This is a genomic window from Acinetobacter sp. NBRC 100985 (assembly GCF_000241225.1).
Lineage (GTDB): Bacteria > Pseudomonadota > Gammaproteobacteria > Pseudomonadales > Moraxellaceae > Acinetobacter > Acinetobacter venetianus.
Window position 1 is genome coordinate 1 of record NZ_BAEB01000001.1, and the last position, 57,671, is coordinate 57,671.

Sequence of the window (57,671 nt, forward strand, 5' to 3'; positions counted from 1 at the left end):
GCATGATGGAAAGTAGCATGAATGTCAAATGCTTTTCTTGACGTGAATCTTGTTGTTTAATATGATTGAAAAATTATTTAAAGAAGAAATTTAATTAATTTTATTTAATATGTATTTTGAGGGTGGAGAATGAGTAAAATATTAATAAATAACTTTCCTTAGTCATTAATACATTATACGGCATGTTCGGTATCTGATGAGTTTGATAAAGTAGAGTTTACTCTTGGCTTTGATTTAGAAAGACAAATTCATGATATAAAAAATTCAACTTTAACATCATTTTTTCAAAGCATTTTAATCCATGATGAAATTCTAGTTTCATATTCTGATTATTTAAAATTAATAGAATTTATTGGTATTGAAGATACGCTGAAACTTCTAGATGCAAAAATCATAAAAATTATTATGTTGAAAAGTAATATTTGTCTCATGCGTAAAGATAATATTAGAAGCTCATTAGATATTATATCTCTTCAAGGAGATCTAATGGAAAAATTTGAAAAAGAAGTATCAAAAAGAATTGATATTTCATCTCATCAAAAATCTCAATTTATTCAGTTTACAGATAATTCAAAAATTATTATTGAGGATAGAGATAGTATTGATTTAGTGTATAAGGAAATAATTTCTGATATTAAAGCAAATCAAACTTTAAACTATATCAATATTACTAGTCCCTCAATAGATGATATGAGTTTTATTGATTCTTTGAAAGTTCTAAGAATATCAAATATTTTACAAGGGTTGATCCTTCAAAATCATTTAAAAGTTGATTGTATAACGCAGGATGCTCATTCTAAGGACTATCTTAATTCAAAATTAGGGTTTTTAGCAGATCAGTATTCTCTAAATTCTTTAGAGTGCTTTACTACGATAACAGAAAAAAGAAAATTCCTGATATATATCAAATATATAAAAGTAAAATAATGACTATGGATGAAATTATAAAATGTAGAGAAACATATAATGGAAGTATATTTAGAAAATGGCTTGAATCAAAGGATTATGATCAAGATGAATTATTAGTTGCATTATTAAATAGTTCTACACGGGATAAAGGTTTTATTAAGTTTTTGAGATGGGTTTATCCAAATTTAGCTGGTTTGGTGAACGTTTTTTCAGGAGCGGCAGCGGCGGCTTTTGATAGTTATATTGTAAATAAAATAATAGATGGATGGAAACCCTCCTTTTTCTTAGATGATATTTTAAAGGATAGAATAGATCGTAGAATAGAACTGCATGCTGCTTCAGAAAAAAGAGATGAAATTATGAAACGTTTTGGTAAAGTTGGTAGAAATGATGCATGTCCTTGCCAGAGCGGTAAAAAGTTTAAAAAATGCCATGGAATAGTTTGATTTTTAATATTTAATTAATAGTTAAAGTATTTAAACGCTTAATAAAAAGAAGCCCCATCATCCTGACGGGGCTTCTTTGTATTCAGTTATGTCGTTGATATCCTATTAACGACCACGTCCTGTGTCTGTTCTTATTCTCAATGAGACTTCCTGTCTCTCTATGCTTTATATATTAGAGATCAAATCGAGAGTGGAATAGACGTAAATCGACCTAATCAACGTACGCTTAGGCGTACAACTAAGCGATATGATATTTCTGTAATTTGACAACGAGAGCCGCTAATCCTTTCACTTCAAACTCATTGGCTTCAAAGTTGTCGTCTTTATTACGTTTAAAGATGTCGCGAATTTCAATCACAGCATTTGGATCAACTAGACCTAAGCTTGAGGCTACTTGGCGAATTTGACTGATTGAACGTGAGCCATTGGTAGAACCATAGCCGATAAATGCTGCAGGTTTGCCTTGCCATTCTTTACCCACATAATCCAAGGCATTCTTCAGTGCTGGACTATAGCCATGGTTATATTCAGGGCTAATGAAAATAAACGCCTGTGCCTGCGCAATTTTATCCGCCCACTGCTGCTGTTTTGGCTGATCATAGATGCCAGTTGCAGGTGGGTGAGAACCTGCAAATAGCGGTAAGTCCCATTTCTTAAGATCGACGATTTCTGTTTGAATATCATTTAATGCGAGTTCAGTGGTTGCTTGTTGTACCCAATTGGCAACTTTGATCGCTGTACGACCTTCCCGAACACTACCAACAATAATATAAATCAGCATACTTAAATTCCTATGTGTTATTACTTTGATTATAAAAATGAATACTTTTAATGATGTTATACTTTTTTTAAGCGATAAAAAAAGCTCTCATTTGAGAGCTTTTTTGTTACATCAATTTGATGCCTTGCTGGCCTGCAGGGGTAACTTTGAAGATTTCCACTTCAAAGGTAATATTTTTGCCTGCCAATGGGTGGTTAAAATCGATTTCTGTAATGTCATCATTGACCGATTTTACGATTCCAAACAAGGTTGCTTTGGCTTTATCTTCAAATTCAATCATGTGACCAACAATTGGACGTTGTTCAAATTTGACGGTATCGAAGATTTGAATATTTTCAGGATTCCAAGGACCGAATGCATCTTCTGGTGGTAAATGTACAGTACGACGATCGCCTGCACGTAAACCAAATAATGCCTTTTCAAATCCTGGCAGTAAGTTACCATCACCAATCACAAGATTTACAGGTTCTTCGCGTCCACGAGTGTTGTCGATTTCAACACCATTTTCAATGGATACAGAAAAATGTAAGTCAACTTTTGAGCCGTCTTGAATACGGATTTCTTCGTTAGGTTGGATAATTTCGTTCATCTTATGCATCCGCATTTTGGTTGCGTTTCTTCTCTAAGAAGAAAGTATCAATCAACAGTAAAATAGTCCCTAAAGTAATAGCGCTATCTGCAAGATTGAAAGCAGGGAAGTGGCTGTTTTGGTAGTACACATGGATAAAGTCGACGACATAGCCTAGGCTGACGCGGTCAATCAAATTACCAATCGCACCGCCCAGAATCAGGGCAATAGCCATCGGTAAAATCACCATTTTCTTCGGCATACGCATTAACCAAAACACAAAAATGATCGATACGATACCCGCTAAAGAGGTAAAGAAATAACGCTGCCAACCACCCGCATCTGATAAAAAGCTAAAAGCAGCCCCGTAGTTATGCAGTAAAGTCCAGTTTAAAAATGGTAAAACTGGGATTGGATCGGCGTAATTTAAATGTGTACTGGCAATCCATTTTGTCCATTGATCCAACACAATGGCAAGGACTGAAAGTCCAAGCCAAAGTAAATTGTGCGGATAAAACTGAAACAAGCCTTTTTTTGCTTGTGAATTAGGCATACTTTCTCACTTCGCCACCACCAGTGACGTTGATGATACAACGAGCGCATAAACCTGCATGACCAACATGCGTATTTACATCAGGCAATACATGCCAGCAACGTACACATTTCTCACCATCTGCTGCTGAAACTTGAACGCGCAGACCTGCAAGATCTGTGCTTTCACCTTGTTCAGCATAAAGGTGAACGATGACTTGAGATGTGATCAAGACAAAACGCAATTCATCGGCCAATTGATTTAACAATGTTTGTAATGCTTCATCTGCCCAAAGTTCGACTTTGGCAGATAAGTTACTGCCGATGAGTTTAGCGTTGCGTGCAGCTTCAATCTGTTTATTTACTGCTGATTTTACGCTAATCAATGTTTGCCAATCTGCTTCTGAAAGCAGGTTTGCAGTTGATGCAGTTGGGATGTCATACCATTCAGCGGTAAATACATATTTTCCTGTTTGTTCAGGAATCAACGGCCAAGCCTCTTGTGCAGTAAAGCTTAGGATTGGTGACATCCAGCGAACAAAGGCCTGAACAATATGATACAGCGCTGTTTGAGCAGAATGACGTGCTTGAGAATCTGCTTTGGTGGTGTATTGACGATCTTTGATGATGTCGAGGTAGAAACCACCCAAGTCATTGATACAGAAGTTAGTCAGTGCATTGGTCACAATATGGAAATTCATCTCTTCATAAGCTTGCTGAATAGTTTTTTGAACCTCAGCAGCGCGTTGTAAGATGTATTGATCCAATGCAATTAACTGATCTACTGGCAGCGCATCTGTAGATGGTTTGAAACCATTTAAGTTCGCCAATAAGAAACGTAAAGTATTACGAATACGACGATAACCATCAGAGGCACGGCTAAAGATTTCCTTACCTGCCGTCATTTCATAACGGTAGTCAGCTGAAGCAATCCAGAAGCGTAAACCATCCGCACCCATATCTTTAATAATGTCTTGTGGGGTAATGATGTTACCCAATGATTTAGACATCTTACGGCCTTTCTCATCAACCACGAAACCATGGGTGAGTAGGCCTTTATATGGTGCACGTTCATTGATTGCAATTGAGGTCAGCAATGAAGATTGGAACCAGCCACGGTGTTGGTCTGAACCTTCAAGATAGAGGTCTGCTGGATCTTGTAGGTCATCACGTTCACGCAGCACAGCGTAGTGTGTAGTTCCAGAGTCAAACCAAACGTCTAAGGTATCGCGTACTGCATTATATTGTTCTGCATCAGCACCGATGAACTCTCTCGCTTCACGGTTATACCAACCATCGATACCTTCTTGTTCGATTAGTTTAGCCACTTCTTCGATCAACTCAGGCGTGCGTGGGTGCAATGCATTGGTATCTTTGTGTACAAAGAATGGGATTGGCACGCCCCAAGTACGTTGACGTGAGATACACCAGTCAGGACGACCTTCGATCATCGACTGAATACGGCTTTGTCCCCAATCAGGCACAAATTCGATATCATTTTCAATCGTCTTCAAGGCATTTTGGCGTAGACCATTTGCATCCATGCTGATAAACCATTGCGGTGTTGCACGGAAGATAATTGGTGTTTTATGACGCCAGCAGTGTGGGTAGCTGTGTTTAATGGGTTGGTGTGCCCATAAACGACCCACTGCGCCCAATGCTTCAATGATTTGAGGATTTGCTTTATAGATGTGCTCGCCAGCAAAGATCGGAGCTGTTGGCAAATAGACACCATTTCCGCCCACTGGATTATCTACTTTTAGATTGTACTGTAAACCGACTTTATAATCGTCTACACCATGGCCGGGTGCGGTATGAACAGCACCTGTACCACTTGTTGCGATGACATGCTCACCTAAAATCACAGGTACTTGACGATCTGTTAACAGTGGGTGTTGCAATAACAGATTTTCGATTGCCGCGCCTTTAAAATCGGCCAGTACCACTGGATTTTCTAGTTTGTAGCGTTCGATCGCAGATTCAATTAAATCTTTAGCTAGAATAAAGTTTTGCGTGCCACGTTCAGTCGTCACTTGAACCAATTGATAGTCGATTTCAGCGTGTAGTGCTACAGCTTGGTTAGCAGGCAAAGTCCACGGTGTGGTGGTCCAAATCACAATATCAGTTGCATCTTGCACATCAACATTCAAACGTGTGCTTAAATCTTTGAGATCAACAACGCTGAAGCCAACATCAATCGCATCTGATTTCTTATCTTCGTATTCAACTTCCGCCTCTGCGAGTGCAGAGCCACAGTCCATACACCAGTTGACTGGTTTTAGACCCGGTTCAATATGACCAGCTTTGGCAATTGCACCCAGTGATCGTACGATGTCTGCTTCTTGTTTGAAGTTCATGGTAAGGTAAGGATTGTCCCAGTCACCAAATACCCCCATACGCACGAAGTCTTTCTTTTGTAGCTCAACTTGTGAATAGGCATATTCACGGCATGCTTTACGGAAAGTTGAAGCATCAACTTTAACACCGACTTTTCCGACTTTTTCTTCAACTTTCAGTTCGATTGGTAAACCATGACAGTCCCAGCCCGGTACATACGGTGTATCGAAACCATCTAAAACGCGGCTTTTAATGATGATGTCTTTTAAAACTTTATTGACTGCATGACCTAAATGGATTTGACCATTGGCATATGGAGGGCCGTCATGCAGTACATATTTTTTCTTGCCAATACGCGATTCACGAATCTGCTGATAAATGTTGTCGGCATACCACTCTTCTAACCATTTAGCTTCACGCACAGCTAAGTTTGCTTTCATCGCAAATTCAGTATGAGGTAAATTGAGTGTGGCTTTATAATCCACTGCATTTTCAGGAGTTTGCTTATCGCTCATGCAAGTTTTCTTCCAGTTTGATCAGTTTGTAAACTGACATGTATTACAAATGAAAATTAAATTTAAAAAGGAAATTCTGAAGTACGACTACGATAATCACGTAATTTTTGTACATCATCATCAATTCCGACTTTGAGTGCTTCAAGCGAAGGGTAATTCAATTCACCATGTAAATAGTGAAGAAAAGTCACCCGCATCAATAAGCCATACAGATTAGCAGAAACATCAGGGAAATGTACTTCTAATCGCCATTCTGGCTGTGCTTGTTGGATGGCAGGACGTGTCCCCACATGACCTGCACCAAATAAACTATCATTTTGATATCCTGCAATACCGTTGAGCGCAGGATCTGAATGTTTAATTTTTTCACTCAATGACGCGTTTTCACAGACCACATCCACTGCATAGATGCCATTTAAACAGGGTTTATGGCGATTTAAACGCACGTTAATGGTTGGAAAATCAAGAGTACGACCAATCTGATCCCCGTATTGCACTCGACCTGTAATGCTATAAGGACGACCCAGTAGTTTTGCAGCTAAAGCAAGATCGCCTTCTTGTAGGACTTGGCGAATACGGGTAGAACTGACGCGTTCACCTTTTAAGGCAACGGTATTTAAATTTGTGACATCAAAACCATAATCACGTAAAAATTCGCTATTGCCCTGACGATCTTTACCAAAATGAAAATCATCGCCCAGCACTAGACTTTGTGCATTAAGTTTTAATTTGAGCAAGTCAGCAAATTGTGTTGCGCTGAGGCTTCTAAAATATTGATCAAATTTTGCGACTGCGATGTAATCGACACCCAGTTCAGTTAAATATTCGACTTTTTCACGTAATGAGCTAATGCGCGGAGGTGCGTCATAACCTTTAAAAAATTCAAGTGGTTGCGGCTCGAAAATCATGACTAATGTGTTTAAGCCTTGTGCTTTGGCTAACATTTGCAATTGAGCAATCATCGCCTGATGACCGAGATGGACACCATCAAAATTGCCAATCGTTACCGCAGTCGGAGGTAACTGAAAATCTGGCGATAATGCGTTGAGACGAAGCAACTTCATGGGCGTTAAATACAGTGAATTTTGCAAAGGCTATATATTGCCATAATCTCGGCGTTTCGTCTTGTTGTTGTGTTTTTACACAGAAAAATTTCAATATTTAAAACTTTTATATCAATTTAATTTATTCATTAAATAAAAATAAATCAATTTTTCTTATTTAAAATCTCTTTTAATATAACGTTATTGTCGCTTTATATCGAGATAGAGATGAAAAAGCCATTTTATCAGCTAGAACAGAGCAGGGATGTAATTCGCCATTTTACCCCAAACTGGTTTACTGCAACCATGGGAACAGGCGTTGTCGCAATGATTTTAGCACAGCTGCCTTTTGCTTCATCTGTTTTGTTTATGCTTGCGACTAAATTATGGCAGTTTAATATTTTGTTATTTAGCATTTTTAGCGTGCTTTATGCTTTACGTTGGATTTTATTTCCGAATGAAGCAAAACAAATTTTTAACCATCCCAATATGAGCTTGTTTTTAGGCGCTATTCCAATGGGTTTAGCCACTATTGCCAATGGTTTCCTCAGTTTTGGTATTCATCTCTACGGGGATATTGCAATACATATTGCTGAATACCTTTGGTATCTCGATGTTTTGCTCGCAGTGATGATCGCATGGATTGTACCGTTTTGTATGTTTAGCTGCCAAGATCATCAGCTACATCGTATGACGGCAGTATGGTTACTCCCGATCGTGGCGTGTGAAGTTGCAGCCAGTTCGGCTGGTCTTTTATTGCAACATTTAGCTGCTGACCAACATGCTTTAGCGATCTTGATCACTGGTTATGTGTTGTGGGGGATTTCAGTACTACCTGCTTTTGCGATCTTAACCATTTTAATGTTGCGTTTGGCATTGCACCAATTGCCAGAGAAAGAAGTCGCGATTTCTAGTTGGCTATGTTTAGGACCGATTGGAACGGGAGCATTAGCGTTATTATTGCTTGGTGAGCAAGCGCCACGAATTATGCAAGTGATGGGTTTTGATGGATTAGCAGTATTACTTCCAGCCTTAGGCATCGTTGCAAGTTTGGTGTTATTAGGTTTTGGTTTGTGGTGGTTTGGAATTGCAATTCTTACAACTTTACGTCATACCCGCACAGGTATTCCATTTAATCTCGGTTGGTGGGGTTTAACGTTCCCATTCGGCGTGTTTGTTTTAGCGATCTTTAACTTAGCACATCAGTTACATATCGACTTCTTACAGTATGTGGCGGTGATATTAAGTGTATTGTTAGTTGGCTTGTGGGCGTTGGTGGTGAAGAAAACCGTAGCGGGAGCGTATAGTGGTCAATTATTTTTCTCTCCCTGTTTGGTCGCCTTACAGCAGAAGATGCAATAATATTGAGGTGTGCCGAAGCACACCTTTTTTGTGTCTCTATTTTGATTTGAACGAGTTTTTTATGAATGCTGATATTGCCCTGATTATGGCGTTGCCAAATGAGTCGAAAGGTCTATTTGAGCAAGCAGGCATTGACGTTCATTACAGTGGAATCGGCAAAATTAATGCAGCATTCAAAGCCTTTGACGTGATTCAAAAAACAGGCTGTAAAACGCTGATCAATTTAGGTAGTGCAGGCAGTTCGCACTTTGATGCGCATAGCTTGGTCGAGGTTACGACTTTTGTGCAACGTGATATGGATGTTTCACCTTTAGGTTTTGCTGTTGGGGTGACACCGATGGATGAGCATTTTCCAGCAGAGATTCATGCACAACCCCACTTTGAATCCTTACCAAAGGGAATTTGTGGTACGGGTGATTCGTTTGAAACAGGAGTACCAAAGGTCAGTTGTAATCTTGTGGACATGGAAGCCTATGCCTTGGCTAAAGTGTGTAAAAAGCTCGGTGTACGATTGATCTCAGTCAAATACATTACTGATGGTGCAAATGATACTGCTCATTTGGATTGGGAAGAGAACTTGTTGCTTGGCGCACAAAAATTATTGGCGTTGTATCAGGCACATTTTTAAAAGGTGTTAATCTTGGGCTTTTTTGGGAACGATTAAAGGCAGAGATCATTCAGGAAGCGATTGCAAAAAAGTGGTGAAGCCATCTTGAAAGCTCCGCTGTATCCTCTTGTAAGCCTGTATTTAGCGATTTTCATACGGTGCTATGGTTTCTCCCTTTGGTCAAACCAATTGGCTTTGTGATAGGTTTGTGCAACAAAGCCGTTTAAGGTCCAATAGTGCCTTCAAGATAAATGTCTGGATAACCATCATTAGACATTTTAAATTGGTTAAAATTTACTGTTAAATTGATTGGATTAAATGAAATATTTCCAATATTAGTATTACTTTTACGCTCCCATATAGATAAAGGAAGACCTAGACCTATTGGGGTAGCGTACCAAACTTCATTCACAATGCTATTGATAGTTTTAATATATAGAAAATTTTCAAAAATAGACTTTGATGTTATAAAACGATTAATATTATGATTAGTAAAAGAATAGAACCTAAAGTTAGGTTGTGTCATCGGTATATCTTGATTATTATCGGAAATTCTATATATCATATTATATGAACCTGATGTTGGTATATTAACAACTGTCGGATTCTGCTGGAGGTGACCTGAAATTGAACCTGATAATGTTAAATATTTTTTATCGTAATCATAAATTTTAGATTGGTTAAAAATAATTTTACTACTGCCTGTTTTATGATCTATTTTCATAGAAATATTATCACAAATAGGCACTTGTTGATCACCACAAGAAAATACTGAAGTCAAGTCGGGATTATTATTATCTATCCATAATTGCATTTTTGAAGGTTGATTTTTTGAGTCTTCAAAAGAAATACTAAGAGAGTAATTACTTTCAACTTTAAACTGATAAATCAGCTCATAACTTTTCTTGTAACTTTCCTGTTCAAAATCAAAATTTTGAGAATAAAGATATACTGGTTGAGTATCATCTATACTCGTTATTTTTCTTTTGAGTGATTTCAATTGTGAATTTTCATCACTTATTTGTAAAAGCGAGTTAACAGAGTTTTCTCTTTTAATTTGATTTTCATTGCCATTAGTAGAATTATTTTCCCCACAGGCTGTTATTAAAACGGGTATAAATATTGCAAGGATGTTTTTTTTCATTGTTATACTTCATTTGTAAAATGATTAGCTATTACATAGCTTACTATAGATCATGAATTTCTTTTTTATTCTAAGCATAAAAAATCACAATTATTTTTAAACAGAGAAACAGAATTCAATATGACAGTAATAAACTATACGGTAATTAATGCTATTAAATACTCTGCAATATCTAAAAAAACAATAACTTGGTTATCTATAGAACCCCCAATAGTCTGAGAAAATGAATAAAATATTCGAACACAACACATAAAATATCTAAAAAAATGTACTCAACTTCTCAATTCGTGTCCCAAAGCGTCGCACTTCGTGCTTTGACTTTGCTAAGCGGTTGAGAGAGTTTCAGCAATACTCCTTATTGACTGTGCTAATGGAACAAGTATTTCCTAATCCATCACAGCTTTTTCCTTTATATAATTTTTGCCTCATAGATAGGTAAACAGGTTGCTATTGAAAGCTGACCAAAGAATGCTGTTGTTCCCGCAGGGAAATCATTGTTTTAAACTGAAGATGATTGATATTTATTCAACATAATCCATCCTATTTTGTATAGATATTAGTTGGCTAATTTGTAAGTTTTTTTAAAATTAACATAACACAGCTTATACGAAACTTTTAATATTTTATATTTAGTATCAATATCTTAGTAAATATCATTTCTGTGTTCTGCTCACGGAAACTGATTTTACATGATATAGGTCTATTTATCATTGTTCCATTATTTTGTTTAGATCAACTTAATAACATCCTCATGTATTGAATAAAAAAGCGACTATCGAAGTCGCTTTTTTATTGCATCTCAACCATTAGAATTAAAGTGGTTTCACAGCAAAAAATTAACGTGGCAATACACCGTACAACATCATATGCACAGTGTGCTCAACCGTGCGTTGAAACATGCTACGGTTACGCAAAGTTTTACCCGTGACCATTTCCATTTGTGTCGAAAAATCTGCATAATTTTGAGTGATCGCCCATATATTAATAATGAGCAATTCAGGATCGATTTCTGCTGCAATTTTGCCTTGCTCTTGCCAAGTTTGGATTACTTTGGTTTTACGCTTAAACAGCTTTTTCAAAGGACCTTTTAAAATAGGTAGAATATGCGGAGCACCCTGAATAATTTCTAATGCAAATAAACGAGAAGCTTTCGGCTGATCCCTTGAACTTTCTAATTTTTGAATTAGATAGTGTGTTAATGCTTCAGTGGGCTCAAGTTCTGACTCAAGGGTTTGCAAAGGAGCAAGCCACTTCTGTAAAACTGTCGTAAGAACTTCAACGTAAAGAGATTCTTTATTTTCATAATAATAGAAAATATTCGATTTATGCATATTTGCAAGCTGTGCAATCTCATCCAAACTTGCTCCGCTGAACCCATAGACGGAAAAAACATCCAGGGCAGCATTCAGCAATTGATTGCGCTTTTGTGTACTTTTTTTCTGTTCCATCTGAGAGCTTGATTCAAAAAATGTCATTGACATTGTAAGATAATTTGTCGGATTTGTGCACAATAACGCATTTTTTTTGTCGAAAAAAACTTTACGATGAAATGAAAATTCCCTACGTAATTGATAATTCTTGAAATCTCAATATATGAATACATATTTTGTAAAAAATTAATCTGTGTTGGTCTTGCAAGAACACTGAAATTCTATTATTTGGCATGCCTTTAAATATAAAAAGCAGTCTTAGGTTGCTAAAACTGCATCAAGTACTTGTTGTTCAAGCTGAGCGAAAGCAATGTTTTTTTTGCGGGGACGGGGGAGGTCTACTTGGAAATTCCGTGCGATATGACCTTGATCCAGCAAAATGATTCGATCTGCCAATTGCACTGCTTCACTGACATCATGTGTGACTAAAATTGCAGTAAAACCTTGTTCTTTCCAAAGGTGTTCGATCAAATTTTGCATTTCTAAACGCGTCAAAGCATCTAATGCACCTAATGGCTCATCCAGCAATAAAATACGTGGTGTATGTGAAAGTGCGCGTGCAAGAGCAGCACGTTGGCGCTGTCCACCAGAAAGCTGTGCTGGCCATTGATTGGCTTTGTCTTTTAAGCCTACTTTTTCTAATAGTGTTGCTGCAAGCGGATATTGCTCTTTAGCTAAACCAAGTTGAGCATTGTGCAGAACATTTTTCCACGGTAATAATCGAGGATCTTGGAACATCACGCGAATATCAGCGCTCGTAATGCCCTCACGGAAATTGCGAGCTGATTGAAATTTAATTTCACCATAACTGACATTTTCTAACTGAGCAATCAAACGCAGTAGCGTACTTTTGCCGCAACCACTGCGTCCAACAATGGCAACAAACTCACCCGCTTGAATGTTGAGGTCTAAATCCTCAAGAACTTTGACATCACCATAAAATTTATACAGTTGCTCAATCAAAATATCAGCGCCATTGGCAGGTACTGTGATAGTTTCTGGTTCAGTTATCGGTTGGATCAGACCGTTATCGTAAAAGTTTAAATTTAAGTTACTCATGTTTCTGTGCCTTTTATTTTTGATAGCCTGCATGCCAACGCAATAGATAGCGTTCTAGCGCTTGTGCCAATACATCTGCTAATTTACCCAGTAGGGCGTAGAGTAAAATACCGACTAAGACAATATCGGTCTGTAAAAACTCGCGTGCATTCATGGTCATATAACCAATTCCCGACTGTGCTGAAATCGTTTCTGCAACGATTAAGAGTACCCAAACCAAACCTAGAGAAAAGCGCAGTCCAACTAAAATCGAGGGCATCGCACCCAGTAAGATAATGTCTCGATAAAGCTGCCAACGATTCAGACCGTAGCTTTTACCCATTTCGATGAGCTGTGGATCGACGGAGCGGATACCATGATAAGTATTGATGTAGATCGGGAAAAAAACGCCGATCGCAACTAAAAATAGCTTGGCAGTTTCATCAATACCAAACCATAAAATTACCAGTGGAATCAGTGCCAGTGCAGGGATGTTACGGATCATTTGCAGGGTAGTATCCAGCAAGGTTGAAGCTACACGCGATGAGCCATTGAGTAGTCCTAGTATCAGACCGAGTCCACCACCAATTAATAAACCGAGTAGCGCCCGACCAGCACTAACTTTGACATGTTGCCAAAGTTCACCGCTGATCAGTAAGTGCCAGAAGGCACTCACAACAGCAGTTGGGGCAGGTAATATTCGATTTTGTAGCAACCCAGAGCTAGATGCTGTTTGCCAAATCAGAATCAACAGTATTGGGAATAACCATGGCAGTAGACCTTTACCTATTCTTTGTGTTCCACGTGAAACATCCTTCAAAAAAGGTTTTGTACTCATGCATCCTCCTTGACCAAGGTTTTTGGCACTTTCACTTCGGGCACATAGTTATTGGCAATGATTTCTCCGAATGGACCTGTGAGATGAGGTTGTGCCAATTTTTCACGAGTTTTAAGTGGGAGTAGTGGGAACACCAATTCGGCAAAGCGGATTGATTCTTCCAAATGTGGATAGCCAGAGAAAATAAAGGTATCAATGCCTAAATCAGCATATTCTTGAATGCGTGCGGCAACTGTTTCAGGGTCTCCGACTAAAGCAGTACCCGCGCCGCCACGAACTAAGCCAATGCCTGCCCATAAATTCGGAGATACCTCTAATTGATCTTTACGTCCGCCGTGTAGTGCAGCCATACGTTGCTGACCGACTGAGTCCATCTGCGCAAATTTTTTCTGTGCCGCCGCAATTGTGGCATCATCCAGATATTGAATCAGTTCATCGGCGGCGGCCCATGCTTGTTCATTGGTTTCGCGCACAATCACATGCAAACGGATGCCATAAGTAAGTGTGCGACCTTTGCCAGCTGCTTTAGCACGGAGATATTCAATTTTCTTCTTTACTGCAGCAGGAGGTTCACCCCAAGTCAGATAGGTATCGACCTGTTCTGCCGCCAGTTCGGTTGCTGCTTCTGATGAGCCACCAAACCACAGGGGGGGATAAGGCTGCTGTACAGGCGGGTAGAGCAGTTTGGCGTCATCGACACTGAGGCGTTCGCCGTGGAATGTAAATGATTCACCCGTATGTGAGCGAGTCAGGATTTCACGCCAGATTTTGACATATTCGGATGCGGTCTGATAACGGGTACTATGATCTTCATATAGACCATCACCTTTCAATTCTTGTTCGTCACCGCCAGTCACCAGATTCAACAAAATACGCCCATTGGAGAGGCGGTCAAAAGTGGCTGCCATACGTGCCGCAAGTGCAGGTGTGGTAATGCCCGGGCGGAGTGCTACTAAAAACTTAAGTTGCTTAGTCACATCAATCAGACTTGCTGCAGTGATCCATGGATCTTCACAAGAACGGCCAGTCGGAATCAATACCCCTGCATAACCGAGATTATCCACGGCAACGGCAATCTGTTTCATATAAGCATGATCGACCTGACGAGCACCCTTGCTGGTGCCTAAATAACGACTGTCACCATGAGTGGGAATAAACCAGAAAATATCCATGTCGATGTTCCTTATAAAATGAAAAGTATGACTATTGGGCAGACCAGACGCTGTGCTGAATATTGATGTGCACAGGAATGAGTTGCTCTTGTTTAAATAAATCGGCAATTTGCTGCTGACTTGTGATCACTTCACTGTTGAGTGCATATACAGGTGAAGGTTTTGGACGTTTATTGAGAACTTGTTGGGCGACAGGGGTACTGAGACCTGTGCTTTGTGCATAAATCTGTAAGGCTTGATCTTGATGCTTTACAATCCATAGATCTGCGCTATTTACACTGTTAATGAGTTTCTGCACTGAATCTGGATGCTTTTGAATGAAGTCAGATTGCCGATATAAAAAGAATAAGTGGTTGGAAAAGCAGAGCCATCGACCAAAGTTTTTGTATGGCCTTGTAACTCTGCAGTTCCTAAGTAGGGTTCCCAAATTGCCCACGCATCTACGGCCTGCTTATCAAAGGCCGCGCGTGCATCGGCAGGAGGTAACCAAATCGGTTGAATGTCTTGCCAAGACAGCCCCGCTTTTTGCAGGGTTTTAGCCAAGAGTTCGTGTGCACTGGAACCTTTCTGTACCGCAACTCGCTTGCCTTTTAAATCTTGCAGGGTATTTATTTTATCGTTGGCATGGACCAATACAGCTTGGCCTGTGGGTGCAACCACCTCATAAGCCACGTAGCTCAACGGTTTTGCTGCAGCTTGAGCAAAGATTGGTGGGGTATTGCCCACATAGCCAAAATCGATAGCACCGACGGCAAGTGCTTCTAACATTTGCGGCCCAGCTGGGAATTCACGCCATTCAATTTTGGCGTTCGGAAATGCTTGCTCAAACAGTTGTTGCTGTCTAGCTACCAATAAATTCAGTGATGATTTCTGAAAGCCAATAGACAGGGTTTTGACCGCCGTATTTTCTTCGGCTGAAGTTACTTTCTCCGTACTTTGCGGCTCAGTTTTTTGGCAGCCGCTGAGTAAAAATGCAGAGATCAGTAAACTAAGAACAGAAATCTTCGCTAACAACGTCATGATGCTCTCCTATTATTGAACGTTGTTCTTTAATACGGCATCTTGAATCACAAGCTGCTTGGGAATCAGTTTTTGTGAAAAGAAAGCATCGGCAACATATTGCTGTTCTATTGCGACTTTATTAGAGATGGGTTGAACTCCGAAACCCATACGTGAAATTGAGCTTTTCAAAACATCAAACTCAAGCCCTGTTGGTTTTTCCAGTAATTTTGCTGCATCGTCAGGATGGGTTTTGACCCAATCTGTCGTTTGATTGAGTGTTGTCACCACGGTATTTAAAACCTGTGGATGACGCTCAGCAAATTGACGCTCAGCCAAATAAAATTGGTGATTGCTGACTAAATGTTCCCCCGTTGCAATGACACGCGCATGAATTTGATGTTCAGCTGCGGCGAAGAATGGATCCCAAATCACCCATGCATCTACCGCACCTTTTTCAAATGCCGCACGAGCATCCGCTGGTGGAAGATAAACGGCTTGAACATCTTTTAAACTGAGATTGTTTGCTTCTAAGAGTTTGAGTAGAAGATAGTGAACATTGGAACCTTTATTCAGCGCCACACGTTTACCTTTCAGATCTTGGATGGATTGAATAGGAGAATTTTTTTGTACGATCAAGGCTTCGGCTTGTGGTGCTGCAGGTTGGTTCGCGACATAGACCAGATTGGGATTGGCGGCTTGAGCAAAGATTGGCGGTGCTTCACCTGCTTCGCCAAATACCACGCTACCTACATTTAATCCTTCCAAAAGTTGTGGGCCAGCTGGAAATTCAACCCATTTAACATTTACACCTTGAGCAGCAAGATTTTTTTCTAATTCACCTTTTGCTTTAACAATCGGCAAGATGCCATACTTTTGAAAGCCGATATTTAATGTTGTGGTTTCTTGTTTTGTTGTCTCTTGCTGCTCTGGTTTTTTTGCACAACCTGCAACACCCATTACACTGGCAAGACTTGCTGCAATGATTGTAGATGTTGCCCATGAACGATGAATAGAAATAGCCATGTGAGTTGCGCTCCCCGACAAATCAAAAGATTTAAATAAGATGAGCAACTAAGCTAAAACTTTTTTTATTGCATAAAAAATAACTAATCAGGCTTTGCTTATGATGAAAAAAGCAAAATAGAAGATTGCATAACTTTATCGATAGTTAGAATAAGAAAAACAATACTTTATTTAAATAAAGTATTGTTTTTATATTAAATTTTAATCTTTTAGTTTAGATGGTATTGATTTCTGATCTACTAGTTAAGCAGAGATTATGATGATGAAGAGAGCTATTTATCAGAAATAAACATATCTCTTCACCTTGTTTAGTCTTCATATTAGCGTTTTTTTAAACACCAAAGAATTCCGCTGATAATTATAGAGTGCTTGGCGTGCATTCGGTAAATCATCTACGCTGGCAGGAATAAAGCCTTGTTCCAAGAACCAATGCGCCGTCCGAGTGGTGAGAACAAAAAGTTGCTGAATACCTTGTTGCTTGGCTTTGGTTTCTAAAAATTGCAAAATCTGGCTACCACGATTCGATTTTCGATAGCTTGAATCGACAGCAACACAGGCAATTTCCGCTGAACGAATTTCATCTGATCCAGCAGGAATTGGATATAGTGCAGCGCAGGCTAAGATCATGCCGTCTCGTTCAATCACTGCAAACTGTTCAATTTCACTTTCAAGGCGTTCGCGTGAGCGATAAACCAGAATACCTTCTTGTTCCAAAGGGCGAAGTAAGTTAATTAGACCACCAACATCTTGAATATTGGCAATTCGCACTTCTTCATAGTGTGCATCTGTAATCAGCGTACCAATACCATCACGGGTAAATAGCTCTTCAATCAAAGCACCATCATATGCATAAGAAATTAAATGTACGCGATGAACACCAGATAAAGAGGCTTGTTGTGCTTGCTTTAGGTGTAAAGCAAATTCTGGATATTGTTGCTGATTTTGTTGAATATAGGGTTCAAGCTGACGAGAACTTAGTTCACGAAGTAACTGTTGTTGCTCATTCATTAGCCCTTGTTTTTCCCCAAGGAATATCAACTTATCTGCTTTCAAGGCAATCGCAGTTTTGGTCGCAACTTCTTCGGCGAGTAAGTTGAAGACTTCACCTGTGGTTGAATAGCCTGTTGGACCAAGCAGAACAATATTATGATTGTCTAAATGACGTTGAATGGCATCGGTATCTACGGAGCGAACTTCTCCCGTCAGCTGGAAATCAATACCTTCACGAATGCCATACGGTTTGGCTGTGACAAAATTGCCTGATACGACATCAATGCGAGCACCATACATCGGTGAGTTGGCGAGTCCCATCGACAGCAGCGCTTCAATTTCGAGGCGAATTGAGCCGACAGCATTCATGACACCACGTAGAGATTCGCGAGTCGTGACACGACGGTTTTGATGAAAAGGTGTTTCGATATGACGTTCGAGTAGATTTTGATTGATCTGTGGACGTGCTCCATGCACGAGAATCAAACGAATACCTAAAGAATGTAGCAGCGCAATATCGTGAATAATATGTTGAAAGTTATAGTGTTGAACGGCTTCACCACCAAACATTAACACAAAAGTTTTATCACGATGCGCGTTAATATATGGTGCAGAGTGGCGAAACCAATGTACATAATCTTGCGTTGTACTATTTGAAGTTTCAGTCATTTGGTTCGCCATGTTCATCTCAGAGATACATCAATTTATCTGATTCTAACCAAAAAAATGAAAAGATAAATCTATTCTCAAACTCACGAGGCAACTTTAATTGAATTGGATGATCAAAAAAGCTTAAAAGCCCATGATGCGGATAATACTATTATCGTCTGCATTGACTAAAATAAAGTCATTATTGATTTTATACCATTGTTGGTTACGGCCTGGTTTTGGTAGATTATTATCTTTATAATCAACCTTATAACCATTTCCACGGTAGTGCTGAGGCATCACATAGCCTGCTTGCCAACGATGTTGTTTTAAACGCTCGACACCACGTTCTTCGCGCATACGACGTTCACGTTGACGATTTTCACCATCTGGACGATCAAAGCCACGACCATTTTGCCAGCCACCACCACGCTGATCTTCATCACGATCAAAATGCGGACCTGCAAAACTAGCCATACTGCTAAAGATGGTCGTTGAACCTAAAATCAAGATAATGAAAAATTTTTTCATGATGCACCTTATGTATTTCGGATGTCTCTCATGTGAACTACTGTACGTTAAAAATGCAGAGAAACTGTGAAGATCAATTCATTATTCGATTAAAATAATGAAGAGACTTTAGTCATTTCGCTGAAAACAGCATCTTTAACAACAGTGTTCAATGTTATTTAGAATTATTCTATAAAATTAATTAACCTTGTGCATCAATACTTTGCCCGTTCATCTCTAAACTATCATCACCCATAAGGTAGAGATACGCTGGCATGATGCTATCAGGTGTTGGAAGCACTTTCGGATCTTCTTCAGGATAGGCTTTTGCACGCATTGCAGTACGTGTGCCACCTGGGTTGATACAGTTAAAACGAATGTTTGGATACGTATTTTCTGCAGCAAAGATCTTGCTCATCGCTTCAGTTGCAACTTTAGAAACAGAATATGCTCCCCAAAGTGCACGTGCTTCACGGCCCACGCTTGAGCTGGTAAATACCACAGAAGCTTGTTCAGATTTCTCAAGTAATGGCAGCAACGCTTGAGTCAATGCAAAAGGCGCACGTAAGTTGACCGCCATTACATCATCCCAAACATCAACAGGATAATGCGCAAGTTCAACTCGATCGCCGAGCATACCTGCATTATGCAAAATGCCATCAAGGCGACCAAATTGTTGCTCAAGCGTATCGACTAAAAGTTCATAGTCGTGGCTTGAAGCCGTTGAAAGTTGTAAGGGTAAAATCGCAGGTTGGGGTGCTCCTAAGCCTTCGATTTCATCATAAATCACTTCGAGCTTATTAAGGGTACGGCCATGCAAAACAACTGTTGCGCCGTGAAGGGCATAACTCATAGCAGCAGCACGTCCGATCCCATCACCTGCACCAGTAATCAGGATAATACGATCTTTTAATAGATCAGGACGAGGTTGATATTCTGAATATTTCATTGTTATGCCTCCTGTTATGATCTTCAATATAATAATGTTTAACCCATCATACCCTGATTTTCTGACAAAACAGTGATTTTCTGTTTAAGCAGTTGATGGAGTTCAGGGATGGTTTGAATAATGGCATCAGCTTGCCATGCTGCGAGATCGTCACGTGATTCAACAGGTAAATAACCATAAGCTGCTAAGATAGTGTACATGTCCGCATTACGACCTGCATCGATGTCACGCGGATGATCGCCTACATAAATAATCTCTTGCACATCAATATCGAGCTGTTTTGCTGCAAGATACATGGGTTCAGGATCAGGTTTGGTCTTGCTGACATCCTCAGGGCAAACCAGCACTGCACAGCGTTCAGTGAGATTCAATTTTGCCAATAGTGACTCACTTAAACTGCGTGGTTTATTGGTGACAATTCCCCAAGGAATTTGATGTGCTTCAAGCTCCTCAAGCAAAGGATACATCCCTAAAAAGAGATCGGTATCGACCACAATATTGTCACCATACACATCTAAAAAGCGTTGGCGATGTGCTAAAAATACAGGATCAGTGACATCTAATTCTGGATAAACCAGTTTGACCATGGCACGCGCACCTTCAGACACTTGGGTGCGAATGGTCTCAGCATCAACAACAGGGCGTTGTTCATCACGACACATCTGCTGGATGATGCGGATAAAATCCGCAGCAGTATCGATTAAGGTACCATCAAGATCAAATAAAACAGCTTTCATTAAGCACCTGTATTCGTAGTATGAACCATATAATTCACATCAACATTTGGTGCTAACCAATAGTGTTTGGTGATTGGATTATAATGAAGCCCAGTCATTTCCTTTAAGGTCAATCCTGCATTACGAATATCATGTGCCATTTCAGAAGGGCGAATAAATTTATGATAATCATGCGTACCTTTTGGTAGTAAACGCAGCACGTATTCGGCACCAATAATGGCAAATAAATAAGATTTAGGGTTGCGGTTAATGGTTGAAAAGAACACATGACCACCGGGTTTGACTAAGCTTTGGCAGGCTTTTACGATAGATGCAGGATCAGGAACGTGTTCCATCATTTCCATGCAAGTCACTACATCGTATTGACCTGCTTGCTCTTGAGCCAGTTGCTCAACTGGAATCTGGCGATATTCAATATTTTGCACATTGTCTTGTTGTGCATGTAAGCGACCAACAGCAAGTGGTGCTTCGCCCATGTCGATACCAAGGACATTTGCACCGCGGCGAGCCATACTTTCTGCCAAAATTCCGCCACCGCAGCCGACATCGATCACTTTTTTGCCCGCTAACCCGCCAACACGTTCATCAATCCAATTTAAGCGTAATGGATTAATCTGGTGTAGAGGGCGGAACTCAGAATGTTGATCCCACCATTTGGCAGCCAGTGCTTCAAATTTTGCGATTTCTTGTGGGTCAACATTCAATTGCGACATGGTGTCACCTCTATATTTTAGGATGATTATTTCGGTTTAATCTGTTGGTAGTGTAGCGATTCTAGAAAAAAAAGCGATAAATCCAATAAAAAACTTCACAGAAGCAAAACGAATTGGTCGTGTTTGTTTTATATTTAGCATATAAACTTACGAAAAATGCTTAGAGGAAAAGCAAACTCAATGAAAAAGTTAGTATTAGGTGGTTTAAGTGCGGCTGTAATGGCATTTTCAATGAATGCAATGGCTGCGGATTTTGTTGCTGGTAAAGATTATATCGTGGTTGCAAATCCAGGTAAGACAGCCGCACCTGCAGGACAGCTCGAAGTTCGAGAATTTTTCTGGTACGGTTGCCCGCACTGCTTCAAGCTTGAGCCACATATGCAAACGTGGTTGAAGAAAATTCCAAAAGATGTTTATTTCCTTCGTACACCAGCGGCAATGAACAAAGTATGGGAACAAGGTGCGCGTGGTTACTACGTGTCTGAAGCGCTTGGCGTGCGTAAGAAAACACATATTCCTTTGTTCCACGCGATTCATGAAGGTGGTCAGCAGATTTTTGACCAAGCATCACAAGCGAAATTCTTTGCGCGTTATGGCGTCCCTGAAGCGAAATTTAATAGCATGTTTAACTCTTTCCCGATCACAGCAAAAATTGCTGAGTCAAATAAATTGGCTCAACAGTACCAGTTGACGGGTGTACCAGCAGTTGTTGTAAACGGTAAATACGTTGTACAAGGCGAAGACGGTAAAGTGACTCAAGTTATTGATTACTTATTGGAAAAAGAGCGTAAAGCAAAATAATTTGTGTTTCGCAAAGATTAAAAAAGGACTGTTAATACAGTCCTTTTTCTTTTAATTCTTTTCGTCGAGATGAAATTCTTTTAAATCAATTTGCACGGTTTGCGTTGGCAAAGAGAGTGCTTGACTGACATAGAGGTTGATTAATTTCTGGCGTGAACCAATTGAACGTTGATAATAACTTGAGTTTAAAAGCAACGCAGCGCCATAAGTTAGTGACCAGATATAAGATAAATAGTCACGAATCGACATATCATAGTTCTGCGATTTTAAATATTTCTCAGTCATATCTTTCAAAGAAACAATACGTTGCTGGCGAACTTCATAAAGCTCATCAAATAGATGCTTTAACTTTGATTCGGTCATCGTTAAATGCTCTTCGAGCTGATGCAGCAAAATCGTACGACTAGGTGCCATCAGGTGATGCAACATATAACGAGGTGCGTATTCTTTGAAGTCAGTGTTGTACTGGTCTGAAATCTTTAGAATTTCTTTTTCATTTTGAATGATTAATTCAAGTAGCAATTCATTTTTGCTACGAAAATGCTTGTATAAAGTGCCCTTAGCAATATCTAGTTCGGCAACCAGTTCATCTAAGGTCATTTCTTGGTTGTTTTCTAATAATAATTTTTCCGCAACCTGCAAAATTTTTTCTTTACGAATTAAGAACTGGGTATGACGATCAGGATTCATGATGCTTATAAGCTCCTCATAGTGTTCTAAACGGCATCGCATAATTGTTGAACACAATCATAATGCTAAGCAATGCTTTTATATATCAAACTTTAGCTTTGATATGATCAAGCGTTTTGTGGTTCCCAATTTGAGATACCGCGGAATAATAAGCGTACTTGCGTCGCTGCATTATCAATAAAGAGGTTTTGCTGTTCCAGTAGATGATCAATCGTAAATTGTTTTGGTAAATTGATCCATGTCATTGCCCATGTAAATGACATATTAATTAAGATGGTCGATAAGACTTGCAGATCTTTGGCTTCTTTTATGTGCTTAAAGGTCTCAAGCTTGCATAAGTCGATAGCAAGGTCTTCAATTAAAAACTCAATTTCGCGTGCGATTGCGATCCGAACGGATTCTGAACCACCCCAACGCTCCGCAATCATAAACTGCCATTGTTGTGGGCTGTGGTTAACTGCCTGTACAAATAGCTCAATACTAGTACGTGTTTTCGCACCGCCACTATGCTGTAAATAACTTTGTCCAAGTTGATGAATCAAACTTTTTAAGTGCAGCGAAACTTGGTCAACAAGCTCTTGCCCCAAAGCTTCCATATCTTGGAAATGACGATAAAACGCAGTTGGTACTAAACCAACTTCACGTGCAACTTCACGCAAACTAATACTACTAAATGAGCGCCCTGAAGTACTCAGGTGAAGTGCCGCATCTAGTAGAGCCTGCCGACTTTGTTGTTTTCGTTCATCTCTAATCGACATGAATAAGACTCATTGAAACCGTACAGCAGAGTCTAGCAAAAAAAACAGGATTTTTTTAGCCCTGAGCGAGGATTAAACAAAGCAACTTTTATCCTGAGAAGCGTCTAAAGCTTCGCAAGAAGATGAACAGCTGTGCTGTGAATATGGGGTTAAATAAAGCTACTGTGTCTTGAAAAGCCCCTCTTAAGCCTCGTAAGAAGAAAACAATCTGAGCGCTGAGAAGTCTTTATAAGCTTATCAAAAAGCTGATTAGTCATTTGAACAGGAAATGATGATTCTTAATCAAGATGCATAGATGTATTGGTGAAGGACTGAATACGTTGTGATCAAAAACTATTTTCTTAATCTTTTTAAAAGCTTATTAAAAAGGATAAAAAATATTCAAAAAATTAGTGAACAAGTGTTGACTCAGTGAACACAAATAAATATAGTGTACATATGTTCACTACATGAACATTTGTTCACTCAATATAAATAGCCAGATACAAAACGAGGAACGTATGAACGCAAAGTTAGGTTATCAGCCACATTGGGTAAGAGAAGATTTCGTTGATTTTGTTTTGCAAAAAATAAAACCAACATTTGCTTGGAAACGCATTCTTGCTGAAGTGACAGCTGTGCGTCCATTAAGTACAGATATGGTTTTATTGACCTTAAAACCAAATCATAACTTTGACCTTTCTTGTGTATGTGCAGGTCAAAGTGTTTTGATTACCTTGATGATCCAAGGGGTATATCACCAACGTAGCTACTCTATTATAGATATCACTGAACAAGGTGAAATCCGTTTAGGCATTAAAGTACAAGGTCTTGTATCAAGTGCAGCACAACTTTTACATGTCGGCGAAAGTGTTGAGATTTCTCAAGCACAAGGTGATTTTGTACTCCATCAAGGACAGCAACCTGCGGTATTCATCGCATCAGGTTCTGGGATTACTGCAATTTATTCATTAGTGAAACAAGCAATTGCACAACAGTTAAAAGAAATACATGTGGTGTACTTCAACCGTGCTGAAGTCTTCCACCAAGAAATTTTGGATTTGGCGCAGCAATATCCACAAGTGAAATATCACTTTTTTAATACTGCTGAACAAAAGCAGCATTTAGATAGTGTGTTATTAAAGCAATTGGTTCCGAATTTTGCTGAATTGCAAGCCTATGCTTGTGGTCATCACAGCATGATGCGCCAAGCACAAGAAATTTATACGCAACATGGTGTAGTCGAAAATTTCCATCAAGAGTTTTTCCAACCTGTTCAACTTGAACAGTCGAATGAAGCTCAGAACATTACATTCCGTCGTTCGCAACAAAACTTTATTGCAACGACAAATCTTTTAAGCAGTGCAGAACAAGCAGGATTACGTCCACAACATGGTTGTCGAATGGGGGTATGTAATCGTTGTAGCTGTACCAAAGTCAGTGGTGTAACGCAAAACGTGCTCACAGGTGAAGTTGATGATCAGCCAAACCGTGCGATCAAATTATGTGTGAGCCAAGCCCTTAGCCCAGTCACGATTGACCTATAAAAACAAAGACATTTGAGGATTATCGCAATGAATATGGCATTAGAATTTAAAGCAGCATCAAAATCAGCTCATCTAACACCAGAGCAAATAGAAGAGTTTGGTCGTCGTGTAGAACAGATTCGTTTAGATGTAATGCAGAATCTAGGCGAACAAGATTCAAAATATATTTATAAAGTACGTAATTTCGTGCGTTATACCGAAATCGCATCTCGTGGAATGTTGATGTTCGGTGGTTGGATCCCACCAGTATGGTTGTTGGGGACAGCCATGCTTGGTGTGTCTAAGATCGTAGAGAATATGGAACTTGGTCATAACGTGATGCATGGTCAGTTTGATTGGTTGAATGATCCAAGTTTACGTGGCGAAGATTATGACTGGGACAACACCTGTTCAGGTAATGACTGGCGTTATACCCATAACTATATGCACCATACTTATACCAACATTGTCGGTAAAGACCATGATGTGGGATATGGCATCTTGCGTGTAACAGAAGATCAGAAGTGGGAAGTGCGTCATCTGTTCAATATCCCATTGGCATTACAATTGATGTTCTTCTTCCAATGGTATGTGGGCGTGCAAAACTTACATCTTGAAGATGCTTTAGTTTATAAAACCAAAACGTGGAAACAAGTTTGGGCTGACGCGGCTGAGTTCCGTAAGAAAGCTAAACGTCAAGTCTTAAAAGATTATGTATTCTTTCCAGCGATTGCGACCATTAACTTTATTCCTGTATTAGCAGGAAATGCAGTGGCAAATATTATTCGTAATCTTTGGTCATCAGCCGTGATTTTTAATGGTCACTTTACTGAAGATGCTGAAACATTTGAAGCGGATAACACTGAAAATGAAAGCAAAGCAGAGTGGTACTTACGTCAGATCCGTGGTTCGAGTAACTTTACAGGCGGTAAGTGGATGCACTTTATGAGTGGTAACTTGAGCCATCAAATTGAGCATCATTTATTCCCAGATATGCCAGCCAATCGTTATGAAGAAGTTGCACCAAAAATCAGAGCTTTATGTGCTGAATATGGCGTGAACTATAACGAAGCAAACTTTATGAAACAGTTCTGGACCGTTTGGGTACGTTTAGCGAAGTGTTCATTGCCAAATGATGTGGGTGCAAACCTAACTCAAGCATTCAGCAAACTGAAAGCAAAATTGAAGCTTGCTTAAACTGGTGAATTGTAACGAATAAGTAAAACTGAAAGTACGTGTAATTGAGCTATACTATGGCGCAATGATATTTGAGCCATAGTTTTAAGGAATCGTTATGCGTATTGACCAAAGAGCATTAGACCAATTACGTGAAGTAAAAATTACGCGTAATTATACCCGTTACGCAGAAGGTTCAGTTTTGGTTGAGTTTGGTCATACCAAAGTGTTGTGTACGGCGAGTATTGATAATTCAGTACCACGATTCCTGAAAGGTCAGGGTCAAGGTTGGGTCACTGCTGAATACGGTATGTTACCGCGTTCAACACATACCCGTAGTGACCGTGAGGCAGCACGTGGTAAGCAGACGGGTCGTACTCAGGAAATTCAACGTTTAATTGGTCGTAGCCTTCGCGCCATGGTTGATTTGAAAAAGTTGGGTGAAAACACGATTACGATTGACTGTGATGTTATCCAAGCTGACGGTGGTACACGTACTGCAGCAATCACAGGTGCAGCGGTTGCCTTGGTTGATGCGATGAATGTGTTACTGAGCAACAAAAAATTAAACAAGACCCCTTAAAGGGTTTGGTTGCAGCAATTTCGGTCGGGATGTATCAAGACGAAGTCCTACTCGATCTTTGCTACGAAGAAGATTCAAATTGCCAAACGGATTTAAACGTGGTGATGACACAAGCTGGTGAGTTTATTGAAATTCAAGGAACGGCTGAAGAAAAACCGTTCACGCGCCAGCAGTGCAATGCCATGTTAGAGCTTGCAGAGAAAGGAATCTTGGAATTGATTCAGAAGCAACAGCAAGCACTCGGTTGGTAAGTTCCAGTTGATAGTGCGGGCGGTCTGGTTTTTTTAGACCGCCTTTTTTTTATCTTCGATGTCATTGAATTGCTATAAAACAATCATTCAACTGTCATTTATATTGTATTGACTATCTGCACGAATATTTTAACGGATAGTAAAATGCGAAATTTCCTTTTAGTGCTGCTAAGTAGTAGTGTTTTCTTATTAAGTGCATGTAATGACAATGATAGTGGCGATAACAATAAACCTACGCCAACACCAGAGCCGCCAACCTCGAACTGTAAAATCCATTGCGCCCCATAATAAGAATAAGGAAATAACAAATGAACCGTCGTGATTTTTTATTAAATTCAACCAAAGCACTTTTTGGAACAGCCGCTTTAACGAGCTTTCCAATGAGCATTCAAAAAGCATTAGCGATTGATGCCAAAGTAGAAACAGGAACAATTAAAGACGTTAAACATGTGGTGATTCTGACCCAAGAAAACCGTTCGTTTGATAATTATTTTGGTACCTTGAAAGGCGTACGTGGTTTTGGTGACCGTTTTACCATCCCTTTAACTCAGGGACGTAAAGTTTGGGAGCAATACGATGCGAACAAAAACAAAGTTTATCCCTACCATTTAGACAGTACGCGCGGTAACGCACAGCGTGTCAGTGGAACACCGCACTCATGGACCGATGGGCAGTACGCATGGGATCATGGTCGTATGGGAAATTGGGTTCAATATAAACAACCTCAGTCTATGGGTTATTACAAACAGCAAGAAGTTGAGTTTCAGTTTGCTTTAGCCAATGCCTTTACTTTATGCGATGCATATCACTGTGCGATGCACACAGGAACTAACTCAAATCGTATGTTTATTTGGACAGGAACAAATGGCCCAACTACAGGAAATGTGGCCAGTGTAGTCAATGATTTAGATGCGATAGGTCCATCAACGACTGGTTATGATTGGACAACTTATCCAGAACGTTTGCAACAAGCAGGCGTAAGCTGGAAAGTTTACCAAAACATGCCAGATAACTTTACAGATAATCCCTTAGCAGGTTTTAAACAATATCGTCGTGCCAATGAATTGTCTGGGAAACCCGTCAATAACAGTACCATTTGTCCTGCCTATGATCCTGCGATTGATGCAAATCAACCATTATATAAAGGGATTGCCAACACCATGCCTGATGGCGGATTTCTTGGGACATTTAAAGAGGATATTGCCCAAGGTCAATTACCTCAAGTGAGCTGGTTGGTCGCTCCAGCGACCTATAGTGAACATCCTGGACCTTCAAGCCCAGTTCAAGGTGCTTGGTATATTCAAGAGGTTTTGAATGCTTTAACGGAGCGTCCAGAAATTTGGAGTCAGACTGTCTTTTTAATTAATTTTGATGAGAATGATGGTTTCTTCGACCATGTGCCATCACCAAGTGCACCATCTATAGATGTGTCTGGTGAGGTCTGTGGTAAGTCGACATTAACTGAAGCGCAGATGTCGTATGAATATGCAACACATGACAAGGCATCATCGGGACAGCCAAACTTTACAGATCCAAAAGTGAGTAATGGGGTTGGGGTATATGGACCAGGAATTCGTGTTCCCATGTACATTATTTCCCCTTGGAGTCGTGGTGGTTGGGTCAATTCACAAGTATTTGATCATTCTTCGGTGATTCGTTTCTTGGAACAGTGCTTTGATGTAGAAGAACCAAATATTAGTCCTTATCGTCGTGCAGTGTGTGGTGATTTAACGACAGCTTTTGATTTTGAAACACCGAATATTGTTCCATTGCCAGATCTATCAGGGAAGAAAACCAAAGCTGAAGCTGATGCAATCCGTAAAGCACAAGAAGGTTTAGCTCAGGTGAGCCGCCCGCTGAATCAAGCTTATCCAATACAAGAAACAGGCATTCGTCCATCACGTGCATTGCCATATATCCTTCATACCAGTGCCAAAGTTGATGTTGCTGCGAAAACTGTAAAGTTGATGTTCTCCAATACGGGCACACACGCAGCAGTTTTCCATGTCTATGACAAATTGAATCTGGATGCTGTACCGCGCCGCTATATGGTTGAAGCAGGCAAACAATTGGATGACATTTGGCAAACCAAAGAAAGTCGTTATGACTTATGGGTACTTGGGCCAAATGGTTTCCATCGAAGTTTTATTGGTGATTTATCTCAAGCAGAGCAGTCTGCTGCCTTACCTGAGATACGCGTATGTATGGAAGAGTGTGATCCGAAACTTTTCTTAAAAGTGCGTAATGATGCAGCTCAAACTGCAAAATTCATCGTAAAAGCCAATGCGTATTTACCAAGTCAAACATGGCAAATCGAAACAGCTGCAACAGAGAAAGAGTTAAGCTGGGATATGAGCGAGTTTGGTGGCTGGTATGATTTCACGGTGACTATGGTCAACGAGCCAAGTTATAGCCGTCGTTTTGCTGGTCGTATTGAAACAAATGAAGATTCAATTTCTGATCCATACATGGGCTTTGTTGGTTCATGATGTTTTAATTTTGCGATTGCAAAAAAACAGTCTAAACACAGTTTAGGCTGTTTTTACTTTATTCTGGCTAGAGATGTAAAACATGATGTTATCATTTTCTACATACCTTAACTGACGCATTTCATAATGTAACAGAGCACGCAAATTTGACTCATTTTGCTTTGTTAAATTTATAAAATTGAAAGAAAACAAAATAGGGATGAGAATGTTACAAGTATTTCTCGTATTTTTGACCGCAGTTACTTTTGTCTTGATGGCTGCTGACCCAAGACCTACTGATTCAACCGAAGCTAAATCAGCATGGACTGAGCGAGCTGAAGAAAGAAAAATAGAGATGCCTGAAGTTTCGGTTCAACCAAAACGTTCAGAGCAAGAGAATAAATCCGAACAAGGTTAAGCGTTAAAACGCATCGATAAATCTACAGCGGTTACATCTTTGGTAAGTACGCCCATCGAAATATAATCCACACCTGTCGTTGCGACTTCACGTAGATTTTCAATGGTGATATTACCTGATGCTTCTAATTTACAGCGTCCAGCGACATGCTTCACCGCATCAATCATTTGTTGTTGGCTAAAGTTATCCAACATCACAATATCAGCCCCAGCTTCAAGCGCCTGATTCAGCTCGTCCCAAGTTTCAACTTCAACTTCAACAGGTTTACCCGGTGCAATGTCATGTGCTTTGACAATCGCTTGGGCAATACCACCAGCTGCCATGATGTGATTTTCTTTAATTAAAAATGCATCAAATAGACCTAAACGATGGTTTTGTCCACCGCCAACAGCCACAGCATATTTTTGTGCGATACGTAATCCAGGTAAGGTTTTACGCGTATCCAATAATTTTGTATTTAATCCATCAAGCTGTTTAACGTAGTTTGCTGTTTTGGTCGCAACGGCTGAAAGCGTTTGTACAAAGTTTAATGCTGGACGCTCAACAGTGAGAAGGCTACGTGCTGAACCAGCAAGCTTTAGAAAAGCTTCATTTGCGGCAACAACATCACCTTCTTGCTTTAACCATGTAATTTGTACAGTTTCATCATATGCCTTAATTAACGCGTCAACCCAAGGCTGCCCCGCTAGAACCATCTCTTCACGAGTAATGATCGTGGCAGTTGCTTGTTCATCTACAGGTGTTAACATGGCAGTAATATCGCCATCCCCAATATCTTCTTGTAATGCTTGTTGAATATTGATTTGAATAGATTGTTCAAGCAAAGATTGAGGAATACTCATACCATTTCCAGTATATTTTTGGCCAAAAAACTTGTGCGTTATATTAGCACCCTCAACATAAAAAATAAGTATTTCGTCTCGATTATTCGTGATAAAGCATGTCAGAATGCAGCATAGAAATATTAAATTGCTGATTCGAATGACAATGCAACACTCTAAATTTGCTCAAGTTCAGGATGGTGTATTAATTGGGGCGACTCAAATAGCATCTCCAAATTTTAATGTACGTCCAGATGGCACTGATATCCAACTAATTGTAATTCATAATATTAGTTTGCCTCCTTCACAATTTGGTGGAGGCTATATTCAGCAGTTTTTTCAGAATAAATTAGATTGGTCATTGCATCCTTATTTCCAAACTATTGAGGGAATGCAAGTTTCTGCACATTTATTGATCTTGAGAACAGGTGAGGTCATCCAATTTGTGAATTTTAATGACCGTTCTTGGCATGCGGGACGTTCTAGTTATTTGGCTCAAAAAGAATGTAACGATTATTCGATTGGAATTGAGCTGGAAGGAAGTGATGATTTACCATTTGAAAAAGAACAATATCAATCACTAGTAGACGTTGTACAAACGCTTCAGCAAGCTTATCCAAAAATTCAAAATCATATTGCAGGACATTCTGATATTGCACCGAAACGTAAGACTGATCCCGGACCATTTTTTGACTGGCAGTTATTCCGTTTCCAATTATCAGCAGCAAAATTATCCAAAAAAACATCGTTCGATTTATGATTTCACAACGAAATCTATTTGGACTTTCATTACAATAACGCTTTTTAAAAGATAAGCCGTAGGTGAATGCGATGGCATTGTGGCGATCGACTGTCATTGTCAGTGCAATGACGATGTTATCCCGAGTGTTGGGATTGGTACGAGATGTCGTACTACTCAACGTATTTGGTGCAGGGAAGGACTTCGATACATTCGTTGTTGCATTTCGTATTCCTAACTTTTTTCGGCGTTTATTTGCTGAGGGTGCATTTTCACAAGCCTTTATTCCTGTTTTAACAGAATATAAGACCAGTCGAGCGCATGCCGAAGTTCAGATTTTAATTAGTCGGGTATTTGGCTGCTTATTAACAGCCATGACCCTATTAACGTTTGTGGCAATGGTTGCTGCACCTGCCATTATTTATTTGTATGCACCTGGTTTCCATAATGATCCTGATAAATTTGCATTAGCCGTTGATATGTTTCGTTTAACGATTCCATATTTGATGTTTATGTCATTAACGGCATTTGCAAGTAGTATTCTGAACAGTTATGGCTCTTTTGCCTCACCTGCATTTGCACCTGTCTTATTAAATGTTGCCATGATCGCAGGAGCATGGTGGTTAACGCCGTTCATGGCTGAGCCAATTATGGCACTAGGTTGGGCAGTCGTTGCGGCAGGTGTATTGCAGCTTGCGATTCAGATTCCTGAGTTATGGAAGAAAAACTTACTTATTCCACCAAAAGTTGATTTTAAACATGAAGGTGTAGATCGTATTTTAAAGCTGATGTTGCCAGCTTTATTTGGTGTCTCAGTAACGCAAATTAATTTATTGCTCAATACAATCTGGGCATCATTCATGCAAGACGGTTCGGTGTCTTGGCTTTATAGTGCTGAGCGAATGACGGAGCTTCCATTGGGGTTGATAGGTGTGGCAATTGGTACGGTGATTTTACCGTCATTATCAGCACGTCATGCTGAGCAAGACCAAGCCAAATTTAAGAGCATGATTGATTGGGCTGCTAAAATTATTATGTTAGTCGGTATCCCTGCCAGTATTGCTTTATTCATGTTGTCGACACCGATTATTCAAGCATTGTTCCAACGTGGTGAGTTTACCTTAGAAGATACTCAAATGACGGCTTTAGCATTGCAATGTATGAGTGCTGGGGTGATTTCATTTATGTTGATCAAAGTATTCGCACCAGGATTTTATGCACAGCAAGATACTAAAACGCCAGTGCGCGTGGGGTTAATGGCCGTTGCAGCAAATGCTATTTTAAACGTGGTATTTATTGGTTTCTTTAAACTCATTGATTGGCATGCAGAGCATATGGCACTGGCTCTTGCTTCATCTGGTTCTGCTTTGGTAAACGCAGGCATGCTCTATTTCTATTTACATAAGCGTCATATCTATCGTTTTGGTGCGCATTGGAAGAAATTATTTTTCCAATTTGCGGTAGCGAATATGATCATGATTGCAGCCTTGTGGTATGCCTTAACATGGTATCAAGGTGATGTTTCACAATGGTTCCGTATTGCAGAAGTGATTGGTCTATGTGTGGTTGGCGTTTTGGCCTATTTAATTGGTTTAGTGGCAATGGGTTTTAGACCAAGACATTTAAAACATTAATACTTAATTATTCTAAAATTAAACCCTCCGAGATGGAGGGTTTTTTGTTATTTCACTTCGATCAGTTCGATATCAAAAATCAGTGTGCTGTTTGGGCCAATTCCATCACCAGCACCAATGTCGCCATATGCTAAATCAGCAGGGATAAAGAAACGGCTTTTACCACCTTCTTTCATGGTTTGAACACCTTCGGTCCAGCCAGAAATGACTTGATTGAGTTTAAACTCAGCAGGGTGATTGCGTGCAATAGAACTATCAAAAACAGTTCCATCAAGCAAACGGCCTTCATAATTTACTTTTACCATAGAGGTGGCTTTAGGTGATTTACCTTTACCTTCTTGTAAGACTTGATACTGTAAACCTGATTTTGTTGTGATGATGTCCGCTTTCTTTGCATTTTCAGCTAAAAAAGCTTTACCTGCTTGCTCGTTTTGTTGCGCTAATTCTTGAAATTCAATCAACTGTTTTGCTTCAAGGCGTTTTTTATATTGATTTAAAACATTCGCCATTTCTTCATCGCTTAATGATGCTGTTTTACCTTGGGTCGCATCCTTTAAGCCCTGTACAAAGGTTTCAATATTTAAATCTTTCAGGGTTTCTGCATTTCCTTTACCCATCAAGTATCCATAACTATAGCCCAACTGTTCCTTTTGGGGGTTTTTTAATGTTGTCGGTGCTGCTTGAACCGTACCAATAGCTGATGCAATTAAAATTAGACTTAGTTTTTTCATTATTTCTTCCAAAATAAAGGAGAGCACATGCTCTCCTTATATCAATTATTTTACAGAGATTAATTCAACATCAAAAATTAATGTACTGTTCGGTGGAATAGAACCTGGTACGCCTTGCTCACCATATCCCAGATTTGCAGGGATGTATAACGTTGCTTTACCGCCTTCTTTCATCAGTTGTAGACCTTCCGTCCAACCAGGAATCACTTGATTGAGCGGGAATTCAATTGGCTCGCCACGATCGTAAGAGCTGTCAAAGACCTTACCATCAGTGAGCTGACCTTTGTAGTGAACTTTAACGACAGAGGTGGTAGATGGCTGTTTACCGGTACCTTCTTTAATAATTTTGTACTGTAGACCTGAAGCAGTTGTTTTGACACCTTCTTTTTTGGCATTTTCGGCTAAAAAGCTATTGCTTGTTGCTTCTGCTTTTTTCGTTTCATTTAACTGTTTTTGTTGAATTTCTTTTTGAAAATCAACATAAGCTGCTTGTAGCTCTTCTTCTGTATATGCTGCTGGTTTTTGCGCATGTGCATCGCGGAAACCAGTAATAAATGAATTTGTATCTAATTCAGGAGGTGTTTGCTTTGCAACTTCATAACCTAAGGCATAACTGATTTTTGCTACAGGTGCTGCATTTTTATCAGCTTTAGCCCCAAGTTCAGTTGTTGGATGTTGTGTAGCGTAATAAACAGGAACAAGCGCTGCACCGCCTAAAACGGCTGCAACAACAAAAGGTAAAGCTTTACTCATGAGATGTCCCGATATGAGTTCTTAGTAAAAAATATGGCATTGATCTTAGCATGTCTATGCTGATCCATTGAATAACCCATTTGAATAATACGTGTATTTTTTATTAGGTTTTTGTTTTTAACAAAAAAGCCAGATCAATTGATCTGGCTTTTTACTAACTTTAACGCAAGTTAAAGTTAGTCTTCTTTATTGGCTTTATAGGCATAAGCATAGTTATAGCTATAACCAGCGCCAGCAGTACGTTGGATATCGTTTAAGATGAAGCCATTCACTTTGACACCTGCTTGCTCAAAACGATTTAAGCTGAGCTCAAGCTCTTTCATTTGTGATTTAGAATAACGAGCAATTAATAAGTTCACGCCTGCATATTGAGAAATAATAATACCATCCGTTACGGCCAAGATCGGCGGCGTATCAATGATGATATGATCATATTGTTGGCTGAGTTCATCAAGTAATGCTTTAAATTTTTGAGAACCTAACATTTCAGATGGATTTGTTGGACTTTTACCACGTGTGATGACATTCAGTCCATTTACCTCAGTCTGATGAATTACTTGATCTAACGCAACTTGATTGCTCAAAAACTCAGATAAGCCTGGCTTTATATCAACATCAAAGTATTTATGCATATAACCACGACGCATATCCGCATCGATGAGAAGAACTTTTTTATCGCTTTGAGCAAAAATGGTTGCTAAATTCGTTGAAATAAACGATTTTCCGACTTCAGGTGCTGGGCCAGCAATCATAATGATATTATTTTTTGCGCTTGCAAGTGCGAAATGGATTGCCGTACGGATACTGCGTAAGCTCTCAATTGCAATATCATCGCTATGTTTGACAGCTAAGATCGGGATCGATTTTTTCTTTTTCAAGATACTGATACGAGTTTCTTGTACAGGAGATCTCGGAACTGTAGCATAAACAGGAAGGTCAAACTCTCTCTCGATTTGTGTCGAGTCTTTGACGCCAGTACGTAGCATATTTCGTAATAATGCAAGCAGAGTCCCTAAGAAGCCACCAAGGAAAATAGAAAGAATTAAAATTTGTAATTTCTTAGGTTTGATTGGTTCTACAGGTTCTACGGCAGTATCCACAATCCGGACATTACCAATTTCACCTGCTTTTGCGATACGTAATTGCTGATATGAATTAAGCAATGCTGTATACAGTTGGGTTTTAACTTCAACTTCTCGATACAATTGTAAGTATTGGCGTTGTAAATCTGGTAGGCGTTTAAGTGTGCCATTAAGGTCTGAGATTTGTTTATTTAATGCTGCAAGCTGAGCATTAATCTCACGCATAGCAGGATGCTCAGACGTGTACTTAGCAGCTAAATCAGCTTGCTGTTGTTGCAATTCAATTTTCTTTGTTTCTAAAGTAATACTTTGAGTCAAATAAAGTTCTGACTCTTTAGTCACATCAACCGTATTGTATTGTTGACGGAATTTATTGAACTCACGTTCAGCATCATCTAACTGTTTTTTTAGTTCAGGGAGTTGCTCATCTAAGAATTTCAGTGTTTGTGCTGTTTCTGCTGATCGACGAGCAACATTTTGAGCACTATAAGCTGATAAAATAGAATTTAGAACTTTAGTAATATGTTCTTTATCTTGACCTTGATAATTTAATCCCAGAATTCCAGTTAGTTTTCCTCTTTCAGCGACGGAATAATTTGTCAAAATCGTATTGACCGAAATAGGTAAAGAGCTTTTCTTTACAAGATAATCGGAATCGAAACTATCTTTTGAAAAAATAGCGATTTTCCATAAACCGTATTTGGTATTAATCTGATTTAACTGATTCAGAGGGGCTGTAAGAACAACCTCATCCGTTTTTAGATCGGTTAGACTAAAGCTATTATTTTTAAAACTTAAGCTAAGTCGTTTGTCTATATAATGGTTGGGAACATCGAATTGCTTGATATCAAAAGATTTCCCGCCATCATTAAAAATAACAGCTTTTGGAGTATATTCAGTAGAGTAATCTACTTTATTGAATAAACGATGAGAAAAGGTATCTTCAGTGCTGGAAATATTAATATCTAGATGAAGTGCTTGAATCACAGAACCAAGAACCAAGCGAGACTTTAAAATTTCAATCTCAGATTGAGCAGGCGACTTTTGATCAATCATTTGTGAAAGATCCCCAAGCAGCGCAGCTGAAGCCCCTTTACTGTCTTCTACTTGGACCAAAGCATCAACGGAATAAGTATTTGGAGTTGCGCGTAGGTATAACAAAGCAAAGACCAAACTCAAAATAATACACAGTGCAATTAGCTTCCATTGTGCAATCAAAGCAAAGAAAAGCTCTTTTAGGTCAATCGTATCTTCAGTATTGGTATTTTGGCTCATAATCTTAAATCTAAAAAGTTAAATATAGTTTTTCCAGTCTGTAACACATTGTTGGATTAGCAGACAGGTTTGATCAAAAAAAGTTTGATCGTGTTGGTAAGGGTCAGGTACATTTTTGTTTTGCCAATGACCTAAACGGAAAACTTTCCCTTTTGCAAATGGCCAAGTTTGCTCGATATGTTTTTGCTGATTATGACTCATCACAAGAACTAAATCTGCACTTTTTAAATGCCCAGCATTTAACTTTTTGGCAACATGGGCACTCATATCAATATTGAGTTGATGCATACATAGTATGGCTTTTTCATCAGCCGGATGTCCGATTAAACCTGAAATGCCTGCTGACTCAATGTATAAGTTAGGATAATCTGCTTTTAAAAAATACTCTGCCATAGGGCTACGACAAATATTACCAACACACACAACCAGAATATTTTTGATATTCATTTGAATTATTGTCCTAAGCGATCAATGTTATACAAAGCGCTTGAGAAAGGAATCATTTGATTCACAACACGTTGCCAGCGTGTTAATCCTGTCGCATCTACATATACAATATCGTTACTACGTAACTGGAATTGATTGGCTAATCCAAAGTCACCGAGACTCAACAAATTCATATGATACAGAGCGGTACTGTGATCAGTAGGGTTTGTTCTTAATACATAAATGCGACTAGCGCTAGCGGATAAAGGATTTAAGCCTAAACTTTCACCAAGTGCATCACTCAAAGACATGCCTTGATCACGCATAGCTAAAGCTTGATTCTTACCGGACTCCCCCATAACGTAGATTTTTTGATTCTCTCTTGTACTGACATAAATCGTATCATTAGGTTGAATTAAAAGGTTATGCAGCGAATATCCTGATTTTTCTAACTCTATCGTATTGAGGTTATAGGTTTGACCATTTCGAATAAGTTGAATGTAGGTATTTGCACCTTGATCATTGATTCCTCCAGCAAGACCTAATGCTGTATAGATACTTGTGGGTTTATCATTTAAATAGAACTGACCTGCGCGAGTTACACTTCCTTGGACTGAATAACGTTGCCCTTGATAGGAAAGAACTCTTACGATGAGATCTGGGTTTTTTAAATATTGTGCAAAGTGCTTTCTCAGTTCTACATTTAATTGGCTGAGTGATTTACCTGATGCCTTATATCGACCTACCAATGGCAGTTGAATATATCCATTAGCATCAATTGGAAAACCATTTGCTTGGATCGCTTGGTCATTGCTCATCGTCACTGATGGCGGGGTAATTTCAGGGTAGGCCCATAACTGAATAGATAGAATATCCCCTGAGCTTAAGCGATAAGTTTGAGGGTGCATCTTAAAAAGTGATGTATAATTCTGTTGTGTGTTTACTTGTTGAGAGAGAATAGTCGTTAGGCTATCTTGAGTAATTTTTACAACATTAATATGTGACCCTAAATCAGTTGTGTAGCTTCCTTCACTTGGAATGTCATAAGTTTGCAAGCCAGAAGTAACGGCACAACCTGTAGCACTAATGCTAATTGCGAGGATAGAAAAAATTTTATAATGCTTCACGCTCGACCCTTGAATACTTATATCTCATTGATATCAGCTGCTCTATACAGCTTCACTTTAGATTTAAAAATGCACTCAGTCTAGCCGAAAAACGATAAAAAATCATGAGAAAATCTAGAAGCTTTGTATGTTTAGTATTTCTAAGCTATGTCTAGACAAATAGGATATAGATGCTTGCTGATAAGAGAGTGCTTATTAAAAACAATCGTACAATTAAAGTGAGGGGTAAATTTAAAATCTGCTATAGTAGAGCCGTTTTTATCCTAGGTAGGATTTCGTTGGTAATCAGGAAAGCTACTTTTCTTGGTTGGTAGCAAATTCTTTAGATAAACTAAAAGAGTATTAGTTTTACTTGTTAAACATAGGACCTAAAGACGATTGATAGCCATAGTTTCTTTAAAAAATTGAGTTAGACTTATGCACTTTCTTTAAGTTTTCATAAAAAAACAATATTGTAGTTTTGTGGATATTTGAAGTTACATAACCATTTTGGGTGTTTCTTTGGCTCTTAATATCGCTTTAAGTCGTATGATCATGAATAAAAAGGGTGGGTTAGGTGAAGAGGGTTTTATTAGTATTTGGTACTCGACCAGAAGCGATAAAAATGGCACCTTTGGCTATAAAATTAAAAGAGTTTGATCAAGACTTTGAAACTAAAGTTTGTGTTACTGGCCAGCATCGCCAGATGTTAGATCAAGTTTTAGAGTTATTTGATTTGAAACCTGACTTTGACTTGAATCTGATGAAACCAGGCCAAACTTTATCTGACATAACATCTGGTGTATTAGGGGGGTTAGAGCAAGTATTTGAGCAATGGATTCCTGACCTTATTCTTGTACATGGTGATACTGCAACTACATTTGCCGCTTCGTTGGCGGCATATTATCATAAAATAAAGGTAGGTCACGTCGAAGCTGGTTTACGAACAGGAGATCTATATTCTCCTTGGCCAGAAGAAGCTAACAGACAATTAACGGGTGTTTTAGCAAATTATCATTTTGCTCCAACACAATCTTCTTATGAAAACTTAATTAAAGAAAATGTGAACCCCGTCAATATCGTAATCACAGGTAATACCGTGATTGATGCTCTGTTACAAGTGAAGAAAAAAGTGGAAACAGACCAATCACTTGTTAATCAATTTCAAGAACAATTTTCATTCCTTAATTCTGATAAAAAACTTGTGCTAGTCACTGGACATCGTCGAGAGAATTTTGGACAGGGTTTTCTAAATATTTGTAAATCTTTAGCAAATTTAGCTAAAAAATATCCTGAGATCCAAATTGTTTATCCTGTTCATTTAAACCCAAATGTACAGCAGCCTGTAAATGAACTTTTAGCAGGAATAGAAAATATTCACCTGATTGCGCCTCAGGACTATTTACCTTTTGTCTATTTGATGAATCGTAGCTACCTGATTTTAACTGATTCTGGTGGAATTCAGGAGGAAGCGCCATCTTTAGGAAAACCTGTATTGGTAATGCGTGACACTACGGAAAGACCTGAAGCTGTACAGGCAGGAACGGTACGTTTGGTTGGAACTGATGTAAATACTATCGAACGATCAGTAACCATGTTACTTGAGAATCCAAATATTTATGCAGAAATGTCTGAAGCACATAACCCTTATGGTGATGGCACAGCATGTCAGCAGATTATTGATTTCTTAAAAAGAAATTTCGTTTAATTTTTATCTATCAAGTTTGAAAAGTATTGAATATGAATAACGTATTTAAGCATATCTGTGTAATTGGATTGGGCTATATTGGTTTACCTACTGCAGCAACATTTGCTGCACATGGAGTAAAAGTTACTGGTGTTGATGTGAATCAACATGCTGTAGATATGATTAATCAAGGAAAAGTTCATATCATTGAACCTGATCTGGATGCTTTAGTCCGTGATGTTGTAGCACAAGGTAAGTTATCTGCACAATTAACGCCAATTGAAGCGGATGCCTATATTGTTGCAGTCCCGACACCTTTTAAAGATGACTATCAACCAGACTTAAAATACATTGAATCTGCTGCTAATGCTTTAGCACCTTTTTTAAAGCCTGGTAATTTGGTTATTTTAGAGTCGACATCACCTGTGGAAGCGACTGAACAAATGTCGGCTTGGTTAAGTGAAGCGCGTCCAGATTTAAGCTTCCCGCAACAAAAGGGTGAAGAGGCTGATATTTTAGTTGCGCACTGCCCAGAGCGTGTATTGCCAGGTAAAGTTTTACAAGAGCTCATCAGTAATGATCGTATTATTGGTGGGATGACACCACGTTGCTCAAAAGCTGCATGTGATCTATATAAAACTTTTGTAAAAGGCGATTGTATTGAAACTAATGCTCGTACAGCTGAGATGTGTAAGTTAACGGAGAATTCTTTCCGTGATGTAAATATCGCTTTTGCAAATGAACTTTCGATTATTTGTGATAAGTTAGATGTCAATGTTTGGGAGTTGATTTCTTTAGCTAATCGTCATCCGCGCGTGAATATTTTACAACCAGGACCTGGTGTAGGTGGACACTGTATTGCTGTTGATCCTTGGTTTATTGTTGCGAAAACACCAGAGCAAGCACGTTTGATTCGTACTGCGCGTGAAGTGAATGATGCAAAACCTGAGTGGGTGATTGATCAGGTTAAGATCAAGATCACTGAGTTTTTACAGGCAAATCCTTCTAAAACAATTCAAGATGTTACGATCGCTTGCTATGGTTTGGCATTTAAACCAGATATCGATGACCTACGTGAAAGCCCTGCATTAGAAATTACTAAACGGTTAGCAGAACAAGGGTTGAATATTTTAGCGATTGAGCCAAATATTGATTTTTTGCCAAGAAATATACCATCAAATATTAAGCTAGCTGATAAAATTGAAAAAAGAGAGGTTGCTGATATACACTTGGTATTAGTGGGCCATAAGGAATTTAAAAAGCTACTGTTTAAGTCGTCTGATACTATTGATCTAATTGGTGTATTTGTATGAAGCTAACGGGGCTGATTTCTGTGGCCCTCTTTAGAGGGCTTACAGCTTTAATAGCTTTTGCTTTAATTCTATTGCTAATGCAATATCTTAATATTGGAGATTTTGCTAGCTTCTCATTTTATTACACATGTTTTACCTTGTGTAGTGTTTTGCCAAATATCGGTGTTAATAATTCTGTAGTATTAAATAATGAGGATACAACGTTTATTAACAAAGCAGTAAACGTACGGTTATATCAAATTTTGTTTTCTTTGTTTTTTGCTCTTGTATTTTTCTTGGCAGAAATAGTAGATAATCTTTTGATATTTGCATGTTTAGCTGGGATTTTGAGCTCTTTTTTTGATCTTCAGTTGAGTTTTAAACAAGCTTCAAAAGACTTAAAAAAATTTGCATATTTTATGCCTGTAAAAACTAGTATTGTTTTTATAGTTGCATTAATTACTTTAACTGTATCAAATAATTTTATTGAAGATGTTTTTGTTAACTTAAGTATTGTCTTTTTTCTGCTTTCAATTGTTTGGTTTTATAAAAAAATAAATATCAGTATCAAAGATATAAAGAAAAATTTGATGGTTTATAAATCTAGTAGAGATATCTTTATATTTGAAGTTTTAGCTTTATTAATGGCTAGGGCTGAAGTGTTTATATTGACTTTTTATAATAATAAAGAAGTGGTTATAAAGCAAGATATTGCAAATTTTTGGTCTTCTTATAATTTTATATTAGTAATATCCATGCTTGGTACTACTTTGTCAAGCATAATGTTGCCTTACATGAAAGAAAGTTTAGGTGATTATCGGAAGATAAATAAAATATCAAATTTAACATTTTTTTTAATGGTGTTATTAATATTTATTGTTGTTGTATCTTCGTATGTGCTGGGAAATTACTTTTTGACTCAATATAGCGAGATTTATAAGTTTATTTTCTTTATGGGCATAGGTGTTTGTTTTAGTTTTATGTCAAATATTGATAGAATGAAAATCGTATCAGGGGTGGGTTCTAACAATCGAGCAAATATCATAGTTGTTACGCAGTTTATTCTTTCAATAATATTAAATATTATTTTAATCTATATTTTTGGTATATGGGGCGCTATATTTACATTTGTTTTTATTCGTGCTTTTGCTTGGTTCTTAATGCATTGTGAGGTAAAAAATGATACGAAACATATGGAATAAAATATTTTGGAAGTCAGGAATAAATATTAAAGGTGACCAAGTTTCTTTGAAAAGAGGTATAATATTTCAAAAACAAAACTTAGTAATAGAAAATTATGTTCATCTTGGCCCAAACTATTATATTCATGCAGGTGGTGGGGTTCATATAGGTAAAGGTACTATAATCGGGCCTAAATTGAAAATATGGACGGTCAATCATGATTACTCTTCTATGGAGATTTTACCATATAATAAAAATGTTATAAAAGGTACTGTTGAAATAGGAGAGGGATGTTGGATTGGTTTAAATGTATCTATTTGTCCGAATGTGAAAATTGGTAATGGAGTAATAATTGCCATGGGTTCTGTCGTAACAAAAGATATACCTGATTTCGCAATTATAGGTGGAAATCCAGCAAAAATTCTTAAATATAGATATGAATCTGAAGATCAGTATTTAGTTCTGCAAAATAGTATTAGTCAAGAGAAATTTTATGGAAAAGCATATTTCTAATCAAAAGTATGATGTCATTATTAAAGGGGCATACGGTGCCGCTAATTTTGGCGATGATGCTTTAATTTATTCTATATTAAAGAATTTTTTCTTAGATAAGAAAGTTGCTGTCATTGGGAAAAAAAATACTTATTGGAATAAGCTTTTTTCTGATGTTGAATATTTTTCTTTAGATTCCGAAAAAAATATTCAAGCAGATTTTTTAATTTATGGAGGTGGCACGCAATTCTTTAATTTTAAAAGTTTTAGATATTTTTTAAAAAAAATTATATTTGCTTTTAGTAATCCTATGTTGCTTAAAAATAAATTTCTAAAGAAAAAAGGACTAGTTGTATCAGCAAAGGAAGAGATCTATTTAGGTATAGGTTTGGGACCTTTTAACGATGAAAAAGCTGGAGAATTTTTTTTAAAAAAACTTCGTATTAAGAAGTATGTTTTTGTGCGTGACTTTTTAAGTTTAAATTATATGAAAGGTGGTGCAACAAAAGTAGATGATTTATGTTTAATGGATTATAAAAGATACCAAGATAGTTCTAGTGGTAATAAAAATAATAAATTATGTATTATTATTCGTGATTGGGATTTTGATAATAACCACAAGCATGTTCAAAAAATTATTGATTTTTATAAGAATACTACTAAATATGAGTTAGATTTTATTTTTTTGGTAATGATAAAGAGTGTAAAAAAAAGCTTAGAGAAAATAATATTTCATTTGTTGAATGGAATCCAGAAAAAAATGATTTGCTAGCATTTTCAAGTATGTTGTCAGAATATAAGCTTATAATATCTTCAAGATACCATGGTATAATTTTTGCTCAAATCCATGGTGTTCCATCTATAGCAATTAATATTGAACCAAAGTTAATGCAAGTTTCAAAAGAATATTCTGGTATCAAGCTATGGGGAGCGGATTATTGTATCGATGATTTGGATCGGTTAATACAAGATTCATTGAGCTCTTCTAATTGTATAAGCTGGGACCATATTACTGATATTAATAATATTAGTAATACATTAAATACAATTGTTTCTTCAGTTTGAGGCTCTATATGAAATTTATCTTAATCTATTCTAAAATTTTTAATTTGAAAGATAATGATATCTTATCTCAAATTGGTGGGGTTCAAAGATATATGTATGAGCTCGGGAAATTGTTAAAAAATAATTTTAATGAAAAGGTCGTATTAATACAGTTCGGTGATGAAGATAAATTTTTAAACTATGATAACTTGGAAATTCATCAATACAAACTTAAAAATGTAAAACAATTAATAGATAGTTTGAGGGTGAAGAATTTTATTGATAAGGATGATATTATTATATGGGGTTCTGATACTCTTAGTATTAAAACCGAGTATAGGTCTATTTCTATACAACATGGTATTGCTTGTGATTACTTTAGTAGAGAAAATAAATTACAGAAATTCTGCTATAGGATTCCTCTATTGGCTTTAGGGTATAAAGTTTTACAACTTTTTAAAAGTTATAGTGTTTTTGAAAACACTAAATATAGAGTCTGCGTGGACTATAACTATTTAAATTGGTATCGTACCATAAATATATATAGACATAATATGAGTAATATTCATGTTATACCTAATTTTACCAAGATTCCAGAATTTAAAGAAAAGGAGAGAAAAGAAAAACTTATAATTAGTTTTGCAAGACGTTTTCATCATAGACGGGGAGCAAAGCTGTTATGCGAAGTTGCTGACGATTTATTAAAAGATTTTACCTCTTTAGAGTTTTGGTTTGCTGGTGAAGGGGAGGAAATGAATTATGTAGAGAATTTAAAAGAAAAATATCCATTAAATGTTAAGTTCACAAAATTTTCACAAAATTTAACTTTTGATTACCACCAAAAAGTTGATATTGCAGTTGTTCCAACCATAGCTTCTGAGGGAACATCTTTAAGCTTATTAGAAGCAATGGCATGTAATTGTACTGTCATTTGTACAAATATTGGAGGAATGACTAATATTATTTTAGATGAGTTCAATGGTTTATTAGTTAACCCTGAATATGAAGATTTAAAACAAGCATTAACTAAAGTAATTAATAGTTATGAGCTTAGAAATAAATTAGGTCATAATGCTTATTTAACAGCCAAAGAAGGTTTCAGTTTAGAGTTATGGGAGAAAAAATGGTTGGCACTAATTCATAAGGTCATAAGTAGTCATGATTAATTTTTTAGTTGCTATAAATGCTTTTTTTCTATATGGCGGCTATTATGCTATATTAATGGTGTTGTTTAATTTTCAACTTATTGATTCAGTAGGAACTATTTATAGTATATTGGTAAGATTTATAACTGTTGTTGCATTATTTTTATTAAGTTTGAAAATTTTTTCTAGAAAATTTAGTGTGCTAGATATTTTTATCCTTTTTTTGTATTGGGTTTTTCTTTTTTATATCTCATAAAAATTATTACTATTGATGCTTCTGGTTTTTTATATGGTAAGTCCCAATATATATTTTATTTTTTGAGTTATTGTTTCTTTCCATTTGTCTTATTTTCGTTAATAAGTGTAGAGCGAATATATGATAAATTTTTTGATTGGATTCAAAAATCTAATTTTGTTTTTTGGTTCTAGCTATAATTTTTTACGGGAAATATTTATTAGAAGGGGTAGGTCGTTTAAACTCATCTACAATTGGTACTGGTGAAGAAGTTATTAGTCCATTAGTCTTATCATATGTTTCCTCTTTAGCAGTTTCCTTAGCATTTGTTAATATTTTTTTAAGACCCGAAAAAAAATCATATAACTATTTAATCCTTCTGCTGGCAATTCCTAGTTTTTTATTAGGAGCTTCCCGAGGTTCACTATTAGTTTTATTTTTTACGGCTTTTATTCTTATGTTTTTTATTGATTTTAAAACTAGGATTAAGTTTTTAGTGGGTGGTGTTTTATTTTCTATAGCTTTATATATTATTTCTGTTTCTACTTCTAGTTCTATTTTTACTCGTTTTGTTAATATTTCAGATGACGTCTCTAGTAATAGTGATAGTGCTGTTAGACTATTGATGTGGAAAGATTCATTAACTGAGTTTAGTTCTAACTTTTTATTTGGTGGGGTTATTGAAATAAATAAGATTTATCCACATAATATTTATATTGAATCTTTGATGTCAACAGGTTTAATTGGATTTCTATGTCTTGTATTATCTATAATTTTGGTCTCCTATAAAATATTTATTTTGATTAAATTTGATAAGAAATACGTTTTATTAGCTGTTCTTTTTGCGAATGCTATTATTCAGTATTTTTTTTCGGGTGCTTTATATTTTTCGATTTTATTGTTTTCGTCTTTCGGTATTGCAACAGGTATTTATCTATCTAGTAAAGAGGGGGAAAAATGTCATCTTTAATATTTATTAGTTCTGCTTTGCAACAGCCAAGACATCAGAAGCGTATTGATCTCTTGTTAGCTCAATATGATTTAAAAGTGTTTTATTTTTTTAGAGATAAATACTTGGATAATTATAAGCATTATACTGATAATGCAGAGAAAATTGGTGAGGTAAAAGATGGTAAGTATTTTTCTAGAATTTATCTTCTTTTTAAGTTGTTTTTTCTCTTAATTAAATCATCAACTAAAAATGTTTATTGCACTTCCCCTGATCAAGTTTTAATAGCATTATTAGCTCGAAAAAAAGTTTTTTTCGAAGTGGGGGATTTATATCAAATTGATGGTCGAAATAAAATTTATCAAATTTTAGATTATTTTATTTTACCAAAAATTTCTGGTCTTATATTAACGTCAAAATATTTTTATTTGGGTTATTTTAATAGGTTTGAGAAATCCCTTAAAAATAAAGTGGTAATTGTTGAAAATAAACTTGCTCCTAGCTGTAAGGACTTAATAGCTGAATATAGAGAAAAAAATAAACTTAGTTCTTCTAGGGGGAGAGTTAAATTTGGTCTAATTGGTAGTTTGGCTTTTGAGAAATCTTTATTGAAGATCAAGGATTTTATGATTAATAATCCTCAGTTTGAGTTGCATATTTATGGTGGGGGGTTGGTTAGTATTTTTAATGAAGTTCCTAACTGTTTTTATCATGGTGTTTTTAAAAGCCCCGAAGACTTGTCTTCTATTTATAATAATGTGGATATTAATATTATACTTTATGATTATGATAATAATAATGTTAAATTAGCTCTACCTAATAAATTATATGAGTCTATAGCTTTTACTAAACCTATTATTTGTGCAAGAGATGTAGCTCTTGGTGAGTATGTTGTTGATAATCATCTAGGAGTCGCTGTTGATGATTTTAATTTGAAAGATTCTATCGAAAAGATTATTGATGAATATGAGACTTATATAGAAAGCTTGTTAAATATGCCTTCAAGTTCATATTTATGCTATGAGCAGGATGATATTTTGGAATTGTTGAAAGTTAATTAGGTGATATTGTGTTTAAAGATAAAGTTTTATTAATTACAGGTGGTACTGGTTCTTTTGGTAATGCTGTTCTAACTCGATTTTTAGAAACAGATATTAAAGAAATTCGTATTTTTAGTCGCGATGAAAAAAAGCAAGATGATATGCGTAAGAAATATCATTCATCAAAGCTCAAATTTTACATAGGTGATGTGCGCGACTATACCAGCATTTTAAATGCTACCCGTGGTGTTGACTATATTTACCATGCAGCAGCTTTAAAACAGGTACCATCTTGCGAGTTTCATCCAATGGAAGCTGTAAAAACTAATGTATTAGGTACTGAGAATGTACTTGAAGCAGCTATTCAAAACCATGTTAAACGTGTTGTATGTTTGAGTACAGATAAAGCAGTTTATCCAATCAATGCAATGGGCATTTCAAAAGCAATGATGGAAAAAGTTATCGTAGCTAAGTCTCGTAACTTAGAGGGTTTAGATACAGTTATTAGCTGTACTCGATATGGAAATGTAATGGCATCACGTGGTTCGGTGATTCCTTTATTTGTTGATCAAATTCGACAAAATAAGCCATTAACAATCACTGACCCGAATATGACTCGTTTTATGATGACGTTGGAAGATGCGGTCGATTTAGTACTGTACGCCTTCGAGCATGGCGAAAATGGTGATATTTTTGTTCAAAAAGCGCCTGCTGCAACGATTGAGGTTTTAGCAAAAGCTTTACGAGAACTATTGAATTTTGAAGAGTATCCGATTTCTATTATGGGAACTCGTCATGGTGAGAAAGCATTTGAAGCTTTGTTGAGCCGTGAGGAAATGGCTGTGGCAATTGATCAAGGTGAGTATTTCCGTGTACCAGCCGATCAACGTGATCTTAATTATGAAAAATATGTTGAGAATGGTGATTTAAAAATTACTGAACTCGAAGATTATAATTCGCATAATACCGAGCGTTTAGATGTAGAAGGCATGAAGAAACTGTTACTTAAGTTAGAGTTTATTCGCGCACTAACACAAGGGCAGTATGTAGATCCAGAGGCTTAATATGAAGGTTTTGGTAACAGGTTCAAATGGTTTTATTGCTAAAAATTTGATTCAGTTTTTATCTGAAAAAACCGAAGTTGAAGTTTTAAAAGTTCATCGGGAATCATCTGAGCAAGAACTAAAAGACTTTATTTTAGCTGCTGATTGGATTGTTCATTTAGCAGGCGTTAATCGTCCATTAAATGAAAGTGAATTTATTGATGGCAACGTTAAGCTCACAGAGACAATTGCACAAACACTCAGAGCAGAACACAAATTAACACCGATTATCTTATCGTCATCTATTCAAGCTGATCGTGATAACGCTTACGGGAAAAGTAAGCTTGGTGGTGAGCAAGCTCTTGAGAAATTACATGCAGATCAAGGAAATCCAGTTTACATTTGCCGTTTAGCCAACGTCTTTGGTAAGTGGTCTCGTCCAAATTATAATTCTGCTGTTGCAACCTTTTGCCATAATGTGGCAAATGATTTGCCACTTCAAATCAATGATGCAAATGCTCTTATTCGATTAGTCTATGTTGATGATGTTGTTGAAACCTTTTGGAACATGATCAATGGTTCAGTTACCGTTGACCAAACTTTCCAAATCCAGCCTGAGTATCAAATTACTGTAGGTGATTTAGCTGAAACTTTAAATGGTTTTAAAGCATCGAGAGATACGTTAATTACTGATCGAGTCGGAACAGGTTTAACGCGAGCTTTATATTCAACTTACTTAAGCTTTTTAAGACCTACACAGTTTGATTACAGTGTGCCTAAATATGGCGATGCTCGTGGTGTTTTTGTTGAAATGTTAAAGACACCAGATGCCGGTCAGTTTTCATATTTTACTGCACACCCGGGCATTACTCGTGGTGGACATTATCATCATACCAAGACTGAAAAATTCCTTGTGATTAAGGGTAAAGCCTTATTTAAATTTAAGCATGTGGTTTCAGGTGAGTTTTATCAACTCGAAACGCATGGTGACGAGCCGAGAATTGTTGAGACAGTACCTGGATGGACACATGACATTACCAATATTGGTGATGATGAAATGGTCGTGATGCTATGGGCAAATGAGATTTTTGATCGTAGTAAGCCTGACACTTATGCAATGCCGATAACAGATTAAGAGTTGAATTGTTGTGAAAAAATTAAAGCTAATGACCGTCGTAGGTACACGTCCTGAAATTATTCGTTTGTCTCGAGTTATGGCAGCATGTGATCAATATTTTGATCATGTTTTGGTACATACAGGGCAAAATTATGATTATGAATTGAATGAAATCTTTTTTACAGATTTAGGGATTCGCAAACCTGATCATTTTTTAAATGCTGCAGGTGGAACAGGTGCAGAAACAATTGGTAATGTGATTATTACCGTTGATAAGATTTTGGACGAAGTGCAACCAGAAGCATTGCTGGTTCTTGGCGATACTAATAGTTGTATGGCTGTACTACCTGCCAAACGTCGTAAAATTCCAACATTCCATATGGAAGCAGGCAATCGCTGTTTTGATATGCGTGTTCCAGAAGAAATCAATCGTCGAATCGTAGATCATACTGCTGATATCAACTTGACTTATAGTACGATTGCTCGAGATTACTTATTGGCTGAAGGGTTGCCTGCTGACTTAGTTATCAAAACAGGTAGTCCGATGTTTGAGGTACTTAATCATTATAAGGCGAAGATTGAAGCATCAGATATTCTTGAACGATTAGGTTTGAAAGAACAGCAGTATTTTATTGTCAGTGCGCATCGCGAAGAAAATATTAACTCTGATCAGAATTTCTTAGATCTTGTGGAAATGTTAAATGCAGTTGCTGAAAAGTATCAATTCCCTGTCATCGTTTCTACGCATCCAAGAACACGTAAACGTATTGAACAACTTAATATTGAGTTCCACCCATTGGTGCAATTATTAAAGCCACTTGGTTTTAGTGACTATAATAAACTACAGCTATCAGCTAAAGCGGCTTTATCTGATAGTGGTACAATCAATGAAGAATCTTCGATTTTGAATTTCCCTGCATTGAATTTACGTCAAGCACATGAGCGTCCAGAAGGCATGGAAGAAGCCGCTGTGATGATGGTGGGATTAAAAGATGAACGGATTCTACAAGGTTTAGAGATTTTAGAATCTCAAGCACGTGGAGATGAGCGTTTATTACGCTTGGTGGCAGACTATAGTATGCCAAATGTAAGTGATAAGGTCGTTCGTATCATCATGAGCTATACCGATTATGTTAATCGCGTGGTATGGAAAAAATATTAAGTAATGAAAATTCTTCTTTTAACGCAATGGTTTGATCCTGAGCCTACTTTTAAAGGTTTAGCATTTGCTAGGGAGCTACAACGACAAGGTCATCAAGTACAAGTTCTAACAGGATTTCCCAACTATCCTGGAGGAAAAATTTATGATGGTTATAAATTGAAATTGTACCAACGTGAACAAATTGATGGAATTTCGGTTTTACGAGTTGCATTATTTCCTGATCATGGTAGCTCTGCGTTAAAAAGGATTTTAAATTATATTAGTTTTGCTTTTATGGCATTGCTTTTCGGTATTTTTGCAACTAAAAAAGCGGATGTTATTTATGCTTATCATCCGCCGTTAACAGTTGGTTTAGCTGCAATTTTCATTAAATTATTTAGAAGAATTCCTATCGTATATGATATTCAGGATATGTGGCCTGATACGCTTAAAGCAACGGGAATGCTCAACAATCAGAAAATATTGAATATTGTGGGCCACGTATGCCATTTAGTTTACTCTTATGTTGACCATATCGTGGTTTTATGCCCCGGATTTAAAAAGTTATTAGTTGAAAGAGGCGTATCAGAAGATAAAGTCAGTGTAATTTACAATTGGTGTGATGAAAACAGTTTGACACAAGCAGAACCAATCAAAGTTGATTATCAGAATTTATTGAAGGATCGTTTCAATATTATATTCGCTGGCAATATGGGTAAAGCCCAATCATTAGATACGATTTTGGATGTTGCAAAAGAATTAAAATTAGAATCAAAAATACAATTTGTTTTTGTGGGTGCGGGAACTGAAACCGATCGACTTAAACAAAGGGTAATTCATGAAAGTATTGAAAATATAGTTTTCATTCCTCGATTACCAATGTCTGAAGTGGGTGGCGTCTTGGATTATGCAGATGTGCTATTGGTTCATCTTAAACGCGATCCACTTTTTGAAATTACAGTACCATCTAAAACGCAAGCCTATATGGCAATAGGCAAGCCACTATTAATGGCTGTATCTGGAGACGCAGCAGATCTTGTACAAGAAGCTCAATGCGGTCGTATAGCAAGATCTGAGGATGTTGATAATATTAAAACTGCTATTCTGGAAATATATCATTTACCTACTGATGGACAACATCAATTAGGTTTGAATGCTAAGCAGTTTTATGATGAAAAATTATCTTTAAGTTATGGTACACAACAATTTATTGAAATTTTCAAAAGGGTGAAAGATGCTTAAACGTTTACTTGATATTGTGATTGCATCAATTGCATTGGTAATTTTATCGCCTTTATACATTTTTGTAGCTTATAAAGTGAAAAAAAATCTAGGATCTCCAGTTCTTTTCCGTCAGGTACGTCCAGGGTTAAATGGGATACCTTTTGAAATGATTAAATTTAGGACGATGAAAGATGCAGTTGATATACAAGGGAATCCATTACCTGATCACGAACGTTTAACCCCTTTTGGAAAAATGTTACGTTCAACAAGTCTGGATGAAATGCCTGAGTTATGGAATGTCATCAAAGGTGATATGAGTATTGTAGGGCCTCGTCCATTACTCATGGAATATTTACCACTTTATAATAATGAACAAGCGAAACGACATAACGTTCGTCCTGGTATGACTGGTCATGCCCAAGTTAATGGTCGTAATGCAATTGGCTGGGATGAGAAATTCAAACTTGATACTTGGTATGTAGAAAATCAATCAGTTTGGTTAGACTTCAAAATTATGCTTAAAACTGTCAAAAAAGTGATTGCTAAGGATGATATTAATGAAGCTGGTGAAGCAACAATGAGTAAATTTACAGGAACAAATAATAAGGAGTCAGATAAATGACAGAATTTATTGGTGTATATGGTGCGAGTGGTTTTGGTAAAGAAGTGATGCCATTAGTCCGCCAAAAATTCCCAACTTTGCAAAAAGAACAATTTGTTTTTATTGATGATGGCCAAGCAGGTGGTAGACTGAATGGTTATTCAGTTTTAACCTACACAGATTTTATTAATAACACAGCTACACATAAGGCTGTAACGATTGCGATCGCGAACAGTATTGTTCGTGAAAAACTAGTCGTGCGTCTAAATGAGGATGGAGTTCAACATTTAGCGATACAAGCAGACAATACAGTGGTTTTGGATGAGGTAGAGATCGGTGAAGGGAGTCTGCTTTGCCCATTCACTTGTTTGACCTCAAATATTAAAATTGGCAAGTTTTTCCACGCTAATATCTATAGTTACGTCGCTCATGATTGTGTGATTGGTGATTACGTTACCTTTGCACCAGGGGTAAAATGTAATGGAAATATTCATATTGAGGACCATGCCTATATTGGTACAGGTGCAGTGATCAAACAAGGAACACCAGACAAGCCATTGGTGATTGGTAAAGGTGCTGTAGTTGGGATGGGTGCAGTGGTAACGAAGAGTGTGCCAGCAGGCGTAACTGTGATTGGTAACCCAGCAAGAATTTTAGAAAAGAAGTAAGCCGTATTATTTTATAGATCAGGAAATTACAATGTTGAACACAGCATTCGAACCATGGCCAAGTTTTACGCAACAAGAAGCAGACGCAGTTAAAGATGTATTACTTTCAAATAAAGTAAATTACTGGACAGGGCAAGAATGCCGAGAGTTTGAAAAAGAGTTCGCAACATTTGCTGGCACTCAATATGCGGTGGCTTTAACCAACGGTACTGTTGCTCTAGATGTAGCTTTAAAAGCTTTGGGAATTGGTGCAGGTGATGATGTAATTGTTACGTCACGAACTTTCCTTGCCTCCGCCAGTTCAATTGTTACCGCTGGTGCTAATCCTATCTTTGCTGATGTTGAGCTGGACTCTCAAAATATTTCACGAGCTACCATTGAAGCGGTACTGACTCCGAAAACCAAAGCGATTATTTGTGTGCATTTGGCAGGCTGGATGTGCGATATGGATCCGATTATGCAGCTCGCTGCAGAAAAGGGGCTTTACGTGATTGAAGATTGTGCACAAGCCCATGGAGCGGAATATAAAGGTAAACCAGCGGGTTCAATTGGACATATTTCAGCTTGGTCTTTTTGCCAAGATAAAATTATGACCACAGGTGGCGAAGGTGGCATGGTCACGACCAATGATGAAAGCCTTTGGAAGAAAATGTGGTCTTATAAAGATCATGGTAAGAATTTTGATAGTATTTATAATAAACAGCATCCACCCGGTTTTCGTTGGTTACATGATTCATTTGGAACCAATTGGCGTATGATGGAAATGCAGGCAGTGATTGGTCGTATTCAACTGACACGTATGGCAGAGTGGACACAAAAACGAACTGAGAATGCAGAAAAAATTCTAAAAGCTTTTGCCGATTCTCCATATTTTACAGTTCACTTACCTTCGAATGATTATGTGCATGCGCATTATAAATGCTATGTACAAGTCAATTTGGCTGCATTACCTGAAGGTTGGTCACGGGACAGAATCATGCAAGAGATTAATTCGCAAAATGTGCCTTGCTTTAGTGGTTCTTGTTCTGAGGTGTATTTGGAACATGCTTTTGATAATACTCCTTGGAGACCTCAACAGCGTTTGAAAAATGCCCAGCAACTTGGTGAGACAAGTTTAATGTTTTTGGTACATCCGACATTAAGTGAAGATAGCATTACAAAAACAGTAGTGGCTATTCAGAACGTGATACAAGCAATTGATGATTAAATTATTGAGTAATATCCAGAATCAGAGTTTATAATTAATCCCTGATTATGAAATTAAAAATGTAAGAGGCATTTCGGCTTTTAAAGTGAGGTGTCTATAAAGATAAAATTGTTAAAGAGTTGTTTAGAAGATCATTGTGAAAAAGATTATTCATCAATTTGCCTCTGCGCCAAGATTATTTAAGCAAATATTCCTTGTTATCTTGGATGCTTTAGCTTTTCCAGTGATCTTATGGTTGTGCTATGTCATCCGCCTATTTGATTTGGGTGCTAAAATTATCCCAGGCATAGATCATGGCATTTTACTTGTCGCCCTAATTGCAATTTTGAGTTTGGCCATCACTGGTGTTTATCGCTTTATTGTTCGAACCTTTAATGAAGTATTTATTGTTAAGTTAGCGATCGCTGTTAGCTTAAGCATGATCGCGCTCTACACCCTGAGTACGTGTACACAAGCTTATATCCCAATGTCCATTCCATTTATGTTTGGATTTATGATGTTTGCTTGGGTTTGGATTAGCCGAGCTTCTATCCGTTTTATTATTAAGGCTTCATTTTATTCAGAAATTGGCCGGAAACGTATTGCGATATATGGTGCAGGTGATGCTGGACAACAAATGGCCGCTGCATTACATCGTTCAGATGATCATTTACCAGTTTTCTTTATTGATGACTATGCATCATTACAAGGCCAAATGGTTGGCGGTTTAAAAGTATATTCTGTTGAAAAAGCATTACAGCGTTTTGAGAAAGACCGTATAGAGGAAATTTTACTGGCACTTCCTTCGGTTGGTCGCGTCAGAAAGACAGAAATTATTCAACAGTTTGAAAATGCGCATTTAAAAATTACTGAATTACCTGGACTGACTCAACTGGTTGATGGGGAAATTCAAATTTCAGATATCCAAGAAGTTGATATTATTGACTTGTTGGGGCGTGATCCAGTTCCTCCTATTTCACATCTACTCGCAAAAAATATTCAAAATAAAATTGTGATGGTGACAGGTGCGGGTGGTTCTATTGGTTCTGAATTATGTCGTCAGATCATCAAAAATAATCCTAAAATGTTGGTGTTGTATGAGTTAACAGAATTCGCATTATATGACATTGAAAAAGAATTAAGACAGACCGCTAAATGCGAAATTATTCCAATTTTAGGAACAGTCCAAGACCAACAAAAACTAGAACGCATTATTGAACAGTACCACATTCAGACGGTTTATCATGCAGCTGCTTATAAACATGTACCACTCGTTGAGTGTAATCCAATCGCGGGATTGAAAAACAACTCGATTGGTACGGCAAATAGCCTGAATGCCGCTATTAAAAATGGTGTTGAGACTTTTGTTTTAATTTCTACAGACAAAGCTGTACGCCCAACCAATGTGATGGGTGCTTCAAAACGAATGGCTGAATTATACTGCCAAGCGGTTGCTGATACACAACCCAATACACAAATTAGTATTGTTCGTTTTGGTAATGTGCTTGGGTCTTCGGGTTCTGTTGTACCATTATTTAAGCAGCAAATTGCACGTGGTGGCCCCATAACAGTGACACATCCAGATGTTACACGTTATTTTATGACGATTCCTGAAGCATCACAGTTGGTGATTCAGGCGGGTGCACTTGGGACGGGAGGAGATGTATTTCTGCTTGATATGGGTGAGCCTGTACGTATTCAAAATTTGGCTCGACAAATGATCAAGTTAAGCGGCTTAACTGTACGTGAAGCTGGGTCGTTAGATGGTGATATTGAAATTGCATATAGCGGATTGCGCCCAGGCGAAAAACTGTATGAGGAATTATTGATTGATCAAGAAAATACAGAATACACAGAACATACTCGTATTTTACGGTCTTTTGAGAAACATTATCCATTAGCTGAAATTCAATTGATTTTTGATAAAATTAATCAAATGACTGCGGTCGAACATGATGTTGATTGGGCGTTAACCCAGCTTGAATATTATGTTGATGGCTACAAGCGTAGTGATGAAGTTAGAGTGAATTAAACTGAGAAATTAAATGATTAAGAAAGCAATTTTGCCTGTCGCTGGTCTTGGAACTCGTTTTTTACCAGCGAGCAAATCAATTCCAAAAGAAATGGTGACTGTGGTTGATCGCCCAGCAATTGAATATGTGGTGCGTGAAGCAGTTGAAGCAGGCATTGAACAGATCATTTTGGTGACTCACTCATCAAAAGCATCGATTGAGAACTATTTTGATCGTAATTTTGAACTTGAAACGATATTAGAACAAAAGAAGAAGTTCGACCTACTGAAAGAAATCACAGATATTTTACCGAAGCATGTTAGCGTGATTAGTGTACGCCAACCGCAACCATTAGGTTTGGGACATGCGGTTTTATGCGCCAAAGATGTAATCGGGAATGAAGCTTTTGCAGTGTTGCTACCCGATGTACTGGTCAAAGATGCTGAGGCAGACAATGATTTATCGCGAATGATTCGCCGTTTTGAGCAGTCGAATGCTGCACAAATCATGGTTGAAGCTGTTCCTGATCATCTGGTTGATCAATATGGCATTGTTGATGTCGCAAATTCGCCAAATGAAGGTGAAAGTATTGTAATGCAAGGCATTGTAGAGAAACCAAGTGTTGGAACTGCACCATCCAATTTGTCAGTCGTTGGCCGTTATATTTTACCTGCGCAAATCATGGCACTGTTAGAGAATACACCGCGTGGTGCAGGAAATGAAATTCAATTGACGGATGCGATCGCAGCATTGCAACAATCAGAAACTGTTGAAGCCTATCGTATGAAAGGGCAAACTTTTGATTGTGGTAGCAAGATTGGGTATCTTAAAGCTGTACTACACTATGGTGTTGAACATCCAAAATTGGGTGAAGAGTTTAAGGGCTTAATTCGTGAGTTAGCCCTATAGTTTAGGGTTAACGGTTATGAAAATTGCAGTTTTTGGCAATACCCTATATGCAGGGGTCATGTCTGCATTACTATCAGAGTCTGGGCACAGTGTTTATTGGTGTTCAAACACCGATGATAAAGAAAACACTGTGCAATATTCATTTCATGATGAAAATGTAAGCCGTTTGCTTGATAAGCAGCTCAACAGTGGTT

55 protein-coding genes and 2 pseudogenes (1 of these 57 running past the window's edge) are annotated in these 57,671 nt (G+C 37.6%); 32 read left to right on the top strand and 25 right to left on the bottom strand.

The genetic code is table 11. From position 1 onward, the window contains the following. Window positions 1-486 precede the first annotated feature (486 nt). Entirely contained in the window at window positions 487-927 is a 441-nt protein-coding gene (locus tag ACT4_RS00005; protein WP_007478158.1) for a hypothetical protein, read from the top strand. Next, window positions 927-1,355, top strand: coding sequence for an SEC-C metal-binding domain-containing protein (locus tag ACT4_RS00010; RefSeq protein WP_007478159.1), 429 nt, complete (start codon window positions 927-929; stop codon window positions 1,353-1,355). The genes ACT4_RS00005 and ACT4_RS00010 overlap by 1 nt, the downstream gene beginning before the upstream one ends. A gap of 238 nt (window positions 1,356-1,593) precedes the next feature. On the opposite strand, the gene ACT4_RS00015 is transcribed toward ACT4_RS00010, so the two are convergent. The 5 genes from ACT4_RS00015 to ribF form a co-directional block, all read right to left on the bottom strand. Continuing rightward, window positions 1,594-2,136 (bottom strand): NADPH-dependent FMN reductase, encoded by a 543-nt coding sequence (locus tag ACT4_RS00015; RefSeq protein WP_007478160.1) that lies wholly within the window; start codon window positions 2,134-2,136, stop codon window positions 1,594-1,596. Window positions 2,137-2,242: 106 nt separating this feature from the next. Next, window positions 2,243-2,725 carry a peptidylprolyl isomerase gene (locus ACT4_RS00020; protein ID WP_007478161.1) on the bottom strand — a complete coding sequence of 161 codons (483 nt, stop codon included), beginning with the start codon at window positions 2,723-2,725 and terminating at the stop codon, window positions 2,243-2,245. Window position 2,726: 1 nt separating this feature from the next. After that, window positions 2,727-3,257 (bottom strand): signal peptidase II, encoded by a 531-nt coding sequence (gene lspA, locus ACT4_RS00025; RefSeq protein WP_007478162.1) that lies wholly within the window; start codon window positions 3,255-3,257, stop codon window positions 2,727-2,729. Next, window positions 3,250-6,087, bottom strand: a complete 2,838-nt coding sequence (gene ileS, locus ACT4_RS00030) for an isoleucine--tRNA ligase (protein ID WP_007478163.1) — start codon at window positions 6,085-6,087, stop codon at window positions 3,250-3,252. Before ileS ends, lspA begins: the two co-directional genes overlap by 8 nt. A 62-nt stretch (window positions 6,088-6,149) precedes the next feature. Continuing rightward, a complete protein-coding gene (gene ribF / locus ACT4_RS00035; protein WP_007478164.1) occupies window positions 6,150-7,151 on the bottom strand; it encodes a bifunctional riboflavin kinase/FAD synthetase in 1,002 nt (333 codons plus the stop codon). Window positions 7,152-7,358: 207 nt separating this feature from the next. Between ribF and ACT4_RS00040 the strand changes: the two genes are divergently transcribed. Together ACT4_RS00040 and ACT4_RS00045 are read left to right on the top strand one after the other, a co-directional pair. Continuing rightward, window positions 7,359-8,492, top strand: coding sequence for a TDT family transporter (locus ACT4_RS00040; RefSeq protein ID WP_007478165.1), 1,134 nt, complete (start codon window positions 7,359-7,361; stop codon window positions 8,490-8,492). 61 nt (window positions 8,493-8,553) lie between these two features. After that, window positions 8,554-9,120, top strand: a complete 567-nt coding sequence (locus ACT4_RS00045; protein WP_007478166.1) for a 5'-nucleosidase — start codon at window positions 8,554-8,556, stop codon at window positions 9,118-9,120. Window positions 9,121-9,322: 202 nt separating this feature from the next. Here ACT4_RS00045 and ACT4_RS00050 read toward each other — a convergent pair whose 3' ends face one another. The 12 genes and pseudogenes from ACT4_RS00050 to ubiG form a co-directional block, all read right to left on the bottom strand. Beyond that, on the bottom strand, window positions 9,323-10,243 hold the full coding sequence (locus ACT4_RS00050) for a hypothetical protein (RefSeq protein WP_007478167.1): 921 nt from the start codon (window positions 10,241-10,243) through the stop codon (window positions 9,323-9,325). 836 nt (window positions 10,244-11,079) lie between these two features. Then, a complete protein-coding gene (locus ACT4_RS00055; RefSeq protein WP_007478168.1) occupies window positions 11,080-11,691 on the bottom strand; it encodes a TetR/AcrR family transcriptional regulator in 612 nt (203 codons plus the stop codon). Window positions 11,692-11,931: 240 nt separating this feature from the next. Next, window positions 11,932-12,732: an ATP-binding cassette domain-containing protein gene (locus tag ACT4_RS00060; protein ID WP_007478169.1), complete on the bottom strand. Its 801-nt coding sequence runs from the start codon at window positions 12,730-12,732 to the stop codon at window positions 11,932-11,934. A gap of 13 nt (window positions 12,733-12,745) precedes the next feature. Then, a complete protein-coding gene (gene ssuC / locus ACT4_RS00065) occupies window positions 12,746-13,549 on the bottom strand; it encodes an aliphatic sulfonate ABC transporter permease SsuC (RefSeq protein ID WP_007478171.1) in 804 nt (267 codons plus the stop codon). Next, the gene (ssuD, locus tag ACT4_RS00070; RefSeq protein ID WP_007478173.1) at window positions 13,546-14,721 is read right to left on the bottom strand and encodes an FMNH2-dependent alkanesulfonate monooxygenase; all 1,176 of its coding nucleotides are present in this window, start codon (window positions 14,719-14,721) and stop codon (window positions 13,546-13,548) included. Before ssuD ends, ssuC begins: the two co-directional genes overlap by 4 nt. Window positions 14,722-14,752: 31 nt before the next feature. Next, window positions 14,753-15,741: pseudogene (locus ACT4_RS00075) on the bottom strand (aliphatic sulfonate ABC transporter substrate-binding protein). A gap of 12 nt (window positions 15,742-15,753) precedes the next feature. Further along, a complete protein-coding gene (locus tag ACT4_RS00080; protein WP_007478178.1) occupies window positions 15,754-16,746 on the bottom strand; it encodes a sulfonate ABC transporter substrate-binding protein in 993 nt (330 codons plus the stop codon). Between the two features lie 315 nt (window positions 16,747-17,061). Beyond that, entirely contained in the window at window positions 17,062-18,417 is a 1,356-nt protein-coding gene (gene argA / locus ACT4_RS00085; protein ID WP_007478179.1) for an amino-acid N-acetyltransferase, read from the bottom strand. 111 nt (window positions 18,418-18,528) lie between these two features. Further along, entirely contained in the window at window positions 18,529-18,915 is a 387-nt protein-coding gene (locus ACT4_RS00090; protein ID WP_007478180.1) for an RcnB family protein, read from the bottom strand. Window positions 18,916-19,096: 181 nt separating this feature from the next. After that, the gene (locus tag ACT4_RS00095; RefSeq protein ID WP_007478182.1) at window positions 19,097-19,843 is read right to left on the bottom strand and encodes a YciK family oxidoreductase; all 747 of its coding nucleotides are present in this window, start codon (window positions 19,841-19,843) and stop codon (window positions 19,097-19,099) included. 38 nt (window positions 19,844-19,881) lie between these two features. After that, a complete protein-coding gene (locus ACT4_RS00100) occupies window positions 19,882-20,580 on the bottom strand; it encodes an HAD family hydrolase (protein WP_007478183.1) in 699 nt (232 codons plus the stop codon). Continuing rightward, on the bottom strand, window positions 20,580-21,293 hold the full coding sequence (gene ubiG, locus ACT4_RS00105) for a bifunctional 2-polyprenyl-6-hydroxyphenol methylase/3-demethylubiquinol 3-O-methyltransferase UbiG (protein WP_004882158.1): 714 nt from the start codon (window positions 21,291-21,293) through the stop codon (window positions 20,580-20,582). The genes ACT4_RS00100 and ubiG overlap by 1 nt, the downstream gene beginning before the upstream one ends. 180 nt (window positions 21,294-21,473) lie before the next feature. Between ubiG and ACT4_RS00110 the strand changes: the two genes are divergently transcribed. Continuing rightward, on the top strand, window positions 21,474-22,094 hold the full coding sequence (locus tag ACT4_RS00110) for a thiol:disulfide interchange protein DsbA/DsbL (RefSeq protein ID WP_007478185.1): 621 nt from the start codon (window positions 21,474-21,476) through the stop codon (window positions 22,092-22,094). Window positions 22,095-22,145: 51 nt separating this feature from the next. Here the strand turns inward: ACT4_RS00110 and ACT4_RS00115 are convergent, their stop codons facing one another. Together ACT4_RS00115 and ACT4_RS00120 are read right to left on the bottom strand one after the other, a co-directional pair. Next, window positions 22,146-22,784, bottom strand: a complete 639-nt coding sequence (locus tag ACT4_RS00115; protein ID WP_004882156.1) for a TetR/AcrR family transcriptional regulator — start codon at window positions 22,782-22,784, stop codon at window positions 22,146-22,148. Window positions 22,785-22,891: 107 nt separating this feature from the next. Next, a complete protein-coding gene (locus tag ACT4_RS00120; protein ID WP_004882151.1) occupies window positions 22,892-23,542 on the bottom strand; it encodes a TetR family transcriptional regulator in 651 nt (216 codons plus the stop codon). A gap of 500 nt (window positions 23,543-24,042) precedes the next feature. Here ACT4_RS00120 and ACT4_RS00125 point away from each other — a divergent pair, with 500 nt between their 5' ends. From ACT4_RS00125 to ACT4_RS00145, 6 genes and pseudogenes are all read left to right on the top strand, one after another. After that, window positions 24,043-25,068: a ferredoxin reductase gene (locus ACT4_RS00125; RefSeq protein WP_007478187.1), complete on the top strand. Its 1,026-nt coding sequence runs from the start codon at window positions 24,043-24,045 to the stop codon at window positions 25,066-25,068. 33 nt (window positions 25,069-25,101) lie between these two features. After that, window positions 25,102-26,244 carry an acyl-CoA desaturase gene (locus ACT4_RS00130; RefSeq protein WP_171054746.1) on the top strand — a complete coding sequence of 381 codons (1,143 nt, stop codon included), beginning with the start codon at window positions 25,102-25,104 and terminating at the stop codon, window positions 26,242-26,244. Window positions 26,245-26,341: 97 nt separating this feature from the next. Next, a pseudogene (rph, locus tag ACT4_RS17070) lies at window positions 26,342-27,057 on the top strand (ribonuclease PH). Window positions 27,058-27,201: 144 nt separating this feature from the next. Then, a complete protein-coding gene (locus tag ACT4_RS17215; protein ID WP_171054742.1) occupies window positions 27,202-27,345 on the top strand; it encodes a hypothetical protein in 144 nt (47 codons plus the stop codon). Between the two features lie 20 nt (window positions 27,346-27,365). After that, complete coding sequence (locus tag ACT4_RS00140) at window positions 27,366-29,546, top strand: phosphocholine-specific phospholipase C (protein WP_007478191.1); 2,181 nt, start codon at window positions 27,366-27,368, stop codon at window positions 29,544-29,546. A 205-nt stretch (window positions 29,547-29,751) separates the two neighbouring features. Further along, a complete protein-coding gene (locus ACT4_RS00145) occupies window positions 29,752-29,943 on the top strand; it encodes a hypothetical protein (protein WP_004882142.1) in 192 nt (63 codons plus the stop codon). Here the strand turns inward: ACT4_RS00145 and nadC are convergent. Beyond that, complete coding sequence (nadC, locus tag ACT4_RS00150; RefSeq protein ID WP_007478192.1) at window positions 29,940-30,785, bottom strand: carboxylating nicotinate-nucleotide diphosphorylase; 846 nt, start codon at window positions 30,783-30,785, stop codon at window positions 29,940-29,942. The two genes, ACT4_RS00145 and nadC, sit on opposite strands and share 4 nt — an antisense overlap. Window positions 30,786-30,930: 145 nt before the next feature. Between nadC and ampD the strand changes: the two genes are divergently transcribed. Together ampD and murJ are read left to right on the top strand one after the other, a co-directional pair. Beyond that, window positions 30,931-31,524, top strand: coding sequence for a 1,6-anhydro-N-acetylmuramyl-L-alanine amidase AmpD (ampD, locus tag ACT4_RS00155; protein WP_007478193.1), 594 nt, complete (start codon window positions 30,931-30,933; stop codon window positions 31,522-31,524). 62 nt (window positions 31,525-31,586) lie between these two features. After that, on the top strand, window positions 31,587-33,137 hold the full coding sequence (gene murJ, locus ACT4_RS00160) for a murein biosynthesis integral membrane protein MurJ (RefSeq protein WP_171054743.1): 1,551 nt from the start codon (window positions 31,587-31,589) through the stop codon (window positions 33,135-33,137). A 47-nt stretch (window positions 33,138-33,184) separates the two neighbouring features. Here the strand turns inward: murJ and ACT4_RS00165 are convergent, their stop codons facing one another. The 5 genes from ACT4_RS00165 to ACT4_RS00185 all read right to left on the bottom strand — a co-directional run bounded on the left by ACT4_RS00165 (window position 33,185) and on the right by ACT4_RS00185 (window position 38,531). Continuing rightward, a complete protein-coding gene (locus ACT4_RS00165; RefSeq protein ID WP_034604329.1) occupies window positions 33,185-33,868 on the bottom strand; it encodes an FKBP-type peptidyl-prolyl cis-trans isomerase in 684 nt (227 codons plus the stop codon). Between the two features lie 45 nt (window positions 33,869-33,913). After that, entirely contained in the window at window positions 33,914-34,621 is a 708-nt protein-coding gene (locus ACT4_RS00170; RefSeq protein WP_007478196.1) for an FKBP-type peptidyl-prolyl cis-trans isomerase, read from the bottom strand. A gap of 176 nt (window positions 34,622-34,797) precedes the next feature. After that, window positions 34,798-36,978: a polysaccharide biosynthesis tyrosine autokinase gene (locus ACT4_RS00175; protein WP_007478197.1), complete on the bottom strand. Its 2,181-nt coding sequence runs from the start codon at window positions 36,976-36,978 to the stop codon at window positions 34,798-34,800. An 18-nt stretch (window positions 36,979-36,996) separates the two neighbouring features. Next, entirely contained in the window at window positions 36,997-37,425 is a 429-nt protein-coding gene (locus tag ACT4_RS00180) for a low molecular weight protein-tyrosine-phosphatase (RefSeq protein ID WP_007478198.1), read from the bottom strand. A 5-nt stretch (window positions 37,426-37,430) separates the two neighbouring features. Further along, window positions 37,431-38,531: a polysaccharide biosynthesis/export family protein gene (locus ACT4_RS00185; protein ID WP_007478199.1), complete on the bottom strand. Its 1,101-nt coding sequence runs from the start codon at window positions 38,529-38,531 to the stop codon at window positions 37,431-37,433. Between the two features lie 556 nt (window positions 38,532-39,087). Between ACT4_RS00185 and wecB (ACT4_RS00190) the strand changes: the two genes are divergently transcribed. From wecB (ACT4_RS00190) to ACT4_RS00285, 19 genes are all read left to right on the top strand, one after another. Next, on the top strand, window positions 39,088-40,218 hold the full coding sequence (wecB, locus tag ACT4_RS00190; protein WP_007478200.1) for a non-hydrolyzing UDP-N-acetylglucosamine 2-epimerase: 1,131 nt from the start codon (window positions 39,088-39,090) through the stop codon (window positions 40,216-40,218). A 32-nt stretch (window positions 40,219-40,250) separates the two neighbouring features. Next, the gene (gene wecC / locus ACT4_RS00195; RefSeq protein WP_007478202.1) at window positions 40,251-41,510 is read left to right on the top strand and encodes a UDP-N-acetyl-D-mannosamine dehydrogenase; all 1,260 of its coding nucleotides are present in this window, start codon (window positions 40,251-40,253) and stop codon (window positions 41,508-41,510) included. Next, complete coding sequence (locus ACT4_RS00200; protein WP_007478203.1) at window positions 41,507-42,691, top strand: hypothetical protein; 1,185 nt, start codon at window positions 41,507-41,509, stop codon at window positions 42,689-42,691. The genes wecC and ACT4_RS00200 overlap by 4 nt, the downstream gene beginning before the upstream one ends. Further along, window positions 42,669-43,184 carry a DapH/DapD/GlmU-related protein gene (locus ACT4_RS00205; RefSeq protein ID WP_007478205.1) on the top strand — a complete coding sequence of 172 codons (516 nt, stop codon included), beginning with the start codon at window positions 42,669-42,671 and terminating at the stop codon, window positions 43,182-43,184. The genes ACT4_RS00200 and ACT4_RS00205 overlap by 23 nt, the downstream gene beginning before the upstream one ends. Next, window positions 43,165-43,935: a polysaccharide pyruvyl transferase family protein gene (locus tag ACT4_RS00210; RefSeq protein WP_007478207.1), complete on the top strand. Its 771-nt coding sequence runs from the start codon at window positions 43,165-43,167 to the stop codon at window positions 43,933-43,935. The genes ACT4_RS00205 and ACT4_RS00210 overlap by 20 nt, the downstream gene beginning before the upstream one ends. Next, entirely contained in the window at window positions 43,893-44,228 is a 336-nt protein-coding gene (locus ACT4_RS00215) for a polysaccharide pyruvyl transferase family protein (RefSeq protein ID WP_081399762.1), read from the top strand. Before ACT4_RS00210 ends, ACT4_RS00215 begins: the two co-directional genes overlap by 43 nt. A gap of 8 nt (window positions 44,229-44,236) precedes the next feature. Next, entirely contained in the window at window positions 44,237-45,373 is a 1,137-nt protein-coding gene (locus tag ACT4_RS00220) for a glycosyltransferase family 4 protein (RefSeq protein ID WP_007478210.1), read from the top strand. 398 nt (window positions 45,374-45,771) lie between these two features. After that, on the top strand, window positions 45,772-46,557 hold the full coding sequence (locus ACT4_RS00230; RefSeq protein ID WP_007478214.1) for an O-antigen ligase: 786 nt from the start codon (window positions 45,772-45,774) through the stop codon (window positions 46,555-46,557). After that, window positions 46,545-47,597 carry a hypothetical protein gene (locus tag ACT4_RS00235; protein ID WP_007478216.1) on the top strand — a complete coding sequence of 351 codons (1,053 nt, stop codon included), beginning with the start codon at window positions 46,545-46,547 and terminating at the stop codon, window positions 47,595-47,597. Before ACT4_RS00230 ends, ACT4_RS00235 begins: the two co-directional genes overlap by 13 nt. Window positions 47,598-47,605: 8 nt before the next feature. Beyond that, window positions 47,606-48,640: a polysaccharide biosynthesis protein gene (locus tag ACT4_RS00240; protein WP_007478217.1), complete on the top strand. Its 1,035-nt coding sequence runs from the start codon at window positions 47,606-47,608 to the stop codon at window positions 48,638-48,640. A 1-nt stretch (window position 48,641) separates the two neighbouring features. Then, window positions 48,642-49,754 carry an NAD-dependent epimerase/dehydratase family protein gene (locus ACT4_RS00245; protein ID WP_007478218.1) on the top strand — a complete coding sequence of 371 codons (1,113 nt, stop codon included), beginning with the start codon at window positions 48,642-48,644 and terminating at the stop codon, window positions 49,752-49,754. Window positions 49,755-49,767: 13 nt separating this feature from the next. Beyond that, window positions 49,768-50,898, top strand: a complete 1,131-nt coding sequence (wecB, locus tag ACT4_RS00250) for a non-hydrolyzing UDP-N-acetylglucosamine 2-epimerase (RefSeq protein ID WP_007478219.1) — start codon at window positions 49,768-49,770, stop codon at window positions 50,896-50,898. Between the two features lie 3 nt (window positions 50,899-50,901). Next, entirely contained in the window at window positions 50,902-52,119 is a 1,218-nt protein-coding gene (locus ACT4_RS00255; RefSeq protein WP_007478220.1) for a glycosyltransferase family 4 protein, read from the top strand. Beyond that, window positions 52,112-52,723: a sugar transferase gene (locus ACT4_RS00260; RefSeq protein ID WP_007478222.1), complete on the top strand. Its 612-nt coding sequence runs from the start codon at window positions 52,112-52,114 to the stop codon at window positions 52,721-52,723. Before ACT4_RS00255 ends, ACT4_RS00260 begins: the two co-directional genes overlap by 8 nt. Beyond that, a complete protein-coding gene (locus ACT4_RS00265) occupies window positions 52,720-53,370 on the top strand; it encodes a NeuD/PglB/VioB family sugar acetyltransferase (RefSeq protein ID WP_007478224.1) in 651 nt (216 codons plus the stop codon). The genes ACT4_RS00260 and ACT4_RS00265 overlap by 4 nt, the downstream gene beginning before the upstream one ends. Window positions 53,371-53,401: 31 nt before the next feature. Further along, window positions 53,402-54,577, top strand: coding sequence for a DegT/DnrJ/EryC1/StrS aminotransferase family protein (locus tag ACT4_RS00270; protein WP_007478225.1), 1,176 nt, complete (start codon window positions 53,402-53,404; stop codon window positions 54,575-54,577). Between the two features lie 136 nt (window positions 54,578-54,713). Next, complete coding sequence (locus ACT4_RS00275) at window positions 54,714-56,588, top strand: nucleoside-diphosphate sugar epimerase/dehydratase (RefSeq protein ID WP_007478227.1); 1,875 nt, start codon at window positions 54,714-54,716, stop codon at window positions 56,586-56,588. Window positions 56,589-56,601: 13 nt separating this feature from the next. Then, complete coding sequence (galU, locus tag ACT4_RS00280; RefSeq protein WP_007478229.1) at window positions 56,602-57,477, top strand: UTP--glucose-1-phosphate uridylyltransferase GalU; 876 nt, start codon at window positions 56,602-56,604, stop codon at window positions 57,475-57,477. A 16-nt stretch (window positions 57,478-57,493) separates the two neighbouring features. Next, window positions 57,494-57,671: the beginning of a nucleotide sugar dehydrogenase gene (locus tag ACT4_RS00285; RefSeq protein ID WP_007478231.1), read on the top strand. It continues 1,082 nt past the right edge of the window; 178 of the gene's 1,260 nt are visible here — the first part of the coding sequence; it begins with the start codon at window positions 57,494-57,496; the stop codon falls past the right edge of the window.

Excerpts from the sequence above, each read along its gene's own strand:
- ACT4_RS00005 (WP_007478158.1), top strand. The coding sequence starts at position 487 with ATGGAAAAATTTGAAAAAGAAGTATCAAAAAGAATTGATATTTCATCT.
- ACT4_RS00010 (WP_007478159.1), top strand. The coding sequence starts at position 927 with ATGACTATGGATGAAATTATAAAATGTAGAGAAACATATAATGGAAGT.
- ACT4_RS00015 (WP_007478160.1), bottom strand. The coding sequence starts at position 2,136 with ATGCTGATTTATATTATTGTTGGTAGTGTTCGGGAAGGTCGTACAGCG.
- ACT4_RS00020 (WP_007478161.1), bottom strand. The coding sequence starts at position 2,725 with ATGAACGAAATTATCCAACCTAACGAAGAAATCCGTATTCAAGACGGC.
- lspA (WP_007478162.1), bottom strand. The coding sequence starts at position 3,257 with ATGCCTAATTCACAAGCAAAAAAAGGCTTGTTTCAGTTTTATCCGCAC.
- ileS (WP_007478163.1), bottom strand. The coding sequence starts at position 6,087 with ATGAGCGATAAGCAAACTCCTGAAAATGCAGTGGATTATAAAGCCACA.
- ribF (WP_007478164.1), bottom strand. The coding sequence starts at position 7,151 with ATGAAGTTGCTTCGTCTCAACGCATTATCGCCAGATTTTCAGTTACCT.
- ACT4_RS00040 (WP_007478165.1), top strand. The coding sequence starts at position 7,359 with ATGAAAAAGCCATTTTATCAGCTAGAACAGAGCAGGGATGTAATTCGC.
- ACT4_RS00045 (WP_007478166.1), top strand. The coding sequence starts at position 8,554 with ATGAATGCTGATATTGCCCTGATTATGGCGTTGCCAAATGAGTCGAAA.
- ACT4_RS00050 (WP_007478167.1), bottom strand. The coding sequence starts at position 10,243 with ATGAAAAAAAACATCCTTGCAATATTTATACCCGTTTTAATAACAGCC.
- ACT4_RS00055 (WP_007478168.1), bottom strand. The coding sequence starts at position 11,691 with ATGGAACAGAAAAAAAGTACACAAAAGCGCAATCAATTGCTGAATGCT.
- ACT4_RS00060 (WP_007478169.1), bottom strand. The coding sequence starts at position 12,732 with ATGAGTAACTTAAATTTAAACTTTTACGATAACGGTCTGATCCAACCG.
- ssuC (WP_007478171.1), bottom strand. The coding sequence starts at position 13,549 with ATGAGTACAAAACCTTTTTTGAAGGATGTTTCACGTGGAACACAAAGA.
- ssuD (WP_007478173.1), bottom strand. The coding sequence starts at position 14,721 with ATGGATATTTTCTGGTTTATTCCCACTCATGGTGACAGTCGTTATTTA.
- ACT4_RS00080 (WP_007478178.1), bottom strand. The coding sequence starts at position 16,746 with ATGGCTATTTCTATTCATCGTTCATGGGCAACATCTACAATCATTGCA.
- argA (WP_007478179.1), bottom strand. The coding sequence starts at position 18,417 with ATGGCGAACCAAATGACTGAAACTTCAAATAGTACAACGCAAGATTAT.
- ACT4_RS00090 (WP_007478180.1), bottom strand. The coding sequence starts at position 18,915 with ATGAAAAAATTTTTCATTATCTTGATTTTAGGTTCAACGACCATCTTT.
- ACT4_RS00095 (WP_007478182.1), bottom strand. The coding sequence starts at position 19,843 with ATGAAATATTCAGAATATCAACCTCGTCCTGATCTATTAAAAGATCGT.
- ACT4_RS00100 (WP_007478183.1), bottom strand. The coding sequence starts at position 20,580 with ATGAAAGCTGTTTTATTTGATCTTGATGGTACCTTAATCGATACTGCT.
- ubiG (WP_004882158.1), bottom strand. The coding sequence starts at position 21,293 with ATGTCGCAATTGAATGTTGACCCACAAGAAATCGCAAAATTTGAAGCA.
- ACT4_RS00110 (WP_007478185.1), top strand. The coding sequence starts at position 21,474 with ATGAAAAAGTTAGTATTAGGTGGTTTAAGTGCGGCTGTAATGGCATTT.
- ACT4_RS00115 (WP_004882156.1), bottom strand. The coding sequence starts at position 22,784 with ATGAATCCTGATCGTCATACCCAGTTCTTAATTCGTAAAGAAAAAATT.
- ACT4_RS00120 (WP_004882151.1), bottom strand. The coding sequence starts at position 23,542 with ATGTCGATTAGAGATGAACGAAAACAACAAAGTCGGCAGGCTCTACTA.
- ACT4_RS00125 (WP_007478187.1), top strand. The coding sequence starts at position 24,043 with ATGAACGCAAAGTTAGGTTATCAGCCACATTGGGTAAGAGAAGATTTC.
- ACT4_RS00130 (WP_171054746.1), top strand. The coding sequence starts at position 25,102 with ATGGCATTAGAATTTAAAGCAGCATCAAAATCAGCTCATCTAACACCA.
- ACT4_RS17215 (WP_171054742.1), top strand. The coding sequence starts at position 27,202 with ATGCGAAATTTCCTTTTAGTGCTGCTAAGTAGTAGTGTTTTCTTATTA.
- ACT4_RS00140 (WP_007478191.1), top strand. The coding sequence starts at position 27,366 with ATGAACCGTCGTGATTTTTTATTAAATTCAACCAAAGCACTTTTTGGA.
- ACT4_RS00145 (WP_004882142.1), top strand. The coding sequence starts at position 29,752 with ATGTTACAAGTATTTCTCGTATTTTTGACCGCAGTTACTTTTGTCTTG.
- nadC (WP_007478192.1), bottom strand. The coding sequence starts at position 30,785 with ATGAGTATTCCTCAATCTTTGCTTGAACAATCTATTCAAATCAATATT.
- ampD (WP_007478193.1), top strand. The coding sequence starts at position 30,931 with ATGCAACACTCTAAATTTGCTCAAGTTCAGGATGGTGTATTAATTGGG.
- ACT4_RS00165 (WP_034604329.1), bottom strand. The coding sequence starts at position 33,868 with ATGAAAAAACTAAGTCTAATTTTAATTGCATCAGCTATTGGTACGGTT.
- ACT4_RS00170 (WP_007478196.1), bottom strand. The coding sequence starts at position 34,621 with ATGAGTAAAGCTTTACCTTTTGTTGTTGCAGCCGTTTTAGGCGGTGCA.
- ACT4_RS00175 (WP_007478197.1), bottom strand. The coding sequence starts at position 36,978 with ATGAGCCAAAATACCAATACTGAAGATACGATTGACCTAAAAGAGCTT.
- ACT4_RS00180 (WP_007478198.1), bottom strand. The coding sequence starts at position 37,425 with ATGAATATCAAAAATATTCTGGTTGTGTGTGTTGGTAATATTTGTCGT.
- wecC (WP_007478202.1), top strand. The coding sequence starts at position 40,251 with ATGAATAACGTATTTAAGCATATCTGTGTAATTGGATTGGGCTATATT.
- ACT4_RS00200 (WP_007478203.1), top strand. The coding sequence starts at position 41,507 with ATGAAGCTAACGGGGCTGATTTCTGTGGCCCTCTTTAGAGGGCTTACA.
- ACT4_RS00205 (WP_007478205.1), top strand. The coding sequence starts at position 42,669 with ATGATACGAAACATATGGAATAAAATATTTTGGAAGTCAGGAATAAAT.
- ACT4_RS00210 (WP_007478207.1), top strand. The coding sequence starts at position 43,165 with ATGGAAAAGCATATTTCTAATCAAAAGTATGATGTCATTATTAAAGGG.
- ACT4_RS00220 (WP_007478210.1), top strand. The coding sequence starts at position 44,237 with ATGAAATTTATCTTAATCTATTCTAAAATTTTTAATTTGAAAGATAAT.
- ACT4_RS00235 (WP_007478216.1), top strand. The coding sequence starts at position 46,545 with ATGTCATCTTTAATATTTATTAGTTCTGCTTTGCAACAGCCAAGACAT.
- ACT4_RS00245 (WP_007478218.1), top strand. The coding sequence starts at position 48,642 with ATGAAGGTTTTGGTAACAGGTTCAAATGGTTTTATTGCTAAAAATTTG.
- ACT4_RS00255 (WP_007478220.1), top strand. The coding sequence starts at position 50,902 with ATGAAAATTCTTCTTTTAACGCAATGGTTTGATCCTGAGCCTACTTTT.
- ACT4_RS00260 (WP_007478222.1), top strand. The coding sequence starts at position 52,112 with ATGCTTAAACGTTTACTTGATATTGTGATTGCATCAATTGCATTGGTA.
- ACT4_RS00265 (WP_007478224.1), top strand. The coding sequence starts at position 52,720 with ATGACAGAATTTATTGGTGTATATGGTGCGAGTGGTTTTGGTAAAGAA.
- ACT4_RS00270 (WP_007478225.1), top strand. The coding sequence starts at position 53,402 with ATGTTGAACACAGCATTCGAACCATGGCCAAGTTTTACGCAACAAGAA.
- galU (WP_007478229.1), top strand. The coding sequence starts at position 56,602 with ATGATTAAGAAAGCAATTTTGCCTGTCGCTGGTCTTGGAACTCGTTTT.